We start from the raw sequence: 57,671 nt of genomic DNA on the forward strand, positions 1-57,671 counted from the left end.
CAGAAAATAAGGCTAAACTTAATCAAGTATTGGCGACTCAAGCAAGCTGCAAAGCTGAGCTTGAGGAGGTAGAAATGGAATGGATGGCAGGGCAAGAACAACTCGAACAGATGGAAGCGGCATTCACGGACGCGAGCCAGTAGAGACCACCGAAGCACAAGCATCGCAAGACAGCGCGCAAGCCGCGCGCCTGTCACACGACGAGCTGTGGGCATTCTGCTTGCAATACTACAGCGTGCGTGAAGTGAAAGACGCCTGTCTTAGTATGCAAAACCGCTATGGTGGCAATGTCAATTTACTGCTGCTGGTACGCTGGTTAGATGAGCAGAGGCTCACCTTTGATGAGCAGGGCTGGGCAACACTGCACGCTAGCCTGGCGCGATGTGAACCTCTGCTGCACAGCTATCGAGAGCTGCGCCGCAAGTTAAAACTTGGCGCGCCTGATACGCTCTACCGCGAAGCTCTGCAATTCGAGCTAGAGCTAGAAAAACAGCAGCAGGTCGACTTGCTCACTGGCGTCAACACGCTCACACTGCAAGAGAATCAAGGCGAACCACTCACCTTGCACTATTGTCGGCAGCAGGATGCTGAGCCCCTCTACGCCGCACTGCATACCGATTGGTATCCGACTGTCGGCAACCCGCCAAATACAGAAGCGAGCAAGGGATAGGCTTATGACACATTTTACCGCCGCGAAAGGACTCACCAATCCGCACCTGCAAACCTTGGCTCCGCGCCTGATTCGCAAAAAAGCCTTGTTTGAGCCTATCTGGCAAACGCTTGATACGCCCGATGGCGACTTTCTCGATCTCGCTTGGAGCGAAGATTGGCAACAAGAGAGCGCCGCGCGCAAACCCATTTTCGTGCTATTTCATGGCTTAGAAGGTTGTTTTTACAGCCCCTACGCCAACGGATTGATGCACGCGTTTTCTTCCCGGGGCTGGCTCGCCGTGATGATGCATTTTCGCGGTTGCAGCGGTAAACCCAACCACACCGCGCGGGCCTATCACTCAGGCGAAACCGAGGATGCTCGCCACTTTTTACGCCATCTCAACCACCTGTTTCCCGAGCAAGCTAAAGTCGCGGTCGGCATCTCTCTAGGCGGAAACATGTTGGCGAACTACTTAGCCGACTACCGCGATGAGCCACTGCTTGACGCGGCAACCATCGTCTCCGCGCCTTTGGATTTGTCGGCCTGCGCCGAGCGAATCGAGCAGGGCTTCTCCAAGGTCTACAAAACCTATCTGCTCTCCTCACTTAAGAAAAACGCGCTGCGTAAACATCATCTGTTAAAAGGCGAGCTCGATCTCTCTTATCAAAGCATCAAACGGGTCACTAAACTGATGGAGTTTGATGACCTCATCACTGCCCCTCTACACGGTTTTAAAGACGCGCAAGACTACTACCAGCGTTGCTCTGGGATCCGTCGCCTTAAAGAGATCCGCCTGCCGACACAAATCATCCACGCCAAAGACGACCCGTTTATGACGCCCGACGTCATCCCGAAATTTGTCCTGCCAGACAACATCGACTACCGCCTGTTCGATCAAGGCGGCCACGTTGGGTTTCTCACTGGCAGCGCCATCAAACCTCGCTTTTGGTTGGAAGAGGCGTTGCCGGCGTATTATCAATCACTCACAACGTGATTACCGCCGCTATTCATAACTGAGCATCATAGCCCGGCTCAGCGCAGCAGAGGCGCGTAGGGCACATCGTCAGAGAGGCGACAAGTCGTTACAAAATCGAGACAGAATCAGCCCTTTATGCCCCTATTATTATTCGGTATACTGCATATGGCTTTAACGACAGCAGGAGAGACATCCCGCGCTCGACTTGGCCATTAGACCTCAGTTTTCATGCCCCTTAAGTCACGCACTTAAGAGGCGTTTTTTTATGCATAATGGATAACCCTCTTCCTTTCGGCATCGACCGTGAGAAGAGTAGGGACACATTGCAAATAACTAGGAAAGTTCAGCGCCTATCGCGCTGCGGGTTAACGTTAGAACATGGCACTTTTTTTTCCTTCTTTTGACCACGCACGAGAGTCTCATCGTTTACAGGCTCATGCGCACCTGTTTTCCAATCAATGGATGAGGCATCAGATCCCAACTTGGCCACGCAAACGGGCGCTATCTCTGCGCGGCAGCGTGACATTGGCTCTGCTAGCGCTCTCGCCTAGCCTAACCTACGCTTCCCCTTGGGTGGAGTCACACGATCCCTTTTTGCGCGCCTCGTTGCACACCTTGTCAGACCGAGGCGTTTTGACCGCGCCGGTCAGTACTTATCCATTACGCTGGAGCAATGTCGGTGACGACGTCAAAGGTCGTCAGGTGGATGAAACCACGCAAAACGCTGCGCAACATGTTCGTCATGCGATGGCCAATGCCCAATATGGCCGAGGCAACGTGATGGCCAAAGCGCTCTACCAATCATCACCGACCGCGGAGCTAGGTTATGGCTCTGTCGGTAATGACCAATGGGGCATTTACTCAAGCTATGATCATCTTGATGATGATTTCTCGTTTAGGCTCAACATCAACTACGCTGATAGCCCAGCGCCCAACGCAACTCGCTCTGGCAGCGATGCAGCGTATGACACCGATGTCAATTTTATCGGCAGTCACCTGACCTTCAATGCAGGGTCAGCGCTCGTCAGCATCGGCTATCTTGAGCGATGGTGGGGACCGACTTGGCAACATAATGTGCAGATGGCGAGCTTTGGTGACACCACCCCGTCAGTGCAGCTTTCGTGGCTAGGTGAGCAATTGCCGTTTGGCGGCGCCTGGCATTTCGATACTGTCCTTGATGTCATTGACCAATCATCGGATTACCTCTGGTCAAACCGCCTCGCTCTACGCCCATGGCAGCCACTTGAACTGGGTGTGAATTATCAGCTCACCGATGAAGATAAACAAAAACAATCGATGAGCCAATACGGCGTCGACGCAAGGCTCTCTCTACCGCCATTCGGTGGTCTGTCTCACGCAGCGTTTGCCAACTGGCAGAACACAGAGTACGTGTATGATGTCACCGCCATCACATACGGCTGGGAAGGACACGTCGATTGGCTCAATACGCTGTGGTCGTTAGTGTTCGAAGGGCAGCAAGTCGATGCCCTCCCTACTACCGAGAGTTGGCGCGCCGAGCAGCAAGCACTGCTCAACAAAAGCACATCACTATTGTGGGGCGACAGTCACTCTATCGCGCTCTATGCCCAGTTTGCTAATGATCACCGCATGAGCTTGGTGTATCGAGACTCAGACGCCCAAGATAGACAAGAGACTGCCGCGCAACTCGACTATTACCTCCCTTTCCAACACGGGATGTTCAATATTGGCGTCGGTTACGTCGAGCTTACCTCACCAACTACACAGATAGACGAACCCAATGTGGTGTTTGGCTATGAATACCGTTATTAATCTTAACTGCATGCAAGGAATCAAGAACCCTTATGAAGTTGCTTAACCCCCTAGTGCTCACAAGCTTACTGTTTGTTAGCCAATTCGCGGCGGCCAATCAACCGACCGCGGCTCAAATTGAGCAGTTCAAAAAATTGCCCAAGGCGCAACAAGAGCAGCTTGCGCGTCAGTACGGGGTCGATCTTTCTTCATTGAACCGTTCTTCTACCGCTGAACCGGCGGTGACGGCCATTACCGAACCGCAAATGACCGTCACGCCCGCAGAGGCAGAGCCAGTAAAAGAGAGCGTCGATGTACAAGACAATCGCTTACCTGCATTCGGTTATGATGTGCTTAAAGGCAATCCATCTAGCTTTACGACGCTAGATAATGTTCCAGTACCGAATGACTACGTATTGGGGCCTGGCGATGAAGTTCGGATTCAAATCTTCGGCAAAGAAGATCAGCAATACAATGTGGTCGTGGATCGCAACGGTCAGTTGAACCTGCCTAAAATTGGCCCTATCAGCGTGACCGGCAAATCGTTCCAAGATCTCGATAGCGAACTCACCGCACTCATCAAAGAGCGCACCATAGGTGTTAATGTCACTGTCTCTATGGGCAGTATGCGTATGATGCAAATCTACGTCACCGGTGAAGCCACCATGCCCGGCGCGTACAATGTCAACGGTCTCACCACCATCACACAAGCATTGATTGCCGCGGGTGGGGTAAAAAACACGGGCTCATTGCGTGAAGTTCAGCTCAAGCGCAAAGGCCAAACCGTTGCCAAGCTCGATCTGTATCAACTACTGCTTAAAGGCGATACAAGCCAAGACGTGCGCTTACAAAAAGGCGATACCCTCTTTATTCCAAGCAAGAAGTCCAACATCACCATCAGTGGTGAAGTCACCCGCCCAGCGCACTTCGAGTTAACCACGGCCACGCCACTGTCCACCGTGGTCGAGTACGCAGGTGGTACGCTCAACACTGCCTACCTCAGCAGTGTCACTGTGCGCCGACAAACGCAGCAAGGGATTGTGGTCGATACGGTGGATCTTACCCAGCCAGCCGGTCAGCAATATCGCGTTAAAGATGGCGATGAAATTTTTATCTCCAAGGCCAGCAATAACATTGTTGATGCAGTCGCCGTGCGTGGCCAAGTCACCAAACAAGGCGTGCATGAGTATAAAAAAGGAATGCGTATCTCGGATGTCTTGTCATCACTTGACGATGACCTACTTCCTTCTGCTGATCTAAGCTATGCCTTGATTGTCAGAGAGCGTACACCTCACGGAAAAATCGATGTACTGCAGCTAAACCTAAGAGAAGCAGTGACAAAGCCAGGCTCGCAGGCTGACCTCATTCTCGCCAACCGCGATCAGATTTTTGTTTTATCGAACAATTACGACGCGGACTTCTGGCTAGGTAAGGGCGCCCAAAAGCGCAGCGCCCTCGATCAAAAACGTGATACGGATGAAAAAGTCGGCACAAGCGCCGGGCAAACCAACACATCCCGTGCTTCAACATTGGCCGATAATGAAACTTTGACCCTGAGAGAACGTGAGCTTAAACCTATTTTGCAGCGTCTAAAAGAGCAATCCTCGTGGAAGGAACCCGCTCAAATCGTGCAAATTGTAGGCGAAGTGAAATTTCCGGGCACCTACCCGATCACTGAGAATATGACCGTCGCCGATCTCGTTCAAGCTGCGGGAGGCTTTATGGAGTCTGCCTACTTGGATGGTGTGGAAATGACGCGTTTTGATCCTACAACGGAGGACGAGACTAAACTGCTCGACAAGTTGAAACTCAACCTCTCATCCCTATCAACCAACGATGCGCAACGCAAACTGGTGTCAAAAGACCGCATTGCTGTTCTGAAGAATACCGCATGGCGATCAGAAATGGTGGTTCAACTGAGCGGTGAAGTGATGTATCCAGGCACCTACGCGATCAACCGGGGTGATACTATTTTCGACGTCATTGAACGTGCAGGCGGCTTGACTGACTACGCTTACCCGAACGGAGCTATCTTCTCACGTGAGAGCCTAAAAGAGCGTGAGCGTCAACAGATGGCGCACCTACAAAGCACACTAGAAAGCCAAATTGCGGGATTAACCTTACGCAAGAATAGCTCTTCTGCCAGCTTCTCATCGAGCCCATCTGAAGCGATGGCACTGGTGCAAAACTTGGCGGACACGCCTGCGCTAGGGCGTATGGTCATCGACTTGCCGGCCATTTTGGAAGGCAATCAAGAGGCCAATATCATGCTGGCGAATAATGATAAGTTGTACATTCCTGAATTTGACAAGTCTGTCTCTATCATCGGTGAAGTGCAGTTTACCTCGACCCATACCTTCGATTACAGCAAGACGGTAGACGATTACATTCAACTGGCGGGCGGCACGAAAAAGCAAGCCGATACTGATCGCGTCTACGTTGTGCGCGCGGATGGCTCCGTCATGCTGCCGAATAACTCATTCTGGTTCAGTCGCAGCAGTGAGTCCTTACAGCCAGGTGATACCATCATAGTGCCGATTGACGTCGATTACCTCGATGGCCTGAGCACCGTCACCTCCGCCACTCAGATCTTGTATCAGTTGGGTGTCGCATGGAGCGCAATCAAAGACTAACGCTCTCCATTTTACTTGCATAGCGAAGCGCACTGGTGAAAAGCATAAGCCCCAGCGCGCTTCGTTTAACCTAAGCCGAAAGATATTATGTCGAAATCTCAACCAATTACACAACAAGACGGACACTACCCATTCCCGCCTTCTTATTACGCTACAGCGCCCGCCGATGACGAAATCGATCTGCGTGAGCTGTTTTATGCACTTTGGCGTGGCAAGTGGATCATCCTATTGACCACGGCTGTTTTTGCCGTGGGTGGCGTGCTATTTGCGCTTTCGCAACCTAACACGTACAAATCGGAGGCTCTACTGGCGGCTACGCAAAGCAGTGGCAGCGGTGGTTTATCAGGATCGCTAGGAAGTCTCGCTGCCTTTGCAGGCGTCAATATTGGCAAAGGCAACACCGCGGATCCCAAAATTGAGGCACTGGCGGTCCTTCAATCGCGCAAGTTCATCGAAACCTTCATCGAGAAACATCAGCTGTTGGTGCCGCTGATGGCTATCGAGTCATGGAATCCCGACACGGACACCGTGCGCTACAACGCCGATCTCTATGACACCCGCAGTGGCGAATGGCTACTCGATGACGAAGGTGAAAGCCTCGAGCCGACCCTGTGGGAAGCACACAAAGCATTTAAGCAAGTGCTGTCTGTCTCAGAAAACAAAGACAGCGGCATGGTGACGATTTCGGTTGTCAGCAAATCGCCCTTTATTGCTCAGCAATGGGTCACACTACTGATTGAAGATCTTAATCAATGGATGAAAACTCAAGCGTTGAGTGAAGCGGGGGACAAAATCGCCTACTTGCAAGAGCAAATCACTCGCACCTCCATCACTGAGCTACAGAACATGTTCTACTCACTGATTGAAGAGCAATACAAAACGCAAATGTTGGCGGAAGTGGAAAAAGAGTTCGTATTCAAAACCATCGATCCTGCCGTGGCGCCGGAAGAAAAAGATGGCCCGAAACGTGCGTTAATCTGTGTACTCGCCACTCTGTTGGGTGGCATGCTCGGCGTCGCCATCGTGCTCGTCCGCTTTGCGTTTCGTAAAGAAGAAGAGGCGCCTTCGGCATAACGCTAAACAGACATTCAGTGTTCCCGAGTATGCTAACAGTTTTACATTCTATAAATAGTCTCATAGAATGAAGGGGAAGGGGCTATGCCCTTTTACATCGATGTTTAGTAAGTAAATTTACTTCAAGGAATAAAGTAACATGAAAAAAATTGCACTAGCTATGCTAATCGCAATGGGCGTTTCTGGTACAGCTGCAGCAAATGAAGCTGCAGGCGCTTCAACTGCGGCTGGCGCTGGCGCTGGCGCTGCTGGCACTGTAGTAGTCACAACAGCAGTACTAACAGCTGCTCTAGTTGTAGGTACTAGCAGTGATGGTACTGACGGTTCGACCGACGGTTCGAACTAATATCGTTAGATGCTCATAATCAAACACCCTTAGCTAAGCTAAGGGTGTTTTTTTAGGTGACATTCTTTTATATTGCCTTATTTGCCCCGTTAGGATTACAGGATGTTAACGCTTAGGAACCCACTTCGTTTCATTTTTTCCGCCGCACTTCTTCTTCTCATATCAGGATGCACGCAGCGCTTCGAGGATATCAATGCGACCTTCAAAGAGGTCGTATGGGGTTCAGAAGATATTCACTTACCTAAAGCTCATGTCGATGAACTGCCTTACGCAAGTATCTACGCCCGAATTAATGACGGTGGACAAATTTTCATGGTGCTCGCGTTTGCAGATACCAACCCCGAAACAGGTCGAACTCAACTGCAATGGCTATCAACAGACCGCGCTATGATCGCCACTGAAAATGGTCGTATTGTAAAAACCCAAGGCCTCCCTTTTGCGAACCTTGCCGGCCTTAGCCAGGTCAATCAGCCGATGCCCGATGTCGGCACAAAAAGTGAGTGGCAAGCGGAGTACGACTGGCAGCCTGGGTATTACTACGGTCAACGTGCCAACGTCAGCTCAAAAGAGGCAGGCCAAGAAACCGTGACCTCACTATTGTGGGAAAAAAGCACCACGAAAATCACCGAGCAGGTGTCGTTTGCTGCGCGCCATAGCGACATGATCAATCATTTCTGGCTCGACGATACCAATCAAGTGGTAAAAACCAAGCAATGGCTGGTGCCCGATGAGCTCTTCATTGAGCTTGAAATTTTAAAACCTTACATCAAAAAACAATAACGGCACTGACACGCCTATTTCTGCACAGGGATAGATAGGACATTCATCATGTTAACACCCATATCTGCACGCCTTTTAAGTGTGCTCTCTATGCTGCTGCTCAGCCTGTCCACTTACGCTGAGACACTCATCGTTGACTTACCTAGCAGTGAGATTTCGCTGCAATACTCAAGCCCTGTTCGTCTTGAACAAGTGCTCTCTGATGCGCGTGAGAACACACCTCCAGGAACTTGGCACGCCTACCCACTGGGTCATCGCTTGTTTAATCAAAACAAACAACGTGAGGCACGCCAGCAGAAACAGCAGGTGATCAATCGCCTCAATGATGCCTTGCAGGAAGGCGCATGGTTTACCGACAACACTGAGCAGAAACGCTCGATAGGTATGCTGCTCGAGAACGTCAAACAGTGGAACATCGGCTATCGCGAGACGCTGTCGCTCGACTACGATGACATCCGTATCCACCCTCGTCGCAACCCTCAACTCAGTGGCCATTTCACCCTAATAGCGGGTGAGCGTACACCGAGCATCCAAATTGAAGGCCTGCTATTTAGCCCGCACCAAGTGGCGTTTGATGCCAATAAAAGCGTCAGTGATTACCTTGCCTCGATTCAAGCGCACCCGAGCGCGCACAAGAGCAAAGTCTGGGTGATTTACCCAGACGGGGAAATTGAGCGTGTCGGTTACGCTTACTGGAACGATCAACGCACGACGCTTGCACCCGGCAGCGTGCTTTTTCTTGGCTTTGATGTCGAATCTGGGCCACTTTATGATTTAGAACCACAGTTGGTTCGCCTGCTGAGCATGAGGAAGTAACCATGAGTCGCACTTTACCTACGTTTGTCTTCTCCTCATGTGCGCTACTGGTCAGCCAAGCACTACATGCCAACCAAGATTGGCAAAAAGCCGACTGGGCGGTATCCCAAAGTGACTTTGGTGGTGTTGGCCTGATGCAAGTCCCGACCGGGCGTATGGCCCCCGAAGGGGAGTTTAACCTAGGCATCAATTACAACGACGACTACTACCACTATACCGCGACCGTTCAGTTGATGTCGTGGTTTGAGACCACCATTCGCTATACACGCGTACCTGACGTGTTATACAACTCAAACCCTGCCTACAGTGGCGATAATCTCTACACCGATAAAGGCATCGACTTCAAGCTTCGCCTTCTAGATGAGAGCTATTGGCTGCCTGAAGTCTCCGCTGGCGTAAGAGACTTTGGTGGTACTGGCCTATTTGATGGTGAGTTCGTCGCCGCCACCAAACGCTTTGGAACACTGGATGTCACATTCGGTATGGGTTGGGGCTATTTAGGTGAGCGCGGAAACGTCACTAACCCTTTCTGCAAAGCGAGTGACAAATTTTGCGACCGTGACTCCAGCTTTAAAAATAATGGCGGCAGTGTCGATTTTGAACGTTGGTTTAAAGGCCCAGCCGCCCTTTTTGGTGGTTTAGAGTACCAAACCCCGTATGAGCCACTGCGTCTAAAAGTAGAATACGAAGGGAATGACTACAGCCGAGATTTCCCGGTAACCCGAGGCAATAAACCTATGCCTCAGCACACACCATGGAACGTTGGCCTTAACTACCGCGTCAGTGACTGGGCCGACGCCAAGGTCAGCTATCAGCGCGGTGACACCCTCACTTTGGGCTTGAACATTTACACCAACTTCAATGATATTGCCGCTAACTGGCGTGATGAGGAGAAGCCGCAAAGTGTGCTAAGGCCAAGCGCTCAAAACACCGACTGGCAAGCGATGGCACAGCAGCTAGAGAACAACGCCGGCTACAAGCAAAATCGCCTCTACAAGGAAGGAGACGTACTTGTCTTGACTGCAGAGCAAACCAAATATCGTGACCGAGACGAAGCGCTCGAGCGCAGTGCACTCATCATGAATAATCAAGCGGATACGTCCATCGAGACCTTTAAAGTCATCGAGACCAAAAATGGCGTGCCGTTAACCCAAACCACCATTGATCGTGCAGAGTTTGCACATGCGGCCAATGCGCTCTCTATCGATGCCAGTGTGCCCGATGCCTTTGAGCATGGTGAGCCTCAAAATAGCTCTCATGCTTCACCCCCCCTTGCGACGACAAAAGAACGCTGGACTTATGGCATCGAACCCAAACTGACCCAATCATTAGGTGGCCCAGAAGGCTTCTATCTATACAGTTTAGGACTCAATGCTGGTTCTAGTCTTTGGTTGACGGATAACATCGAATTTGGTGGTTCAATTTACTTTAACTTGATAGACAACTACGACAAGTTTAACTACGTCGAGAACTCACCACACATACGCAACCACGCCACTCCTCGTGTACGTACCATGTTCCGAGCGTATGTGCATGACAACCCAGTACGTCTCAACCACTTGCAGTTGACCTGGTTTGAGCAGCCCGCCCAAGACATCTACACCCAAATGTACGGTGGCTACCTGGAGATGATGTTTGCCGGCGTGGGCGGCGAAGTGCTCTATCGCCCAAGAAATACCAACTGGGCCGTGGGCGTGGATGCCAACGTCGTAAGCCAACGAGATCCTAACTCTTGGTTTGGCGTCTATGACGATGAGTATTTCTATTACAGCGGGTATGATGCCGATAACTGTGATGGAAGAAGCGATCCTTGGAGATGTAAAGCTTACGTTCTTGACCAAGGCTTTACCGGCCACGTCACTGGCTACTATATGCCGCAGTGGCAATTCTTTGACGGTACCCTGTTTAAAGTCAGCGCAGGACAATTCCTCGGCGGTGACATCGGTGCGCGCGTCGATTTCTCTAAACAGTTTAAATCCGGCGTGACCGTCGGTGCGTACGCCACCTTCACCGACCTAACCGCAGATGAATATGGCGAAGGCAGTTACAACAAAGGCTTCTACATCTCTGTGCCGTTTGATCTTGTAACGGTCAAACCAAGTACCGGCCGAGGTACCATAGGTTGGGAGCCCATCACTCGTGATGGTGGTCAAATGCTCAACAAGCAATATGATCTGTTTGATGTCACCGACCCTCGCTCACCTTGGTATCAACGCCCAGGCAACTGATGCTCGGTTAAGCCTTCACCCAATCTCGCCGCCTCCCAAGGGCGGCGCTTTTTTATCAGCACTTTCACCATTAATATAAATAAGCTCCGATACCGTACAACGGCATAACTTTTGCTTTCTTATACCCATGCACTTTTGACTCTGAGGCGAGATTTTGACGATGACTTTAACCAAAAAGGCGAGCGTATTAGCCCTACCTTTACTGCTCCTAGGCTGTGGCGGAGGGGAAAGTGGTGGAGGTTCATCACCACAACCAGTAGCGAAATATACACTGAACTTTTACGCACTTGTAAACGTCGCCCAGAGCGCGGTTTCCAACTGTGCTGTTTATGGACAAGATGACGAAGATAACCCAACAGAATACACGGTGGCAAGAAAAGCAACCGGACAGAACCTTAATGTGTATGTTCACAATGAGGATGGCTCATTAAAGCAAAGTTACAACAATACGAATTGGTCTAATGGTAGTTTTACTTTTAATCAGAGCGTTGTGCCATCAGACGGTTATTTAAGCATAGTAGCGACCAATACGGCCGCTGGGTTTACCGGATACGACATCCTAACAATGGAAAAGTCACTAATTCCCTCCAGTTTTAATATCAATGCGAAAGGCGAGACCTCACAAAGCGCATGCATCACCAGTACTAGCCAATCTTCACCACAAGATTTTACCGGCCACATATCTAACGACGGTGATTCTCAAGATGGGTGGTTTGCTTTCCACTCAGCGCAAGAAGAGGTGAGCGGTGCGCAAAATAGCCCGATTGAATTTAGTAGCATCTCTAAAAAAGATGTATTAGCCGCGAGATATTGTCGCGAGACTCCCACGCCGACAACCTGTAACGCAGGTGAATTACTTAAGTTCAAATTTGTCACCACCGCTAACCTTGGCACAGCGGCAAACCCAATCGAGCTCAATGATGTTGATGACAGCAGTTTAGTTTGGACACCTGATACCTCAGCAGAGACCACCATCGATCAGGCGAATCTGAACGTTTACCGTTCAGGCACTGGGGCGATTTTGTGGCAAGCTCTCAATACTGCATCAGCCAGTTCGTATAGCTACGCCAACAGCCTAGACGCACTCTATTACCTTAACGTATCTGGTGACCACTCATCATGGGACTTTGAGTACACGAAACAACCTCAAAATGTTTCAGTCGAAATAGACGAATCTTCAACACTGACAGATAGCAATATTCCCGCGGTTATCACAGTATCTCCACCCACTTTAGTTGGATGTTCTGGATATACCATGGACTGCGTTGAAGGCTACGATACCACACCACCTGCATCCCTCGACCTGCAAAGAACCTTGGTTCAATCTACGCTCGGTAACACCTCGACAAGACAAAGTATCTACGCGACGGCAAAGCAATATCAACCACTCATGTCGTTTGATAACGGTATCGACACTAGTTGGAACTCTTCCCTTGATAAAGTGGAAGTATCGCTCGTCGAAAGCGCAGCAAACAGCGATGTCGAGGACGCTCTATTGACCAGTAATTTTGATGCTTATGCTATCGCCAACAATACTTATTTAAGTAAGAACTACGCTGATAGCATCGGTGTACTAGAGAACTCAGCAACCATTGAAACTACGCTCAATAAACTCCTGTTCACTGAGTACAAGATTTTCAGATATAGTCATCAATAAGTTCGCAAACTTAATCAAGACTGGGCAAAAAATCGCCCATTATTTTACCAAGGGAGAGCCATCGCGCTCTCCCCTGTACGTTTACCGCGAGTGCATAAAGCCCCTAGAACCCCGCTAGGAACTAGGAACTAGGCACTAGCGACTAGGAACTCCCCCATCAACCAACGAGGCCCTATGATCATCCCTTGGCAACAGATCGCCCCTGACACCCTAGACAACCTGATCCGTGAATTTGTGCTGCGTGAAGGGACAGACTATGGCGAGCAGGAAATCTCTCTTGACGAGAAAATCGCCCAGATCCGTCAGAGCTTGGTGAGTGGTGAAGCGGTGGTGGTCTATTCAGAGCTGCATGAGAGCGTGGATATTCAACTCAAATCAAAGTTTTAATATTTCCAGTGCGTTAAAAAACGCCATACCGTGATCAATCAATAGAACATGCTATATTGGTCATCATTTGACAAGGAATAAGACAAGGTTTGTCATGTCAGCAAAACACCCCATTATTGCCGTAACGGGTTCTTCCGGTGCGGGCACAACCACGACCTCTGAAGCGTTTCGCAAAATGTTTAACATGATGCGCGTGAAACCGGCTTGGGTGGAAGGGGACAGTTTCCACCGCTTTACGCGCCCAGAAATGGATGTCGAGATCCGCAAAGCGCGCGAGCAAGGACGCCACATCAGCTACTTTGGTCCGCAGGCGAACGACTTCCCTGCGCTGTCTGAGTTTTTTAAGCAGTATGGCAATGAAGGCACAGGGCAAATTCGTCGCTACTTGCACACCTTCGATGAAGCCGTGCCCTACAATCAAATGCCGGGTACCTTCACGCCGTGGCAAGATTTGCCGGAAAATTCTGACGTGCTGTTCTACGAAGGACTGCATGGCGGCGTGGTGGATGGTGAGGTCAACGTCGCCCAACACGTCGACTTTTTGATTGGCATGGTGCCCATTGTGAACTTGGAGTGGATTCAAAAATTCGTCCGTGACACGCGCGATCGCGGTCACTCACGCGAAGCGGTAATGGACTCGATTGTCCGCTCGATGGATGACTACCTCAACTACATTACCCCGCAATTTTCGCGTACCCACATCAACTTCCAACGCGTGCCGACCGTCGATACGTCCAACCCACTTAACGCTAAAGGCATCCCAAGTTTAGATGAAAGCTTTGTGGTGATCCGCCTGCGCGGCATCAAACAGGTCGACTTCCCATATCTGCTCGCTATGATTGATGGCTCTTTCATGTCGCGCCACAACACCATTGTCGTGCCGGGGGGTAAGATGAGTTTTGCGATGGAACTCATCGTCAGACCTATCCTACAGCAACTTATCGAGACGGGTAAAATTGGCTAGCGATCAGTCCTAAGACCCGTTTACTTGTCATACCGTGATCATGTGCACATTTTTGCGTAAACAATCACCAACTTGACACGATTAAAATCAAGAAATCCCTTTTGAAAAAGGCTACTATTTGTAACCGAAACAAAGATGGCTTGCAGCATTGAATAAGTGCTCTTATCCTAAAAAGCCTTGTTCAGGGCTTCGCGTCTTTTACTGGCGCGACAAAAATGGAAAGCGGCAAGCGTACCCTGCAGAGGAAGTGAGATATTATGGTTCTAGGTAAACCTCAAACCGATCCAACATTAGAGTGGTTCCTGTCACATTGTCATATTCATAAGTACCCATCAAAAAGCACATTGATCCACGCCGGTGAGAAAGCAGAGACGCTTTACTACATCGTCAAAGGCTCTGTGGCGGTACTGATTAAAGACGAAGAAGGTAAGGAAATGATCCTTTCTTACCTAAACCAAGGTGACTTTATCGGTGAACTTGGTCTATTTGAAGAAGATCAAGAGCGTACCGCTTGGGTTCGTGCTAAATCACCTTGTGAAGTTGCAGAGATCTCATTCAAGAAATTCCGTCAGCTTATCCAAGTCAACCCTGACATCCTAATGCGTCTATCTGCGCAAATGGCAAGCCGCCTACAAGTGACGAGCCAAAAAGTCGGTGACCTCGCCTTCCTAGACGTGACAGGCCGCATCGCGCAAACGCTACTTAACCTAGCGAAACAGCCAGATGCTATGACGCACCCAGACGGCATGCAAATCAAGATCACTCGTCAAGAGATCGGTCAGATTGTCGGCTGTTCACGTGAGACCGTTGGCCGTATCTTGAAGATGCTTGAAGAGCAAAACCTGATCTCCGCCCACGGTAAAACCATCGTCGTCTACGGCACGCGATAGGGTATTAGAGGCGAGTTCCTAGTGGCTAGTTCCTAGAGAAAACCTTTAAAGATTAAGAAAGCCACCCTGTCTACCAGCGGTGGCTTTTTATTTACCAGGCCCTAGCCCAATCACCCACTACCCATCACCCATTTCACCAGCCCCCCTCTAGGAACTAGCAACTAGGCACTAGGAACTTCCCCCATCCGTACTCTCAAATATCTTATCCGCTGACGCCGCGACAAACCCCGGGTAGAGCTCACCATTACTCATCGGATAGCGTTTAGCGAATTCGTAGAAGCCGCCTGGGATCACTTGCGTACCGTCACTAAAGCTCACCTCGACTTTGTCTGCCATGGTGGACGATTGCTCAAGCAGTACCTCTGGTGAGCCTTTCACTTCGCCACCCGACTCATTGATGACAAAGCCCGCTTGGCGCAGGTGCTCATTCACCGCCGCGACCTCGTCAAATGCCTTGAGCTGATTAACGCTTACGGTGAAATGGTTGGCCCCATAGCCGTGCGCCGCAAGCCATGCTGCGTACTCACTCTCTTGGGCGAGGGTTTGAAAATCTTCATAGCTGAGATCCCACAAACGGCCCGCATACAAAAACTCATGGCTTTGCAGTGCGGATGCCTCCACTTGTGCCACCAGCTTGCTGACAATGCTTTGCAGCGGCGCTGAGCACTCTTCGACTTTCAGCTCACTGATGAACACTTTTGGCAACGTCGGATCGGCGTGCTCGTAGTGCTTGGCGACCAAGTGTTTGCTCTCAAACAGGTAGTCACCACACGCTTGGTAACCCAGCGCAATAAATGGCGCAGCCAATGTCTCGATACCGAGCGGCGCAATGTTAAAGGTACGCAGCGCAATATGGTCATTGATCAGCGGTTCATCTTCTTCTAAAAGCTGATGAACCTTGGCTGCTTGAGGACATAGACGGGAAATATAGTCTTGCCACAGTAAATCGAACAGTTGAGCAGGCGTCATAACGTCTCCATGTTAATCGTGAAGCTGAATCGTAAAGCTGGTTCTTTAAAAGAATGGCTTAATCACAAACCTAGCAATGAATCGAACACCTTGGGCTCCAAGCGAGCCCAAGGTACGTCTTACAGTTCTACACCCGGGCTTAACGTCTCAGGCAGCAAGGTGTGCTCTCCTTCCATCGACGCCATAGGGTAAGCGCAATAGTCCGCAGCGTAGTAAGCACTTGGGCGAAGGTTGCCCGAGGCGCCCGGTCCGCCAAATGGCGCATCGCCACTCGCCCCAGTTAATTGGCGGTTGCGATTGACGATGCCTGCGCGAATGTGATCAACAAAGTAGGCCCACTCATCATCATCGGTGGACACCAGTCCAGCAGAGAGGCCAAAGCGGGTGTCATTGGCCAGCTCAACGGCGCGCTCAAGACCTTGATAACGCACCACTTGCAGCAGCGGGCCAAAATACTCTTCATCTGGCAGCGCATCGATGGCCGTGACATCAATAATCCCCGGAGTGACAAACGCCGCCTCGCCCGCTTTCGCTTCCACCAAGCTCACACCACCAAGGCTCTGCAAGTTCGCCTGTGCGTTGAGGATAAAGTGTGCCGCGGCTTTCGAAATTTGTGGGCCCATAAAAGGCGCTGGCTCTGCAAACGGCTGATCGACGCGCAGCTTGCGTGTGGCCGCAACCAAGCGATTGACCAAGGCATCGCCTTTGTCGCCCACAGGCACATAGAGACGTCGCGCACAGGTGCAACGCTGCCCGGCACTGATAAAGGCCGATTGCAAAATGGTGTAGACCGTCGCGTCCAGCTCACCATAGTGCTCACTGATGACCATAGGGTTGTTGCCGCCCATCTCCAGTGCCAGCATCTTGTCTGGCTGACCGGCAAATTGGCGATGCAGCAGGTGACCTGTATTGGCGCTACCAGTAAACAGCAGGCCATCAATGCCTTTCGACTCTGCTAGCGCAATGCCCGTCTCTTTGCCCCCTTGGACTAAGTTGATCACGCCCGCAGGCAATCCCGCTTGTTGCCACAGCTTCATCGCTAGCTCACCGGTCAGCGGCGTTTGCTCTGACGGCTTGAACACCACGGTGTTGCCCGCCAGCAGCGCTGGGACAATGTGACCATTGGGCAAATGACACGGGAAGTTATACGGGCCAAACACCGCCATCACACCCAACGGGCGATGGCGCAGTACAATTTGGTTACCCGCCGCTTCGCGGGTACTTTCGCCTGTGCGATCATGATAAGCGCGAATAGAGATGGCAATCTTGCCCGCCATGGCCGCGGCTTCTGTGCGCGTTTCCCACAACGGCTTGCCGGTCTCTTTAGCAATCACTTCGGCTATCTGCTCGCTGCTCTCTTTCACTTTTTCAGCAAACGCCAGCACGATGGCTTCGCGCTGCGCAAAGCTGAGTTTTTTCCATGTCTGAAAGGCGTTTCTCGCCGCGCTGACCGCCGCTTCGACTTGCGCGCTAGACGCGCTGTCACCCTGCCAAATGACCTCGTCATTGTACGGGCTGGTTGAATTCATCGGCTCGCCTTGTCCGGCCAGCCACTCTCCTGCAATCCAATGAGTCATGTTGTTTTCCTTGTCCAATTCTACTGCCAGTACTGGGCTGACTATCGCTGGGCTGACTATTACTGAGCCAGCATGCGCACGTAGTCACCATCGCCGACTTGCAGCGCGTTCGCCACCTCTGGCGCTAGGATGACCGAACCCGACTCTTTGTCGTACGCCGCTTTGGCGGCGGTGGCTCTGAAGTTCTCAAATGAGGTGTTAGCAATCAGGTAATCCTGAGAACTGGCGTGTTCAGAGATGCTAACTTTGGCTCGAAACGATTCTCGCACCGACTCAATATTGCGCACCTCACACTCAACCGTTGGGCCGCCGTCAAAAATGTCTACGTAGTTACGACAGGTGAAACCCTCTTTCTCTAGAAGGCGCAGCGCCGGCTTGGTGTTCTCGTGCACTTGGCCGATCACCGCTTGCGCCTCTTTGCTGAGCAAGTTGATGTAAATCGGCAGCTTAGGCATCAAATCGGCAATGAAACCTTTTTTACCGATCCCGGTAAGATAATCCGCCATGGTGAAATCAATCGAGAAGAAGTGCTCTTGTAGCCATTGCCAAAATGGCGAGTTGCCGTTCTCATCAGAGACACCGCGCATCTCGGCAAACACCGTTGTCGAGAAGCGATGCGGATGCTCGGCCATCATCAAAAAACGACACTTCGACATCAAACGACCATTGAGCCCGCCACGGAAACTGGGTCTGAGGAATAGCGTACAAATCTCACTGCATCCGGTGTAGTTGTTGCCAAACGTGAGCAGTTTCACCACGTTATTCACGCCCAGTTTGGGGGATGAGTGAACAATGGTGCTAATGTGGTACGAGTAAAACGGGACATCCCAGCCAATCGAGGCTTCGATTCCGGTACACCCGGCCACTTCCCCCGTCTCGCTGTCAAACCCAACCATCAAATAGCCTTCGTCACCGGGATCGGTCACATTGGCTTTGCCGAAACTGTATTCGGAATGGGTAATGCGGTTCGTCAACAGCTCTTCGTTGACGGGTAGAGAAGTAAATCCGTGACCAGACTCCACCGCACATGTGTGCAACGCGTCATAGTCCGAAATAGAGATAGGGCGAACAACCAGCATCGATACTCCCTCCTGATGCTATTTAAGTGCCTAGTTCCTAGAGGCGAGTTCCTAGAGAAAGGAAATCCTCACTCTAGGCACTAGGAACTAGAAACTAGGCACTCACAAAACCTAAACCAAACTTGCGATGGCTTTATCTAAACGAGCGAGACCTTGTTCGATCTCTTCTTTGCTGATCACCAGTGATGGCGTGAAGCGCACGACATTGGCGCCGGCAACCAGTACCATCAGGCCTTCTTTACCTGCGGCGACCAGAACATCACGAGCGCGGCCTTGCCACTGCTCATTCAGTGCAGCGCCAAGCAGTAGGCCTTTACCGCGAATTTCGTCGAACAGGTGGTACTTGGCATTGATTTTGTTCAGACCATCACGGAACAGGGCTTCACGCTCTGCAACGCCCGCCAATGTGTCTGGTTGGCTAACGATATCAACCACGGCCTCAGCGACCGCACACGCTAACGGGTTACCGCCGTAAGTCGAACCGTGTGTGCCCACTTTCATGTGCTCCGCGAGCGCATTAGTGGTCAGCATTGCCCCAATCGGGAAACCGCCACCGAGTGATTTCGCTGTACTCAAAATATCAGGCGTCACACCCAAACCTTGGTAGGCGTAAAAGTTGCCAGTACGGCCGTTGCCGGTTTGCACTTCATCGAAAATCAGCAGCGCATTGTGCTTGTCACACAGCTCGCGCACCGTCGCAACAAACTCGTCCGTTGGCGAGATAATCCCGCCTTCGCCTTGCAGCGGCTCCATCATGATGGCGCAGGTGCGATCTGAGATATGCGCTTTCAGCGCTTCAACATCGTTGTAAGGCAAGTGCGTGACATCGCCCGGTTTCGGGCCAAAACCATCCGAGTAAGCCGCTTGACCACCGACCGTTACCGTAAAGAACGTTCGGCCGTGGAAGCCTTGTTTAAAGGCAATAATTTCCGATTTTTCAGGGCCAAACTTATCAGCTGCCACGCGGCGAGCCAGTTTGAGGGCCGCTTCATTGGCTTCTGCGCCTGAGTTAGCAAAGAAGACCTTCTCGGCAAAGCTCACTTGGGTCAGCTTTTTCGCTAAACGCAGCGCTGGCTCATTGGTCATCACGTTGCTCAGGTGCCACAGTTTTTGACCTTGCTCGGTCAACGCCTTCACCATCGCAGGGTGACAATGCCCCAAGCAGCTCACGGCAATCCCCCCTGCAAAGTCGATATACTCATTACCTTGCTGATCCCACACGCGAGCACCCTCGCCTTTCACTGGAATCATCTCCATTGGGTTGTAACAAGGCACCATCACCTCATCAAACAGACCGCGTTCTACGTTCACTTCAGTTGTCATCGTCTTTCCCTCTCGATACTGCTCACTGGATCGCTGTTGCTCGATATCTCTTCATTAAACGTCTCTTCGTCCATTGGTGTCGCTCACGACGTTCGCTTATCACGTTACCAATAGAGACAGAAAAAGAATGTTTTGCATATCAGCCATCACAGCATTGTATTTACAATTAATTAACCATTTCAATAGTGATTTATTCTTTTTAGAGACATCATAGGAGGCAAAACCCTATTGAGCTTGAGTATTTATGCACGATGCCACCCCTTTTATGAAGCAATTTATTCTTATAACAAAGATAAGCAGGGGTTTAACCCAGACGCAACAAGGCGCTAGCCCAGAGCACCACTTGGCTAGCGAATAGTTTTTCACTCGCTATGCAAACGGCAAGTTATGAAAGAAATGTTAAGAAAAGTGATCTGAGTGCGGTTTTCAGCACAGTAGGAAAGAGACGAGTGTTGCGCGCGGCTTGCTGATCGATTTGAAGACGGTTTTAAACTATACGCATTCAATCATGCGCGTTAAACCAGGCGCGTCAGGAAATTCGCCAGCAGTTGATGCCCTTGCTCGGTTTTGATCGATTCCGGGTGAAACTGCACCGCGTCAATCGGCAGAGTGCGGTGTTGATAGCCCATGATCTCATCCATGCTGCCATCGGCGAGTGTCGTCCAAGCCGTGAGCTCAAACTCACTCGGCAGGCTGTTTGCCTCGACCACCAACGAATGATAGCGCGTCACCGTCAGGGGGTTATTGAGCCCTTTAAAGACGCTCTTACCCGTGTGGGTGATGGGGGAGGTTTTGCCGTGCATCACTTGACGCGCACGCACGACGTTGGCGCCAAAGGCTTGGGCAATCGCTTGATGCCCCAAACAGACACCGAGAATCGGCAGCTTACCGGCAAAGTGGCGAATGGCCGCTAGGGAAATCCCCGCTTCATTGGGCGTACATGGCCCAGGCGAAATCACCAAATGGCTTGGCGACAGCGCCTCAATCTCTTCAAGCGTGATCTCATCATTACGGCGCACCAACACCTCGCAGCCCAACTCACAAAAGTATTGGTAGAGGTTGTAGGTAAACGAGTCGTAATTGTCGATGATCAGTAGCATGAGTGACGATGACACACAGGTTGGTTTTCACTGGGGCGGTATTGTGCAACACCATGCCAGAAAGGCAAGGGAAAAGCGCAAAAATAAGGCCAGCAAACGCTGGCCAGAGGTTCAACTCGCCTATGCGTGGTTACTTTAATTTTGGCTTGTCATTCTCATCGTCTTTGCGTTCGTACTCACCTTCAAACGTTTTCCCCTGTGTCGAGTTAGACTCAAACGGCGAGGCGCCGTCACGATGGAAAGGGTCTTGATGAGAAGGATCTTGATGATAGTGAGAGAATGGGTCATGACCAAAGCCACTCTGCCCACCTACTGAGCGAATCACCATTTTGCTCATCAGCGTTTTGGCGATCATGGCACGGGGCGCCGGCAGTAACACCAACATGCCTAATGCGTCGGTCAAAAAACCGGGAGTGAGCAGTAAGACACCCGCCACCGCCAGCATCACGCCTTCCATGATCTGCTGCGCGGGAAGCTCACCTTGTGCGAGGCGCTGCTGCACCGACAGTAACGTCGCAACGCCTTGGCTGCGCACTAAAGAGGCGCCGACAAACGCGGTGACCAGCACCAGACCGATGGTCGGCCATAAACCAAGAAACCCACCCACTTGGATAAACAGGCCGATTTCAATAATAGGTACGATGATAAATAGTAAGAGTAAGATAGGAAACACACGCCCTCCTTTGTTGCCCTCAGTGTACGCGCAAAGCCTGTACAGGCACAAATCTAAGCGGTAAAAAAGTGTTTACCTCTCACGATGAAACTTTCAGTAAATAAATATAAAAAAGGTGATCAAGTTACTATTTTTATGCGCTAGGTGCAGTATGATGTGCCACATAAGTCAGGACGGATTTATAGCCCAAAATTCTGATGAATGGATTCTTAGACTACAGAATGGCTAGCATTTAACTTTATTATCAGAATAATACTCTAAGGATCCTGTATGGCTACCCTAACCGATGCCACTAAGGCACTTTCCCCTGCAACACGTCTTGAAGAAGATTTATTGGGTGAGCGTCACGTCCCTGCCGACGCTTACTACGGCATCCACACCCTACGTGCGATTGAAAACTTCAACATCTCCAACATGACCATCTCCGACGTGCCGGATTTTGTCCGCGGTATGGTGATGACCAAAAAAGCCGCGGCGCTGGCCAATAAAGAGCTGGGTGTAATTCCAAAGGATGTGGCGAATTATATTATCCAAGCGTGTGATTTGATTCTAGAAACCGGCAAGTGCATGGACCAATTCCCATCAGACGTCTACCAAGGTGGCGCGGGCACGTCGGTCAACATGAACACCAACGAAGTGATCGCCAATATCGCCCTCGAATTAATGGGCAAGGAAAAAGGCGAGTATGACTTCATCAACCCAAATGACCACGTCAACAAGAGCCAGTCGACCAACTGTGCCTACCCAACCGGTTTTCGCATTGCGGTGTACAACAGCGTGCACAAACTGATTGAATCGATTGAATACCTCAAAGGTGCGTTCGAGCTTAAGAGCCAAGAGTTCAAAGATATCCTCAAGATGGGCCGCACTCAGCTGCAAGACGCGGTGCCAATGACGGTCGGTCAAGAGTTCCACGCTTGGGCGGTGACACTCAACGAAGAGATCCGCGCGCTTGAGTACACCTCAAAGCTTCTGCTCGAAGTGAACCTAGGCGCAACGGCCATCGGTACTGGTCTCAACGCGGCGCCGGGCTATCAAGCAGCGGCAGTCAAACACTTAGCACAAGTGACTGGTCTTGATGTGGTCCCTGCGGAAGATTTGATTGAAGCCACCTCAGACTGCGGCGCCTACGTGATGACGCACGGCGCGCTCAAACGCCTAGCGGTGAAGCTATCTAAAATCTGTAACGACTTGCGCTTGCTCTCTTCTGGTCCTCGCGCGGGTTTGAACGAGTTAAACCTGCCACAGCTGCAAGCGGGCTCTTCCATCATGCCTGCTAAGGTCAACCCTGTGGTGCCTGAAGTGGTTAACCAAGTCTGCTTCAAAGTATTGGGTAACGACAACACCATCTCTTTCGCGGCAGAAGGCGGTCAATTGCAGCTTAACGTGATGGAGCCAGTGATTGCCCAAAGCATGTTTGAGTCGATTTCGATTCTGTCTAACGCGTGCGTGAACTTGCGCGACAAATGCATCGACGGCATTACCGTCAATAAAGAAGTGTGCGAAAACTACGTCTACAACTCGATTGGTATCGTCACTTACCTCAACCCATACATCGGACACCACGAAGGCGACATCGTCGGTAAGATTTGTGCTGAAACCGGTAAGAGCGTACGTGAGGTGGTGCTAGAGCGTGGATTGCTGACGCCAGAAGAGCTCGATGACATTCTTTCGGTTGAAAACTTCATGCGTCCAACGTATAAAGCCAAGCGCTACGAGTAAGCGCAAAAATAGGGCCTGCGGGCCCTTTTTTAGGCACGCATCCGGTAACCACACTTTTCCTATGGATTACTCTCACACAAGGTAAACAACACGCAGTGATTATCTAAACCTTCATGCCGCTGGCCGACTCTCAGCAGCGCGAAGCATTAGATAATCAAAATCAAACGTTAAACATTATACGAGGATATAGCTATGGTCGCAGTGGAGCTCATTGTTGTTCTGCTCTTCATTTACTTGGGAGCAAGAATCGGCGGGATTGGCATCGGCCTTGCCGGTGGTGCGGGTGTGATTGCCCTGTCTTTGGTGTTGGGCGTGCCCACCAGTCAGGCGTTCATTCCTGTTGACGTTATCTTAATCATTATGTCAGTGATTACCGCGATTGCCGCCATGCAAGTGGCCGGTGGTATGGACTGGCTGGTTCAAGTAGCGGAAAACTTTTTGCGCAAACACCCTGAACGAATCACTTTTTACGCACCGATCGTCACCTTCTTAATGACCTTGATGGCGGGGACTGGCCATACGGCGTTCTCAACCTTGCCTGTGATTGCTGAAGTGGCAAAAGGCCAAGGCGTGCGTCCTTCTCGTCCGCTGTCGATTGCCGTCGTAGCCTCGCAAATTGCGATTACCGCATCGCCAATCTCAGCGGCGGTCGTGGCGTTTGCGGCGATGTTGGCGCCAATGGGCGTGGACTACCTCACGCTACTGGCGGTCTGCATTCCGACCACCTTTATTGCTTGTATGATTGGTGCGTTTGTCGCCAACTTCATGGGTAAAGAGCTTAAAGACGATCCTATCTACCAAGAGCGTTTGGAAAAAGGGTTGATCAAATTGAGCAGCGACACACAACGCGAGATCCTGCCAACAGCGAAAACCGCGACCTACATTTTCTTGGCGGCGATTGGTTTTGTGGTCTGCTACGCAGCGGCGATTTCAGGATCAGTCGGCCTAATTAAAGACCCTGCGCTTGGCCGTAACGAAGCCATCATGACCGTGATGCTCGCGGCAGCAGCAGCCATTGTGCTGGTGACCAAAATCGATGCAGCGAAAATCCCATCAGCCGCGACCTTCCGCTCAGGTATGACGGCGTGTGTCTGCGTGCTGGGTGTTGCATGGCTTGGTTCAACGTTCGTTAATGCGCACGTGGCAGAAATCAAAGAGCTGGCAGGCGATCTCTTGTCTGATCACCCTTGGATGTTGGCGATGGTGCTGTTTTTTGCCTCTATGCTCCTTTACTCACAAGGCGCGACCACAGTGGCGCTTATGCCTGCCGCGCTAGCGATTGGTGTCGCGCCGCTGACTGCCGTTGCGTCCTTTGCTGCCGTCAGTGCCCTGTTTGTACTACCGACCTACCCAACGCTGTTGGCCGCGGTTGAGATGGACGACACTGGCTCAACGCGCATCGGCCAATACGTGTTTAACCACCCGTTCTTTATTCCTGGTGTGGTGACCATTGCCTCGGCGGTGGCACTTGGCTTTACCTTTGGCGGTCTGCTGATCTAGTCTCAATAAGACGTCATAAAAATAATTCGATACAAAGGGAGCCGAGTGCTCCCTTTTATTTTGCACTGAATAAAAAATCACAGATCACAGACGGTTTTTGATTGACATCAAAATAGCGTTAATTAATAAAACCTTCTCGTTAACCAAATCGATTGAATAAAATTCCCAGCGTTTATTTACGCCGCTATTAAATCCATTCACTCTTTCTAAAAAAAAACAAAAACCAGCATAGAAATCCAACTATTTCACTTGAATACCCTAGCGATTTTTCCATGCAAATTTTGGCAAAGAATATAGGGCAGTAATTTGTGACCCGCTCCAAGGTTAATCTTTGAGACGAAATTTACACTAGTTCTAAATTCGATCATGCCTATCAATAATAACGCTATCTATTGTCACAGATTCACTTGTATTCACCCTTTGCAATACAAGTAAGGAGATCATCATGACCACTCAAACTGTCCCTAGAGAACATAAAAACAGCGAAGAGAAAAAACGCGGCTTTTTTGCCAACTTTAAATTCCCTTCCGCCTACACCATCTTATTTGTCTTAATTGCCCTTGTGGCCATTTTGACGTGGATTATCCCCGCTGGCCAATATGACCGCGCCATGAATGAAGACCTTGGCCGTGAAGTGCCTGTGACGGGCACCTATCAGCCTGTGGAAGGCAATCCACAAGGGGTGATTGATGTCTTGCTTGCGCCGATTGATGGCTTTTATGACCACAACAGCTACGAAGCGGCCGCGATTGATGTGTCGCTGTTTATCCTCGTCATCGGCGGTTTCTTGGGCCTAGTGACTAAAACCGGCGCGATTGATGCTGGGATAGAGCGCGTCACTCACCGCCTTGAAGGGCGCGAAGAGATGATGATCCCCATCTTGATGGCACTGTTTGCCGCAGGCGGCACCGTGTATGGGATGGCGGAAGAGTCCTTGCCTTTCTATACCTTACTTGTGCCTGTGATGATGGCCGCACGTTTTGACCCTGTGGTCGCCGCCGCGACCGTGTTGCTCGGCGCCGGGATTGGCTGTTTGGGTTCAACCATCAACCCGTTCGCCACTGTGATTGCCGCCAACGCCTCGGGCATTCCCTTCACCGATGGCATCATGCTACGCGCCATCATGTTGGTGATTGGCTGGGCAATCTGTGTCGCCTATGTGATGCGCTATGCACGCATGGTGCGCCAAGACCAATCCAAATCGATTGTGTTTGATAAGTATGAAGAGAACAAAGCGCACTTCTTGGGTAATCAATCCGAGCAAGGCCTTGAGTTCACCACCACACGCAAAGCGATTCTGACCATCTTTGGCCTCTCGTTCGCGGTCATGATTTACGGTGTCTCCATTGCCGGTTGGTGGATGGCAGAAATTTCAGCCATGTTCCTGGCCGCCACCATCATTGTGGGTATTGTGGCACGCATGAGTGAAGAGGAGTTCACCACCAGCTTTATTGATGGCGCCCGCGACCTACTTGGCGTTGCCCTCATCATCGGGATTGCGCGCGGTATTGTGGTGGTGATGGATCGCGGCATGATCACCGATACCATCTTGTACTCAGCGGAGCAGATGGTGACTGGGCTCTCCTCGGTCGTCTTTATTAACGTGATGTTCTTCCTAGAGATTTTGCTCTCGTTCTTGGTGCCGTCCACCTCTGGTCTTGCCGTACTCACCATGCCGATTATGGCGCCATTGGCCGACTTTGCCGGCGTCGGTCGTGATTTGGTTATCACCGCATACCAATCAGCATCAGGGCTGGTGAACCTCATCACGCCAACCTCAGCCGTGGTGATGGGTGGCCTTGCGATCGCCCGCGTGCCTTATGTGCGCTGGGTGAAATGGGTCGCGCCGCTGCTCGCTATCTTGACTCTGTTCTGTGTGTTGGCGTTAAGCCTAGGTGCGCTACTGTAACCGCTCACGCAAAGCCATTAAGCAGGATGACGAAACGCTTGTCCTGCTCTCTCCCTGCTTGCAAGACTCAATCAAGAAAAGCCACGTGTGTGGCTTTTTCTTTGTCTGCACTTTCTATATCTTCACTTTCTTTATCTACTCTTTCTTTATCCGTACGTTTCGATTTTTTATTCCATTGGGATAATCCTGTCTTATAGACTGGGTTACTTTTTCTTATCCAAAAATAAAACCCACGCTTTGGTGAATAAAAACAAAAACAAGCGTGATCGCCTAGACAAATTAACACATCCGTTTATTAACAAATGCCATAAAAAGCGAAACAAAGTCACTATGTAAATAAAAACAGCGCATAAAACCGCACGCTCATTCTATCCATTATAAATATCGACATGAATACAATTCCCTCTCTTTACCGTGATTGACTCTCACGGCACTATTTTTCTGTCATTCGGTGAATAAAAATCCTTACAGAGCGAAAAACAAACACCGTCACAGCTTGGTAACAACTGCATGGATATTGTTAAAACCCTTGTCTTATCAAGGGCTGCAAGAAAAAATGAAGTGTGACTGAGCGCAGAGAATCCTCCTCTCTAGGGCGTAATATGAATATCAGAACAACAAAGTGAATAATTAAATTCACTCTCAAATAATCCCTACACCCTTATTTAATTTGTCACAGATGCATTAAATAAATAATAAATAGAGAGATACGATTATGAGTAAGTTATACGTAGGTTCTGAAATCGGTCAATTACGTCGCGTGTTGGTTCACCGCCCGCGTCGTGCTCTCACCCACTTAACCCCCTCGAACTGCCACGAGCTACTGTTTGACGACGTCTTAGCGGTCGAACGTGCCGGTGATGAACACGATGTGTTTACCCAGACGCTGCGCGATCAAGGGGTGGAAGTGCTGCTATTGACCGACCTGCTGGCAGAGACGCTGGCAATACCAGAAGCCAAGGAGTGGCTACTCAATCGTCAGGTATCTGACTACCGCTTAGGCCGAACCTTTGCCAACGACGTGCGCTGCTATCTGGGCGACTTGCCCAATCTTGAATTGGCGAAAATTCTCACCGGCGGCCTCTCCTACACGGAAATGCCTATGCGCTCCTCCTCAATGATGCAAGCGCTGCATGCACCGACCGATTTTATTATCGAGCCGCTGCCCAATCACCTCTTTACCCGTGATACCTCCTGCTGGGTCTATGGTGGCGTCTCCATCAACCCGATGGCGAAACCGGCTCGCCAACGTGAAACCAACCACGTGCGCGCCATTTACCGCTGGCACCCAACCTTCGCTGGCCAAGACTTCATCAAATACTTTGGTGATGAAGAGGCGCTGTACGACAACTCAACCATTGAGGGCGGTGATGTATTGGTCATTGGCCGTGGCAGCGTCTTGATTGGTATGTCTGAACGCACCACACCGCAAGGGGTGGAGCACCTTGCTGCCGGCCTATTTAAACACGGCCAAGCCAAACAAGTGATTGCGATGGAGCTACCTAAACATCGCTCTTGCATGCATTTGGACACCGTGATGACCCACATGCGTGAAGACACCTTCTCCGTCTACCCAGAAGTGGTGCGCAAAGACGTCAAATGTTGGAGCTTGACGGGTGACGAGTCTGGCGCGGTGCGTGTCAAAGAGGAAGGCTACTTTGTCTCTGCGATTGAAAGAGCGCTCGGCGTTGGCCAACTCAACCTCATCACCACGGGCGGCGATAACTTCAACGCCGAGCGTGAGCAGTGGAACGACGCCAACAACGTGTTGACCGTCAAACCGGGCGTAGTGATTGGCTATGAGGGCAACACCTACACCAATGAAAAATACGACAAAGCCGGCATCACGGTGCTGCCCATCCCTGGGGATGAATTGGGACGAGGCCGCGGCGGCGCTCGCTGCATGAGCTGCCCGATTGAGCGCGATGGCATCTAAGCCCGCGGTCATCACAGCCTCCATCGCTATCAACCCATTCATCCTTATCATCGGATCAACAAGGAGCAAAAGCGGGCGCTTTTGCTCTATGGAGACAGAGCTATGAACAAACAAACCGTCGTTGTCGCCCTAGGGGGCAATGCGCTACTTCGCCGCGGTGAGCCGCTCGAAGCCGAGGTGCAGCGCCACAACATTGAAATCGCGGTCAACACCATCGCCAAAATCGCCGAGCATTACAACGTGGTGTTGGTGCATGGCAACGGCCCGCAAGTGGGGCTGCTTGCGCTGCAAGGCCTTGAGTACAAGAAAGTCGCGCCCTACCCACTCGATGTGCTGGGCAGTGAAACCCAAGGCATGATCGGCTACATGCTGATGCAAGAGTTTAAAAACCAGATGCCGAGCACCAACATCACTTGCATGTTGACGCAAATGACCGTCGACCCAAATGACCCGGCCTTCGCCAATCCAACCAAACCGATTGGACCGATTTACCAAGAAGCCGAAGCGCGCGAACTGGCCGAGCGCTATCACTGGACCGTCAAACCCGATGGCGCGCATTTTCGCCGCGTCGTACCGAGCCCTAAACCGACAGGCATCATTGAACACGAAGCCATTACCAAGTTGATCGCCGAAGGGCATTTGGTGATCTGTACCGGTGGCGGCGGCATTCCGGTCAAACGGGAAGGCGGCAAATTGATGGGCGTTGAAGCGGTGATCGACAAAGACATGTCCGCCGCCTATCTCGCCAAACAGCTCAATGCCGATGCGCTATTGATTTTGACTGACGCCGACGCCGTCTACCTCGATTGGGGCAAGCCCACTCAGCATCCTCTGCGTGCCACCACCCCTAGCGAGCTGGCGCACTATACGTTCGATGAAGGCTCGATGGGGCCAAAAATTGATGCCTCGTGCGAGTTCATTCGCCAAGGAGGCAAGGTGGTCGGCATCGGCGCCCTCGAAGATGGCCTAGCGATTTTGCAAGGCACCGCCGGCACTAATATCACCAAAGGCTAACAACAGACAACGAGGCTCGGCCCTTCTTCACGCCGAGCCTCAACAGACATTGCACGTCATAATCTCTTTTTAAGAAGGAAATTCACCATGGCTTTCAATTTACGTAACCGCAACTTCCTTAAACTGCTCGACTTTACCCCACGTGAGATTGACCATCTGCTCGCGCTCTCTGCTGAACTGAAAAAAGCCAAATACAACGGTTACGAGCAGCCGCGCCTCAAAGGCAAAAACATCGCGCTGATTTTCGAAAAAACCTCAACCCGCACTCGCTGCGCCTTTGAAGTGGCGGCGTTTGACCAAGGCGCGCAAGTCTCCTACTTGGGCCCCTCTGGCTCACAAATCGGTCATAAAGAGTCAATGAAAGACACCGCGCGCGTGCTGGGCCGCATGTATGACGGCATCGAATATCGCGGCTTTGGTCAAGAGATCGTCGAAGAGCTCGGCCGATACGCCGGTGTACCCGTCTGGAATGGCTTGACCGACGAGTTCCACCCCACCCAAATCCTCGCTGACTTCTTGACCATGATGGAACATGGCCGCGGCAAAGCGCTGCGCGACATCTCCTTTGCCTACCTTGGCGACGCACGCAACAACATGGGCAACTCCTTGATGGTGGGCGCGGCGAAAATGGGCATGGACATCCGCCTCGTTGCGCCAAAACAGTTCTGGCCAGAGGAGAGTTTGGTCGCCACCTGCCGAGACATCGCCCAGACCACAGGCGCTAAAATCACGCTCACCGACGATGTGCAAGAGGGCGTGCAAGGCTGTGACTTCCTCTACACTGACGTCTGGGTGTCCATGGGCGAAGCGAAAGAAGCGTGGGCTGAGCGCATCAATTTGATGCTACCGTATCAAGTCAACATGGCGATGATCAAAGCCACCGGTAACCCGCACGTGAAATTTATGCACTGCTTACCCGCCTTCCACGGCGAAGACACCACGGTCGGCAAACAGCTCGCGAGCGAATATCCCATGCTCAAAGACGGCTGTGAAGTGACGGATGAAGTGGTCGAGTCGGACTACTCGATTGTCTTCGACGAGGCGGAAAACCGCATGCACACCATCAAAGCGGTGATGGTGGCGACGCTCGGCGCGTAACCCTGCTTTGGATGAACTAAGAGACTCGCGGGGCTGACAACAGCCTCGCTTTATTAGAATAAATGACCAGAAAAACACTTTGTCATTAGTTTTTTATTTGGTGACAAGTGTCATATAGCCACACTTTTATTGGTGATAAACTCAGCGTGCGCGACGGCGCTTTTTCATTGAACAACCCACAAGGGTACATAGATGGAGCTGTGTACTCATTCCCATCAGGATGGCGATAATCATAATAAGGGGTCCTTATGAGTGACACTCTTCATCTCGCGGACGACCAATTTGCCGATGACAAAACCCTCACTTCAGCGTGCAAACGGCTACTGCAACAACAAAGCTTTTCCACTCAAAATGAGCTCAGAGAAGCCCTAGTGAACATTGGTTTCGAGGGCATCAGTCAATCGACCGTCTCTCGCTTGCTGTCACAACTTGGCGTCGTCAAAGTGCAAAACGCCTGCGGCAAAAAAGTCTACTGCATCACGGTCGAAACCGCGCCAGTGCGCGTCGAGTCCTCCATCTCTTCGCAAATCGAGTTCATTACCCACAACCAATCCATGGTGGTCGTCAAAACCCACCCCGGCAGCGCCCAACTGGTCGCCCGTCTCGTCGACATCGACCCACACACCGAAATCCTTGGCACCGTCGGCGGGAACGACACCGTACTCATCATCCCAAAAGACACACAAAAGATTGATGCGTGTGAGCGGATAGTGCGGATGAGATTAGGAGTGAGTTCATAGGGGATAGGTCCTAGAGGCTAGTGCCTAGTTCCTAGAGGGATGGAGGTACGTGATGGGTGACGGGTGATGGGTGATAGGTGATAGGTACGATCTTCTAGAAACTAGGAACTAGAAACTAGGCACTAAAAACTAGAAACTATTTGAAACTTATCCACCCGATCTCCTGTCTGATTGAGTTACACTGAATCCATCTTAGTTAACGTGACGGTCTTATGCGCTTCGCTTTCTCGCTTGTTGTACTGGTTCTCTCTCTGTTTTCGAGCTCGGTGTGGGCTCTGTTTGGCAATTCGCAATCTACGTTCAGTCCTGCCAATGAGGACAATCGCTTTGTCACTGTTGATGAGGCGTTTGCCTTCAATGCGGTGCAGCAAGGCGCGCGGGTCTATCTCGATTGGCAAATCAAGCCAGATTACTACCTCTATCAAGATAAGATTGCCATTAGCGGCGAGCACATCACGTTAGGCGACATCACACTGCGTCAAGGTGAGCCCTATCATGATGAGTTTTTCGGTGACGTGAACATCTACACCACGCCGCTGTTTGTCGAGGTGCCTTTGGCCGAGTATCAAGCCGGGGCTCGTTTGATGGTTCAATACCAAGGATGCGCGAAAGCCGGTTTCTGCTATCCGCCCGAAACTAAGGTCATTGACCTGACCTCGTTTGACTTTCAAGACGCCGATGTCGTCATCGCGCCCACCTCCACCAATTCAGAAAAGACGCCTATTACGACGGACACGGCGACAGACTCATCACGCTCACAACAGGCACAGCTTGCCGATCGCATCAGCGAGAGCGTTTGGACACCGCTGCTGTTTCTCGCACTGGGTATTGGCCTGGCCTTTACCCCATGTGTCTTGCCGATGTACCCGATTTTGACCAGCATTGTGCTCGGCGGCAGTCAGATCAATACGCGCCGCACATTGGGCCTTTCGTTTGTCTACGTGCAAGGCATGGCATTGACTTACACCTTGCTCGGTTTGGTGGTGGCGCAAGCCGGTTTGCAGTTCCAAGCAGCGATGCAGCACCCCGCGGTGTTGATAGGGCTGACTGTGTTATTCGTCGCGCTGGCCTTGTCGATGTTTGGGCTCTATACCCTGCAACTGCCAAGTCGCCTGCAAACTTGGCTCAATCAACTGAGCAATCAGCAGCAAGGTGGCAATCTGGTCGGTGTGTTTAGCATGGGGGCGATTTCTGGTTTAGTCTGCTCACCCTGCACCACGGCGCCGCTGTCGGGGGCGCTCTTGTATGTGGCGCAAAGCGGCGACTTGTTTACCGGAGGGATCACCCTCTACGCGTTGGCGCTCGGTATGGGCATTCCTCTGATTTTGGTCGCGGTATTTGGCAATCAGTTGTTGCCAAAAGCGGGAGAGTGGATGAATCGCGTCAAGACGCTATTTGGTTTTATCCTCCTCGCGGCGCCGATTTTCTTGCTTGAGCGTATCCTGCCCGATCTCTGGAGCAGTGCGCTGTGGTCGGGGCTCGGTATCGCGGCGTTTGGCTGGCTCTATCACAGTAAAAATGCACTGCCTTTTGGTGGCTGGAAGCAAAGTGTGGTGGGCATTGTTGCAGTGCTCGGTTTGTTCGCCAGCGCTCAGCCGCTGCTCAATCTTTGGTTTGATGGTCCAAGCGCCCACTCGCAAGCCGCGCCGAGCATTGAGTTTACCCGTATCAACAACGTCGCTGAGCTCAACTTGGCCCTCAGCCAAGCCCGAGAGCAAGGTAAACCTGTGATGCTCGATTTTTATGCCGACTGGTGCGTCGCGTGTAAGGAATTTGAGAAGTACACCTTCCACCAAGCCGATGTGGAAGCCAAGCTGAGTGAGTTTGTGTTGTTGCAAGCCGACGTCACCCGCAACCAAGTGCAAGACATCGAGCTACTCAAACAACTCGGCGTACTCGGTTTGCCGACCATTGATTTTTGGGATGCCAATGGTCAGCCGATGCCAAATGCTCGCATCACAGGATTTATGCCAGCCGAGACGTTTTTGGCGCATTTGAAGGCTCAGCCCTTTGACCAGTCTTCTAACTTACCATTAGGTGTTCATCGAGACAGGCTAAATTAGAAAGTAAAAAGGCTGACGTGATCGCCAGCCTTTTCAACGTAAATCTGCACTTCAATTATACAGTGAAAGAACACTGCTTAACTTTTAGTACTGGACGAGCCGTTGTCGCTGCTTGCGAGTATGCCTGAGCCATGACCGCTTTTGCTTCACTCGTACCCGAATCAACACCTACTGCTGAAAGCAAGCTTGCACCTGTGTCAACGTTATCCATCTGCTCACGGTACTCTGCAAACATTGCTTGAATATCATCGCAAGACATTGAATTAAAATCAGCATTTGCGATATCTGTATCTGAACCTCCAGTCATTTGACATCCAGACAAACCAACGACGGCCAACACTGCGAATAGACTTAATTTTTTCATTATCAGTTTCCTTTACTGCATCATTATTTGAAGTAGGTCAAAACCTAGAAGCGATTATGCAACAAACAGCTATTCACTTCTTAAATATGAGCAATATTTAAGATCAAATTGATGAATATGTGAACAAGGGCATACTGACAATCTAATTTATTGATATTAATGATATTTAACATCATATGCATCTAGTATAAATACTCAACAATAAGTGTTAAATGAAACAAAACCCGATACACTTCAGACTTTTAGCGGATAAAGATTGTCCACCGCGGCAAAGCTGACAATAATTCTATTAACTACATCATCATAAGTGTGCAACGTCATGGACTCGACCTACACCATCATCATCGCAGACGATCACCCGCTGTTTCGCAACGCGTTGTTCCAATCGGTACATATGGCGGTCAGTGGGGCTAATCTGCTCGAGGCCGACTCTCTCGATGCCTTGATGACGTTACTCGCCAAAGAAGATGAGCCCGACTTGCTGCTGCTCGATCTGAAAATGCCGGGCGCCAATGGCATGTCTGGCTTGATTCAACTGCGCGCCGAATACCCAGAGTTGCCGATTGTGGTGGTCTCAGCCAGTGAAGAGCCTTCGGTGGTCACGCAAGTGAAAAGCCACGGTGCGTTTGGTTTTATCCCTAAATCGAGTGACATGCGCGAGCTAGTGAAAGCCCTCAATCAAGTGTTGGCGGGCGATCCTTACTTCCCTGAAGGTTCGATTGTCGAGAATGCCGCTTGCAATGATCTAGCTGAGAAAATGGCGACCCTCACCCCGCAGCAGTACAAGGTACTGGGCATGCTCTCCGACGGCCTGCTCAACAAGCAGATCGCCTATGAGCTCAACGTCTCAGAAGCGACCATCAAAGCACACATGACCGCCATTTTCCGCAAGCTGGGCGTAAAAAATCGCACCCAAGCGGTGATACTGCTTAGCGAACTCAACGACTAGCACTACGGGTAGATAGGCCACCCCTACTCTGGCTCTTGCGAGTCCGGAAGGCACAGACCCAACTGCGTCACTTCGTAGTTCTCCACTTTGGAGATGACAAACCTCAGCCCCTGCCAATCAAAACTGTCGCCAAGCACCACTTGATGGGGCAGTTGCTCCGCCACCAACTGCTTTAGCGTGAACGTCGCGTACTCAACTGGCACATCAATGCCGTAGTGCTGACACACATCGCTAAGCGAAACCTCGGCGGCAAAAAAGAAGTCACCAAAGAAACGGGTTTGAGTTTCCGCCAAAGGCGCGGTGCTAAACAGTTGACTTAACGGCTCAAGGTTCTCTTCTCGGCCCAGCACGCATAAGGTATCACCCGCTTGCAGCACAGTACTGCCCGATGGGTGGAGCAAGGTTCGCTGACGAAACAGCGCCGCAATCCACGTTCCATCCGGCATCGCCAACTTACTCAATGGCTCACCAATACACCACTTCTCCGCTTCCAAGCGATAGACATAGAGCTCCCAATTGCTGGTTGGGAAAATCTCGATCCCTGCCCGCGCCACCGGCGCGGGCTGAGGTGGCAGTTCGACTTTGGCCAATTTTGCTGCCTTGGTTAAGCTCACGCCTTGCACGATCAGCGAGACCATAACGACGAAAAAGGCGATATTGAAATACATCTGCGCATTGGGCAGCCCTGCCATCAAAGGGAATACCGCCAAAATGATCGGCACAGCGCCACGCAATCCGACCCAACTTAGAAACCACTTCTCTCTGGGGCGAAACTTGCCAAACGGCAGCAAACTGAGCCACACCGCAATAGGACGAGCAAATACAATCATGCCGAACGCGAGCGCCAGTGCCGGCAGTGCGATGTCGAGCAAATCTTTCGGATTGACCAACAGACCAAGCACGACAAACATGATGATCTGGCTAAACCATGTCAGTCCATCCATGACATTCAAAATCGAGTGTTTTGAGCGCGTCGGCAAATTACCCAGCAGCAAACCAAACAGATAAATGGTGAGAATGCCGCTGCCGCCCAAGGTGTTCGACAATGCAAACAGCCCAACGCCAAGCCCTGAGACCAGAATCGGGTACATGCCTTCTGGTAATTGGATGCGATTGATGATTTGCAAAGACAACCAGCCGCCACCAAGCCCAAGGGCGATGCCGATACCAAACTGCATCACAAAACTCAGTGACACGAACCCAACGCTGAGCACCGCGGTTGGATCCGCCAGTACCGCAATCAAAGTAATGGTGAGAAACACCGCCATCGGATCGTTGGTGCCTGATTCAATCTCCAACGTCGCGCCCACCCGTTCATTGATGCTGCGCCCTTTAAGGAGTGAAAAGACCGCCGCGGCATCAGTGGAACCGACTATCGCGCCAAGCAGCAAGCCTTGTAGCAAAGTGAGATTGAAGAGCCAGGTGGCGAGCAAACCGGTGAGAAACGTGGTGCAAAATACGCCAAAGGTGGCCAAAGAAAATGCCGGCCAGAACGCCAAACGAAAGCTGCTGATACGAGTGCGTAGCCCACCATCGAGCAAAATGATCGCCAGCGCTAAGTTACTGACCAAATAGGTCGTGGAGTAGCTGTCAAACTTGATGCCTCCCGGGCCGTCTTGACCGGCCAGCATACCGACGCAGAGAAACAAAACGAGAATGGGTACACCGAGGCGCGAGGAGAGCTGGCTGAATAATACACTGATAACGAGAAGAAGCGTCCCAGTAAGAAACAGTCCATTGATCATATCTACCGTCAAGCTTTACCCCCTTAATTACAATTGGAGTCAATGAGTTATTCTACCCATAGTTTTCTCTTGGCAGTAGCGGGAAATGGTCAACCTATGCAAATTGTCGGTCAACATATCAACACTAATTGAGCGGTTCCCTTCTCAAGACATTAGACCTTTGGCTAACTTAACAAGTTATTAACATCACAAATTTATCAGTAAACCTCGCTAAGCGCCCATTTTAGGGCCCTTTTTATCCTTATCGCCCCGACTAAAGTTGAAAGGTTTTTCGCCCATTGCCTTGCTAATGTACATGGTGAAACATTTTTTTAACAAGCACTAACCTCACTAGCAGGTTAACCGAACACCCCATTTAACTAGCGAAATCGTAAGGAGGCGGCAATGGCATTCGAAAGTCAGGAAAGAGCCAAAGCCTACTGGGATAAAAACGTAAAACTGATGATCACCTTAATGGTCATCTGGTTTGTCGTATCTTTTGGCTGCGGCATATTATTTGTCGACGTACTGAATGAAATTCAAATCGGTGGATACAAACTCGGCTTCTGGTTTGCCCAGCAAGGCTCCATCTATACGTTTCTTGGCATTATTTTCTACTACGCGTGGAAGATGCGCCAACTGGACCGTGAATTCGGCGTGGATGAGTAAGGAGTCACTCAGATGGATTTGAAAACAATCACGTACCTTGTTGTGGGTGCCACTTTCATTCTCTATATCGGGATTGCGATTTGGGCACGCGCTGGGTCAACCAAAGAGTTTTATGTCGCAGGCGGCGGGGTTAACCCGATTGCCAATGGTATGGCGACGGCAGCGGACTGGATGTCAGCAGCGTCGTTTATCTCAATGGCGGGTCTGATTGCCTTTATGGGCTACGGCGGCTCCGTCTTCCTAATGGGTTGGACTGGCGGCTACGTGCTCCTCGCGCTGCTGCTCGCCCCTTATCTACGTAAATTCGGTAAGTTCACAGTACCTGAGTTTGTCGGTGAGCGTTTCTACTCCAACACCGCGCGCGTGGTGGCGGTTGTCTGTCTTATTATCGCATCGGTGACCTATGTTATCGGTCAGATGAAAGGCGTGGGCGTGGCGTTTGGTCGCTTCTTGGAAGTGGACTACTCGACTGGCCTGTTGATCGGTATGTGTATCGTGTTTGTCTACGCGGTTATGGGCGGCATGAAAGGCATCACCTACACGCAGATTGCTCAGTATTGCGTCCTCATTCTTGCTTACACTATCCCTGCAATCTTTATCTCTCTGCAACTGACCGGGCACCCTCTGCCACAAATTGGCCTAGGTAGTACCCTTTCCGGGACGGATGTCTATCTGCTCGACCGGCTAGACCAAGTGGTGACCGAACTCGGCTTTACCGAGTACACCACCCAAGTGCGGGGCGATACGCTCAACATGTTCGTCTACACCATGTCACTGATGATTGGTACGGCAGGTCTTCCGCACGTTATCATCCGTTTCTTCACGGTGCCAAAAGTGCGTGATGCGCGTACCTCTGCCGGTTGGGCATTGGTGTTCATCGCGATTCTTTACACCACAGCGCCAGCCGTATCGGCGATGGCTCGCTTGAACCTGATGGACACGGTGAACCCAGCGCCAGGCCAACATCTGGCTTATGATGAGCGTCCTGACTGGTTTAAGAACTGGGAAAAAACCGGCCTACTTGGCTTTGATGACAAAAATAACGATGGTTTGATTCAATACACATCGAGCGCTGCCACTAACGAACTGAAGGTGGACAACGACATCATGGTATTGGCTAACCCTGAGATTGCGAAACTGCCTAACTGGGTGATTGCATTAGTCGCCGCCGGTGGCCTAGCGGCAGCACTGTCGACCGCCGCGGGCTTGCTATTGGCGATCTCCTCCGCCATCTCCCATGACTTGATCAAAGGGGTCATCAACCCGAACATCTCCGAGAAGAAAGAGCTGATGGCGAGCCGGATATCCATGGCCGTCGCCATTGCAGTGGCGGGCTATCTTGGTCTCAATCCTCCCGGCTTTGCCGCAGGTACGGTAGCCTTGGCCTTTGGTCTTGCCGCCTCGTCGATCTTCCCAGCATTGATGATGGGTATCTTCAGCAAAAACATCAACAAAGAGGGCGCGATTGCAGGCATGATCGCCGGTATCACCATCACGCTGTTCTACGTATTCCAGCACAAGGGTATCTTGTTTATCTCTGACTGGACTTACCTAGAGAGCTGGGGCAGCAACTGGTTCCTAGGCATTGAGCCTAACGCCTTTGGTGCCATCGGTGCTGTCGTCAACTTCATCGTCGCGTTCGCGGTATCAAAAGTGACCGCAGAAACGCCACAAGAAGTGAAAGATTTGGTCGAGCACGTGCGTGTTCCAGCCGGTGCTGGCGAAGCGGTTGACCATTAATCCTTAACCTCTACCACAAAAGCCCCGTTTGGGGCTTTTTTATTCTTCAAATTGGGTTAACTTACTGTTGTAAAGAAAAACTTGGAGCTGTTGCAAGGAAGCCAAGATGTTCAAAAATAAACACTTTATCATTGCTCTATTGATTGCCCCGATTCTCTCCATCATCGCCTATTTCGGTACCGATTTGGCCGTGAGTGAAAAGCCACACGCCGCCAAAGAGGGCCAAGCGTATAAGTTGGTCAGCAAATCCAACTGCCGCTATACCAGTGGTCTGTGTGACATGGAAAATGGCGAGTTCAAAATTAAGTTTCGCTCTGAAAAGTTGACCGAAGAGACGTTAGAACTCTCAATGAGTTCGCTGCACCCATTGCAAGGGGTCAAACTGTCGCTAGTGAATGACATCGACACCACCACAACCCCCGTCGACATGCAACGCGCCGACAGTGAGGGCAAACAGTGGTTCATCACCCTACCCAGCCCCGCCTCCCAAGAGAGCTGGCTTCGCGTCGCGGCGCAATCCGATGGCACCCTCTACTACGGTGATACCCAAACGGCGTTTGTGACCTATGAGACCTTGTTTACTGGCAATGAATGATGGGCCGCAAAGGAACCATGAACGAAAAGGGAAAGCGATGTTCGCTTTCCCTTTTCGTTTACACCGATGAATTTTCCGTCAGGCTAAAGCCCATACAGCATAGCTCTCAATTTCAACGGTTTGACCGGCTTGGCGATAAACGCAAATCCGCTCGACTCGATGCCTTGCATCATCTCTTGGGTGCGATCGGCGCTGATGATCACCCCTTTAAATCGCGCGCCCAGTCGCAAGCGACATTGCTGCAACACTTCTAAACCCGTTCGGCCGTGATCGAGGCGGTAATCAGACAAAATCACATCCGGCTGCCACTGCTCGTCCATCGCCGCCAACGCGCTGACCAGATCGGTGGCGCTGCGCACCTCACATCCCCAGCGGCCAAGCAGCGTCTCCATCCCGACCAAAATATCCGTTTCGTTATCGACACACAGAACGCGCAAGTGGCTGAGATCGCCGACACTCGGCGCCGCGGCAGGCGCAGGAGCTGGGCTGGCATGCACCGCGCGCGGCAGACGAATCGAAAACACGCTGCCACGCCCAGGCCATGAGCGCATCCCTATTTCATGATTGAGTACATGCGCGATGCCCTTGGAAATGGCGAGCCCCAGACCCAACCCTTGATCGCGTAGCCCTTGGCCATCTTGGGCATGACTACCGCGATTAAACTCTTCAAAGATCTCTTGCTGCTTGTCTTCATCAATCCCCACGCCGTTATCCCATACCTCAATGCGTGCCTCACCTTGGATGCGGCGCACGCCGAGCACTACCTTGCCTTGTGGGTTGTAACGAAACGCATTGGTGAGGAAGTTTTGCACCACGCGGCGCAGCAATTTAGGGTCCGACTCGACCACCAAGTCACTCGGCATCATGCGAAAGTCGATGCCTTGCTTTTTCGCCAGAGCGCTAAACTCGGCGTTGAGGTTGGAGAGCACATCATTGAGCGCAAAGGGGTGAATGTGAACCTCCAGCTTGCCAGACTCCAAACGCGAAATATCGAGCAGATCGCCAATCAAATCTTCTGCCGCGCCAAGGGCACTTTCGATATGGTGAGCAAGACGCTGCGCCTCTGACTCTTTCCCCTCCTCCATAGCAGTCGAAGAAGAAATAGAGACCGAGTCAGCTTTCGTCACTTCAGATAAAGAGGAGGCAAACAAGCGCGCGGCATTGAGCGGCTGCATCAAATCGTGGCTCACCGCGGCCAGAAAGCGTGATTTGGACTGCGATTCGCGCTCGGAACGCTGGGTCGCACTGACCAACTTTTTGTTGAGTTTTTCCAGCTCAAAGGTGCGCTCTCGAACGCGCTCTTCTAGGGTTTCATTGGCGTCGATCAGCGCCTGCTCGGCGTCGCGGAACACGGTAATGTCGGTAAAACTCATCACAAAGCCGCCGCCGGGCATCGGGTTGCCTTGCACCTCAATCACGCGCCCATCGGGCCTGACACGTGAAGAGGTATGACGCGTGCCTTGTTCTAAGTGATACACCCGCCTGCGAACGTGATCTTCTGGGTCACCGGGGCCACACAGCCCCTGCTCGGCGTTGTGGCGAATCACATCGGCGATCGGCCTGCCCACTTGAATCAAGCCGGGCGGAAACTCAAATAACTCAAGATACCGCTGATTCCACGCCACCAAACGCAATTGCTTGTCCACCACGGCAATGCCTTGACCAATATGTTCAATCGCCCCTTGCAGCAAGCCGCGACTAAAGTCATACAGCTCGGAGGCCTCATCGACAATGGTCGCCACCTCTTCAAGCTGCATGTTGCGCCCTTGCAGCGCAGAGGTGAGCACCAGCTTCGCCGACGAGGCACCAAACACGCCGGCCAACACGCGCTCAGTATGGCGAATCAAGGTCGAGGGCGCTTGCTGATTAGGCATCAGTGTCTCGCGTTGCTGCTGCCAATATTGACGAAACGCGCTGCGCACCCGCTGCCTGCCGACAAAGCGTGAGGCGAGCATTTCCAACTCACCGACCGTCACTCGGCTCTGGTAAAGGCTCATGTTCTCGCTCTCTGGCAGCGGCGTACCGATAAACGAGGCCGACTGTAACCGCTCGCTAAGGCTCGAGCGCGTGACACTCGACACCAGCAAATAGAAGAACAGGTTAGCGCTGATGCTCAGCAGCATCCCCCAATCAGAGCGCGCAATGCCCAGTGATGCCAATCCTTCTGGCGGCGTGATGATCCACAACAGGAAGTTGCTTTGTGCATCCCCCGCTAAGATGCCGGTTTGGCTCATCAAGGTGATCAGCCATAAGGTAAAACCAAAACCTAGCCCGACATACACACCTTTGCGATTGCCTTGACGCCAGTACATGCCGCCAATCAGCGCCGGGGCAAACTGGGTGATCGCCGCAAACGAGAGAAAACCGATCGCAGAGAGCGAATGAATGCTGCCCAGCGCCTGATAAAAGCCCCAAGCGCCAAGCAGTAGCAGCAAAATCAAGCCGCGACGAATGATCAACAGCAAGCCAGAGAAGTGACGATGGTTACGATGCGAGAGGCGCATACGGCGCAGCAGTAATGGCATCACCATATCATTCGACACCATGATCGCCAGCGCGATGGTCGAGACAATCACCATGCCACTGGCCGCCGAGGTGCCGCCTAAAAACGCCAGCAGAGCGAAATCTTGCGCGCCCACCGCCATCGGCAAGCTGATCACATACGTATCTGGGCTTTCGCCGCTTAAGATGCCTTGGCCGACCCACGCAATCGGCAGCACAAACAGCCCCATCAACACCAGATAGAGCGGGAAGAGCCAGCGCGCGGTATGCAAATCTTGCGCGCGTTCGTTCTCCACCACCATGGTATGAAACTGACGCGGCAAACAGACGATCGCCATCATGGTCAGGGCGGTGTGGATCAGCAACGTCGGGATATTGTGGGATTGATAAGTCTCGGCGGCAATCGCCATCAGCTGAATGTCACTGCGGCTAAAGGCGAGATAGAGAATAAAACAGCCGACCACCAAAAACGCCACCAGCTTGACCAGCGACTCAAACGCAATCGCCATCATCATGCCGCGGTGGTGCTCGGTATTATCAATATGACGCGTACCAAACAGCATGGTAAACACCGCCAGCGCCCCGACCACAAACCATGACACATCAAAACCAAAGCGGGCGAAATCCTCACTCACGCTCGGCGCGATGATCTCTAGCCCCATGGTAATGCCACGCAGTTGCAGCGCGATGTAGGGCAAAATACCAATCACAGCAATAAAGGTGATCGCCACTGCCAGCCCTTGAGATTTGCCATAACGAGCCGCGATAAAGTCGGCGATGGAAGTAATATGCTCACGCTTTGCGGTGATCACCAAGCGAGCGAGGACGCGCCAACCGAGGGTAAAGACCAGAATCGGCGCCACATAGATAGGCAGAAAGGACCAAGGATTGCTGCTCGCCTGACCGACGGTGCCATAAAACGTCCATGAGGTGCAGTAGACCGCAATCGAAAGGCTGTAGACCCAAGGCCGCCAGCGCGACAACCACTTGACGCGATTATCGCCATACCATGCGATCAAAAAAAGCAGCCCAAGATAGAGAAGCGAAACCGCGATCACCAACCAACCTTGCATTCGATATCCTTATCGTCGTTTATCGGTACTCCCCATCGCCGCGCCAGTGAGGTGAGCGATAAGGGTTAACTTATTAAACGAATTTGCTGGCGGCAACTCAATCGACTTGAGTAAATTCTGTGCTTTACGCGCCGCTTTCCGTGGCTTTTTCTCCCTCTTGCGGCTCGGCTTCTTTGGCGGCTTGCGCTTCATTGACAAATTGCTCAGAGGTCACGGGATTCTCTTGTGGCGCCACTTTGATAAACAGAGACACAGCGCCCATAAAGGCCATCGCCCAGAAGACGTTCGCGCCCCAGTGCTCAAAGCCCCAGCCGCTTAAGGTCGTCATCAAGGCAATCACAGCGCCAAGCGGAATGGCATTGTACAAGGCTTGCAGCGCCACCATTTTTCGTTGCTCGGAGTGTTGGATGTACTGAATCGCGGCAATGTGCGCCACCGCAAAGGTCACGCCGTGCAGCAGTTGAATCAGCACCAAAGCGAGCAGTAGCGTCGTCGATGCCGTCATGCCCCAACGCACCATCACCCCAATTGAAGCAAGCGCAAACATAGCGCGCAGTGACCAACCAGAAAACAGTCGCTTGCTCAGGGCAAACACCGCCACTTCCGCCACCACCCCTAAGCTCCACAAATAGCCGATGATGTCTTCGGAATACCCCGCCGCTTTCCAATGAATCGCACTAAAACTGTAATACGCCGCATGACTGCCCTGAATCAGCGCCACCAGCAGCAGAAACTTCACCACTGGCCCTTCACGCAGCAGCTCCATCAATTTCGGTCTCACGCCTGCGCTGACATCACTGGTCACCGGCATAGGCTGGATGCGCCTTACACTCATTAGCCAAGCCGCCAACATGCCCGCCATCGCCGTCAACACAATCATGTCGCTGCCAAAATGAGCAACCATAAACCCGACCACAGTCGAGCCAGCAATAAAGGCAATCGAGCCCCACAAGCGCGTGCGACCATAATCGAGCTTATTAAGCCGCGCGTAGTAGTTGGCCATCGCATCAGAGAGCGGCACAATCGGCCCGCAGCACAGGTTAAACAGCACCGTCGCCAGCGCCATTAACCAAAAACTTCCGCCGGTAAAAAAGTGGAAACCCACAAACAGCAGCCCCGCCAAACTGAGCCAACGCAGCGCCGGCATCAAGTGCTCCACCTTATGAATGCGCGGCGTTAACACCAAGTTCGCCACGCAGCGCGTCGCAAAGCCAATCCCGACCAAGACACCAATGTCGGTCGGCGTTACTCCTTGGTTTTCAAACCACAGCGCCCAAAACGGCAAATAGACGCCATAAGCAAAAAAGAACCCCGCAAAATATTGTGAGATCCAACCATAAGGAGAAGGAGTGAGCATGCAAACCTCAGTCAGGATAAGGGAGTAGACAACGGCGGCATTATGACCGCGTTTGCATGGAATAAAAAGGGAAGAAGTGCCTAGAGGTTAGTTCCTAGTTCCTAGAAGACAGTGCCTAGAGGCGAGTGCCTAGTTCCTAGAAGTGGGTTGCTAGAAGCACGAGCCGAGTTCTTAGAATCAGACCTCTAGGAACTAGGCACTAGAAACTAGGCACTCTTCTTACACCCATTATGAAAATGCTGGAGTTCGGCGCTGCCTTGTAGCAAAAAGCCGTGATAGCGGGCTTTGACTAACTGGTAGTCAAGTGAAGGGGCATACCAGAAAGTGATGCGCTCTTCCCCGGTTTGTTCAACGGGAATAACCGCTATCTCGCCCCACACTCCAACAGAGATGCTCGTTGGCGAAAGGACTTGATACTGATAGGGCTCGGGGCCATCGGAGGCTTGGCGCGTCAGTGAAAAACGTTGCTCGCCATTTTTGATGTGCTGACGAATTTGTATCGATAAGGTATCTACGTCGCGCAGTGGGGCCTCCCCATTGTCATAGTGGTGAATCTGCCCATCCAGGTTAACGCGAGTCTGCGTGCCATCGCTGGAAAAATCGACGCTCATATCTCGGCTGCGAAAGCCCGATACCTTCTGATGAAACGAGGTGGTCAGCCAGATTTGGCTTGTCTCTGACCACACCAATGTCGCGGTTTGATCATAGCGAGTGCCTATGCCCAAAATGCTGGCATGGCTTTGTGAAGAGACCGTCGCGCTTTGCCCTTGCCAGCGCTCCACCCGATGCATCTCTCCGGTGCGAATGCCACTGAGATAAATCGCGTAGTCGGCACTTTTTTCACAAAATGGCGCAGACTCAAGCGGCATGGATACCGACACAGTGCCAAACCACACACTGAACAACCACATCGATGTCCGAGTAAAACAGGGCATGAAAAATCCGAATCATAAGAAATCAATGGTAAGCGTGCATTATACGTAACCAACCGTATTAGTAACGAGTTTTTGGGTAGGGGTTATGGGTGGAGGGTGGAAGTGGCCCCTCTAGGAACTAGGCACTAGGCACTCCCCCTATAAGACCAAAGTCGTCTGGCATTTATACGCTGATCGCGCACACTTTATTTATTCACCTACCCCAAACTGTAGAGCGAGAGTGTAGAGCCGCTATGCCTGATAAATTCAATATGCAGTCACCACCGTTTGATAGGCTGAGTGAAGCGCAGCAAACCGAGCTGCGCTCGGCGCTGGATGTCGCCTATTTCCGCACTAAGGAGAGCTTGATTAAGCCCGGCGCGCGTGTGGATCATCTGCATATTTTGATCAAAGGCGCGGTGGAAGAGCGCTCTCAGGATGGCAACGAAATTTTTGCTCACTACGCCAATGATGACTTGTTTGATGTGCGCGGCCTGTTTGATGGCCAATCTAAGCACCATTACGTGGCGCTAGAAGATACCCTCGCTTACCTACTGCCCAAAGCGACCTTTATGTCGCTCTACAACGAGAATGGCCAGTTTGCCGCCTATTTTGATACTAACCTCGCGCGCCGTCAGGCGTTAATTGAAGCCGCGCAGCAGCAGCAAAACTTGGCCGAGTTCATTCTGACCAAAGTCGATAAAGCCATCTATCATCCGCCGATGGTGATCGCCCCCAACATGCCGCTCAATGAGGTGACTCGCACACTCAAAGAGAACGCCATTGATGCCGCGCTGGTGCGATTAGAAGAGGATGATCCAAGGCTTGCCGACCATCCTCATGAGCTGCCCTTTGGCATTGTCACGCGCACCAATATGCTCCATGCGGTCATGTTGGATGACCACCCGCTCAACACCCCAGTGGGCGAGATCGCAACCTTTCCTGTCATCCATGTCGACGATGGCGAGTTTCTGTTTAATGCGATGATAAAGATGACGCGTCAACGCATGAAGCGCGTGATGGTCGCCGATGGTAAAGAAGCGGTCGGCATGCTGGATATGACGCAAATCCTCAGCGCCTTTTCCACTCACTCACATGTGTTGAGTTTGAGCATTGCCAGAGCGAGCAGTGTCGAAGAGCTCGCGCTCGCATCGAACCGCCAGCGCCACTTGGTCGAGAGCCTGCTTGGCAATGGTATTCGCACCCGCTTTATCATGGAGCTGATTTCTGCCGTTAATGAACAAATTATTGAGAAAGCCTTTGAACTGATTGTTCCTCCCGCCCTTCACGATCACTGCTGTTTGATCGTTTTAGGCTCAGAAGGGCGTGGGGAGCAGATCTTAAAAACCGACCAAGACAACGCGCTGATTCTCGCCCCCGATCTGGAATGGCCGCAGTGTGATGCCGTCATGCAGCAGCTGACCCATACCTTGCAGCAGCTGGGTTATCCGCTCTGCCCGGGTAATGTGATGGTCAACAATCCGCAGTGGGTCAAAAGCCAGACGCAATGGAGCGCCACCTTGAGCCGCTGGGCCAAAGCGAGCAGCGCCGATCAGATTATGAACTTGGCAATTTTCAGTGACGCACATGCAGTGGCGGGCAATCTCGCGCTCCTCGACCCCATCATGGAACACCTTCATCGATTGATGCTCAACAACATGTTGGCGCTGCAGGACTTTTGTCGTCCGGCGCTGCAATTCTCTCTGCCACTGACGCTGTTTGGCAACGTCAAAACCGACAAAAAGGGAGTCGATCTGAAAAGTGGCGGCATCTTCCCCATCGTGCATGGTATTCGTACCTTGGCGCTGGAATACGGCATTGAAGCGCACAACACCTTTGAACGCATCGAAAGCCTCGCGCGCAAAAAAATCCTCGAGCCCGATACCGCCGATAACCTCAGTGAAGCGCTGAAACTGTTTTTTAAACTGCGCCTTCATCAGCAGCTTGGCAACCAGCACACCCACAACCGAATTGACCTCAAACAGCTCGATCGCACCGAGCGCGATCTGCTGCGCCACAGTTTGCACGTGGTAAAGAAATTTAAGCAGTTTCTCAGCTATCACTACCAGATCCGAGATTGAGGTCATCCATGAACCTATTGATGCGTCGTTACTGGTACTACAAACTCAAAGGCAGCCCTTACCAATCGTTATTTGGCGCGTTGCAAAAAGGGGAGTACGTGTCACTCGATTGTGAGACCACCAGCCTCGACCCTAACCGCGCCGAGCTGGTCACCATTGCGGCGACCAAAATCATCGACAATCGCATCCTCACCAGTGCGCCCTTTGAAGTGCGCCTGCGCGCGCCGCAATCGCTCGACTCGGGCTCAGTGAAAATTCACCACATTCGCCACCAAGACTTGCTCGATGGCATCGATGAAAAACGCGCTCTGATCAAACTGCTCGATTTTATCGGCAATCGGCCTTTGGTCGGCTATCACATCCGCTACGATAAGAAAATCCTCGACTTAGCGTGTCGCAAGCAGTTGGGCTTTCCTCTGCCCAACCCACTCATCGAAGTGAGCCAGATCTACCACGACAAGCTGGAAAAGCATCTGCCCAACGCCTATTTCGATTTGAGCCTCGATGCCATCTGCAAACATCTCGACCTGCCGCTGCAAAGCCGCCATGACGCGCTGCAAGACGCCATCGCCGCAGCGATGGTGTTTGTGCGTTTAACCCACGGCGACCTACCGAGCCTTAACTTGCCCTACGTCTCACGCTGAACGTAAGCAAGAAGAAAGTACACAAGGAGAGTGCGCGAGATCGCAAAGTTCGCCATTACGCCGACCACGGCCACCGATATCTGGCCCATTCATCCTAAAGTCTAATTGTCGAATCGAGGGCGGTGGCCGAAAGTGAACAGTAATTCAAACGCTCACCGTTTAAAACGACAACAAACAGGACACCTTTGCTTGGCAAGCCCAAGCAGAGCATAAGGAGATTAGCCATGAGTGAAGCCCACGTGTATCCAGTCAAAGAGAACATCAAAGCCACGACCCACGCGGACAATGACACCTACCTTGCCATGTACCAGCAATCGGTCACCGACCCAACCGCGTTTTGGAGCGAGCACGGCAAAGTGGTGGATTGGATCAAACCCTTCACTAAAGTCAAAAGCACCTCGTTCGATACCGGCCACGTCGATATTCGCTGGTTTGAAGATGGCACACTGAACGTCTCCGCCAACTGTATTGACCGCCACCTCGCTGAGCGCGGCGATGACGTCGCCATCATCTGGGAAGGGGACGACCCGGCAGACGACAAAACGCTCACGTTTAACGAGTTGCACAAAGAGGTGTGCCGTTTCTCTAACGCGCTGAAAGAGCAAGGCGTACACAAAGGCGATGTGGTCTGTCTGTACATGCCGATGGTACCGGAAGCGGCGATCGCCATGCTCGCCTGTACCCGCATTGGCGCGGTGCACACCGTCGTGTTTGGCGGCTTTTCACCGGAAGCGCTCTCTGGCCGTATTATTGACTCCGACGCCAAAGTGGTGATCACCGCCGATGAAGGTGTGCGCGGCGGTCGTGCGGTGCCTTTGAAGAAAAACGTCGATGAAGCGCTCACCAACCCAGAAGTGAAAACGATTGAAAAAGTCGTGGTGCTCAAACGCACAGGCGGCGACATTGATTGGCACGATCACCGCGATGTGTGGTGGCACAAAGCCACCGCTGAGGTCTCTGATCACTGCCCACCGGAAGAGATGAAAGCCGAAGATCCGCTGTTTATTCTCTACACCTCAGGCTCAACGGGCAAACCCAAAGGCGTGCTGCACACCACCGGCGGCTACCTGGTCTACGCCACCATGACGTTCAAATATGTGTTCGACTATCAACCGGGCGAAACCTTCTGGTGTACCGCCGATGTGGGTTGGATTACCGGTCACACCTATCTGATTTATGGCCCACTCGCCAATGGCGCCAAAACCATTTTGTTTGAGGGTGTGCCGAACTATCCCAACACCAGTCGCATGAGCGAAGTGGTCGACAAGCATCAAGTCAACATTCTCTACACCGCGCCCACCGCGATTCGCGCTTTGATGGCGAAAGGCAATGAAGCCATCGAAGGCACCTCACGCGACAGCTTACGCATCATGGGCTCGGTCGGGGAACCCATCAACCCAGAAGCGTGGGAGTGGTACTACAAAACCATAGGTAATGAGCAATCTCCGATTGTCGATACCTGGTGGCAAACCGAAACCGGCGGCATTTTGATTACGCCACTACCGGGCGCAACGGATCTCAAACCGGGCTCGGCGACCCGTCCTTTCTTTGGCGTTCAACCTGCGCTGGTCGATAACATGGGCAACGTGATTGAAGAGCAAGCCGCTGAAGGTAACTTGGTGATCCTCGACTCATGGCCGGGGCAGATGCGCACCGTATATGGCGATCACGAGCGTTTTGAGCAAACCTATTTCTCCACCTTCAAAGGCATGTACTTTACTGGCGACGGCGCCCGTCGTGATGAAGATGGCTACTACTGGATCACCGGCCGTGTCGATGACGTGCTCAATGTCTCCGGTCACCGTATGGGTACCGCTGAGATTGAATCGGCGCTCGTTGCGCACGAGAAAATTGCCGAAGCGGCGATTGTTGGCATTCCGCACGACATTAAAGGCCAAGCCATCTACGCCTACGTGACGCTCATCGACGGCGAGTTCCCTTCTGCCGAGCTGCACAAAGAGGTCAAAGATTGGGTAAGAAAAGAGATAGGCCCGATTGCCACCCCAGATGTGCTGCACTGGACCGATTCGCTACCGAAAACCCGCTCGGGCAAAATCATGCGCCGCATCCTGCGCAAGATCGCCACCGGAGACACCAGCAACCTCGGCGATACCTCCACTTTGGCCGACCCAAGCGTGGTCGACAAACTCATCAAAGAGAAAGCAGAGTTGGTTTAAGTGCCTAGAAGCGAGTTCCTAGAGGGGGACCACTCCAACACTCTCGCCACTCTAGGAACTAGGAACTAAAATACCCCGCCGCGCTTATAATAAGTGCGGCGTTTTTACCTCCCCACTTCCACTCTTATTCCACTCTTATTCCACTCTTATTCGTGCACGAGAAGGCATCAAGCCTAGATCCTCGTCCCACTTCCTGGCTTCCCTACAGGTGATTAGACCAGTAAATTGCTGCTAAATGCGCTGAATTAGCTATAATCTTGGTCAATTTCAAAGATTCGGCTCCGTTTGCATTAAAAATGACATGCCCTATCCTTGATAATATGGGAATATTTGAGTTCATCTCAATAACTAGGAAGATAGCGACACAATGACAGCAAAATCACGCATTCTTGTCCTAAATGGTCCAAATCTCAACCTGCTTGGGCTAAGAGAGCCTGCCCACTACGGCTCTCACACCTTAGCGGACATTGTCGATAGCTTGATGGAACAAGCCCAGCAAGCGGATGTCGAACTGGAGCATTTGCAGTCAAACCGAGAGTATGAACTGATTGAAAAAATCCACGCCTCGCTCAACGAGGTGGACTTTATCATCATCAATCCCGCGGCCTTTACTCATACGAGTGTCGCGCTGCGCGATGCGCTGCTCGGCGTCGCGATTCCCTTTATTGAAGTGCACTTATCCAATGTGCACGCACGTGAACCCTTCCGTCATCACTCTTACCTGTCTGATAAAGCAGTAGGTGTGATTTGTGGTTTAGGTGCACAAGGTTACCAATTTGCGTTGATGGCAGCGATAGACAAGCTCAAGTCAGCGTAACAAGACAACACGCGGCGGACAGATGGACGCCGATACTCACTACTCTGCAGCGCCTTTGGGCGCTGTCTTATTCACAAGATAAAAGAGAAAGACACAATGGATATCCGTAAAATTAAGAAGCTTATCGAATTAGTTGAAGAGTCTGGCATTGCTGAGCTAGAGATCTCTGAAGGTGAAGAGTCGGTACGCATCAGTCGTCACGGCGTTGCAGCGCCTGCGCAGCCTGCTCCTATCCAATACGCAGCCGCGCCAGCACCGGTTGCGGCGCCTGCGCCAGCCGCTGCCCCTGCTCCTGCAGCTCAAGAGTCTGCACCAGCAGCAGTGTCTGGTCACCAGGTTCTTTCTCCAATGGTCGGTACTTTCTACCGTTCGCCAAGCCCAGATGCGAAAGCGTTTGTTGAAGTTGGTCAGAAAGTGAATGCCGGCGATACGCTCTGTATCGTTGAAGCGATGAAAATGATGAACCAAATCGAAGCCGATAAATCTGGCGTCGTGACTGCCATCCTTGCTGAAGACGGCCAACCAGTAGAATTCGATCAACCGCTTGTTGTTATCGAATAATAGAGGCCCTCTGTTATGTTAGATAAAGTAGTCATCGCGAACCGAGGTGAAATCGCACTTCGTATCCTTCGCGCTTGTAAAGAGCTCGGTATCAAGACGGTAGCCGTCCACTCAACGGCTGACCGCGATCTTAAACACGTCCTGCTGGCAGACGAGACCGTCTGTATCGGCCCTGCACGTGGTATCGACAGTTACCTCAATATTCCTCGTATTATTTCTGCGGCAGAGGTGACCGGTGCGGTCGCTATCCACCCAGGTTACGGCTTCTTGTCGGAAAACGCAGACTTCGCTGAGCAAGTTGAGCGCAGCGGCTTCATCTTTGTCGGTCCAAAAGCCGAGACCATTCGCATGATGGGCGACAAAGTGTCAGCCATCACCGCAATGAAAAAAGCGGGCGTACCTTGTGTACCTGGCTCAGATGGCCCGCTCGACAACGACGAAGACAAAAACAAAGCCCACGCGAAACGCATCGGCTACCCAGTGATCATCAAAGCCTCTGGCGGCGGCGGCGGTCGTGGTATGCGTGTGGTCCGTGCTGAAAAAGACTTGGTGCAAGCCATTGCCATGACGCGCGCAGAAGCGAAAGCGGCCTTCAACAATGACATGGTCTACATGGAGAAATTCCTTGAAAACCCTCGTCACGTTGAAGTCCAGGTCATCGCAGACGGTCAAGGCGGCGCTATCCACCTTGGTGAACGTGACTGTTCTATGCAGCGTCGTCACCAAAAAGTGGTCGAAGAAGCACCGGCACCGGGCATCACGGCTGAAATGCGTAAGTACATCGGTGAGCGTTGTACCCGTGCGTGTATCGAAATCGGTTACCGCGGCGCAGGCACGTTCGAGTTCTTGTACGAAAACGGCGAGTTCTACTTCATCGAGATGAACACCCGTATTCAGGTTGAGCACCCAGTCACTGAAATGGTCACTGGCATCGACCTCATCAAAGAGCAGCTACGCGTTGCCGCAGGTCAACCTCTGTCGTTCACGCAAGATGACATCAAAATCCGCGGCCACGCGATTGAGTGTCGTATCAACGCCGAAGACCCAGAGCGCTTCCTACCTTCACCAGGTAAAATTGAGCGTTTCCACGCCCCTGGCGGCATGGGCGTACGTTGGGAATCGCACATCTACTCTGGTTACACAGTGCCACCGCACTATGACTCGATGGTCGGCAAACTGATCACTTACGGTGAGAACCGTGATGTCGCGATCGCACGCATGAAGAATGCGCTCGGCGAACTGATCGTCGAAGGCATCAAAACCAACGTGCCACTGCAAGAGATGATCATGAATGATGAGAACTTCCAACACGGCGGTGCCAACATTCATTACCTAGAGAAGAAGCTTGGTCTAAACCACTAATTCTCTGAGTTATAACGCTCTCTCCTAACGCCCAGCCCACCGCTGGGCGTTTTGATTCTCCCCCTCTAGGAACTAGCAACTAGGAACTAGCAACTCCCCCCTCTCGCTCAATTCTGCTACACTCTGCGCCAATTTCCTTTTTATCGAGCAGAGCCAGACCATGCCTTGGATTCAAATCAAACTCAACGCGACCAACGAAAACGCTGAACCGATCGGCGACATGTTAATGGAAGAGACCGGCGCCCTATCGGTCACCTTTTTAGACGCGCACGATACGCCGGTCTTCGAGCCGCTGCCGGGTGAAACGCGTTTGTGGGGCGACACCGACATCCTTGCACTTTACGATGCCGAAGCGGACACCGATTTTGTGCTGGCGCAAATGACGCAAAGCGGCCTGCTTCCTCAAGAGTTCGCGTACAAAGTGGAACAGCTTGAAGACAAGGATTGGGAGCGCGAGTGGATGGACAACTTCCACCCAATGAAGTTTGGTGAGCGTTTGTGGATTTGCCCAAGCTGGCGTGATGTCCCAGAGCCAGACGCGATCAATGTGATGCTTGACCCTGGCCTCGCATTCGGTACCGGTACTCACCCCACCACGGCGCTCTGCCTCGAGTGGCTAGAGAGTCTCGATCTATCGGGCAAAACCGTGATCGACTTTGGTTGTGGCTCAGGCATTCTGGCGATTGCAGCAATCAAACTGGGCGCAGAGCGCGTCATCGGCATCGATATCGATCCGCAAGCCCTGCTCGCCTCAAAAGACAACGCAGAGCGTAACGGTGTGGCCGACAAACTCGATGTCTTCCTTCCTCAAGATCAACCAGAAGGTCTGGTTGCTGATGTCGTGGTGGCGAACATTTTGGCCGGTCCGCTGCGTGAGCTTTCTGCCATCATCAAGTCTTTAGTTAAGCCAAGCGGCGAGCTCGCGATGTCTGGTGTCCTCGACACCCAAGCGGAAGATGTGGCCGACTATTACCGTGATGAGTTTCACATTGATCCTATCAAAGAGCAGAGTGAGTGGTGCCGCATAGCGGGTCGCAAGCAAGGCTAGATAAGACTTTCAAGGCTAATTGACTGAATTTTATACAATTTAACAAAACAAATTGTCAATGCTCAAATATTAGTCTTTTCACGGCGTAAAAAAATGCGTAAAATGCGCGCCCTTGCTGGGGACTATTCATCGAACAGAAGCTGTGAAGACGTTTTGAAAATCGGACACTACCAACTTAAGAACAATCTCATCGTCGCGCCTATGGCGGGTGTCACGGATAGACCGTTCCGTGAGTTGTGTCTTCGATATGGGGCAGGCATGGCCGTCAGTGAAATGATGTCGTCCAATCCGAAACTCTGGAAAACGTCCAAATCTAAGCAACGCATGGTGCATGAAGGCGAATCGGGCATTCGCTCTGTGCAGATTGCGGGTGCCGATCCACAGTTGATGGCCGACGCGGCGCAATTTAGCGTTGAGAACGGTGCGCAAATCATCGACATCAACATGGGTTGCCCAGCAAAAAAAGTGAACAAAAAGCTCGCGGGTTCTGCGCTGCTCAAGTTTCCAGACATCATCGAAGAGATTCTGAAAGCGGTGGTCAACGCAGTGGATGTCCCTGTGACACTCAAAACTCGCACAGGCTGGGATACAGACAACAAAAACTGTGTCCAGATCGCTCAATTAGCCGAAGACTGCGGCATTCAGGCCTTGGCGCTGCATGGCAGAACCAAAGCGTGTATGTACAAAGGTGAGGCCGAATACGACAGCATTAAAGCGGTAAAAGAGGCCATCTCAATACCGGTTATCGCGAACGGTGATATCGATAGCCCAGAGAAAGCCAAACACGTACTGGAGTACACCGGTGCGGACGCCTTAATGATTGGACGCCCTGCCCAAGGTCGTCCGTGGATTTTCCAGGAAATCCAACACTATTTGGAAAACGGTACCACGATGCCTGAGCTTCCGGTTTCGGAAGTGAAAGACATCCTGCTCGGTCATGTAAACGCTCTCCATGAGTTTTATGGTGAGTATTTAGGTCCACGCATCGCGCGTAAGCACGTGGGTTGGTACCTAAAAGAGCATGAACAAGCAAGTGAGTTTCGCCGGACCTTCAACGCCATTGATGTAGCCGAGCTGCAACTTGAAGCGTTAGAAGGGTACTTTGATTTAGCCTAATTGGCGGTCGCTACGACGCAGCCATGCGGGTTTAACGTTGCATCATAATTAAGAGAAGAGCTAGACCGAATATGTTCGAACAAAATCTGACTTCAGAAGCATTAACAGTAACTACAGTAACCTCGCAAGACCAGATTACTCAAAAGCCTTTACGTGACTCTGTTAAAGCATCTCTTAAAAACTACTTGGCACAACTGAACGGCCAAGAAGTCACAGAACTCTACGAATTAGTTCTAGCTGAAGTAGAACAGCCACTACTAGACACCATCATGCAGTACACTCGCGGTAACCAAACGCGCGCAGCAACCATGATGGGTATCAACCGCGGTACTCTTCGCAAGAAACTGAAAAAGTACGGCATGAACTAATCTACAAGCCTTAACTTATTGATATAAAAGCAGCTACCCCTCAGGGATAGCTGCTTTTTTGCATTTATGCGCCCTCATATGCCCCCCAAATCTCGCCCTGAATCTCATGCCGTGATATGTTCGATTTTCACATTGCTTGCTGAAGTTTGTAAAAATGCTAATAAAAACCTTTCAAGATCGCCTGGCTCTACAGTACTACTTGATTGCCGCCATTATTTTTGGTTTTTATGGCGGCTTAATCTGCCCTATGCTCGACACCTTGCCGCTAAGCGTGATAATGCTGCACTCAGTAAGTGTTTTTCTGCTTACTTTCACGATTCGACAAACGTTGATCTTCCAGCGACGGGGCAGTGTTAATCTAACCAAGCTCGACTCGGGCTTGCTATTCGCTGTCAGCCTTCCTTTTGCTCTATTTTATAACCTTCTCTATGACTTCACTCTTGATAGCAACCTCAAGGTCATCTTTGGCTTAACGTTATTTGGCTTTTTTAGTGGCGCGCTCCTTGAATTATCTAAACAGCTTACTGCGCTGAGTAATGAAGAAAACACCTCTCGTTTATCCGCTAATAATGTGACGAAAAGCGCCAGTTTTAAGCACCAAATCTTGTTTGTTATGTTGCTGCTGACAGTACTCACGGTATCGCTTTCTAGCGTGGCGATAAAAGACATCTTTTGGCTCGAACATAACCCAGAGTTTGTGCAAGATGGATCGGGAAAGATAAGCGTAATCAAAGAATTGATTTTTGTTTCCGTGATTCTGGGGGGATATGCGCTGGCTATTGTTCACTCTTCAGGGAAGCTCACTTCACGTAAACTTGAGATTCAACAGCAAGCTCTTGAAGGAGTAGCGGGTGGTCAAATTCATTCCCGAGTCCCAGTTATTGGCAATGATGAACTGAGCGTAATTGCTACGTATGCCAATAGCATGCTAGACAAACTGGAAGAGGGTCAAAACGAGTTAAAGCTGACGCGAGATGTTGCTATCACCAGTTTATCCTCCCTTGCTGAGTCTCGGGATAATGAAACTGGCGCACATATTATTCGTACACAAAACTACGTTAAAGCATTGGCTGAGTATCTGAGCCACTCTCCTTCTTGGGCAAGCACTTTGACTCCTGACTATATTGATCTCCTTCATAAATCAGCACCGCTGCATGATGTCGGTAAAGTCGGTATTCCCGACAGCATCTTACTGAAGCCGGGTAAACTGACAGATGAAGAGTTTGATATAATGAAAAACCATCCACAAATTGGCGCGGATGCTCTCTCAGCTGCAGAACAGCAACTGGGCTCTAACTCGTTTTTGGTTGTTGCGAAAGAAATTGCTTTGACCCATCACGAGAAGTGGGATGGGAGTGGATATCCGAATCGACTAGTGGGTGAGGAAATTCCACTTTCTGGCCGATTGATGGCGGTTGCTGATGTCTATGATGCACTGATCTCTAAGCGTGTTTATAAACCTGCTTTCTCTCACCAAAAAGCAAGGGAGATTATTGTTGAAGGAGCAGGAACGCACTTTGACCCACTAGTGGTTGATGCATTTATTGCCATTGAAACGCAGTTTGAACACATCGCAGCTACCCATACAGACTCACAGGGATTAAAAGCGATCTGAGTGTGAGTCATTTCTGTGTGGATGGCATTAAATTCACCCCCTTGCTCTCGAAGAAAGAAACCTGCGTCTGTGTCTCAACGCCCTCAGCAATCAAATCGCATCGAAATGGGCGATAACAT

47 protein-coding genes (1 of these 47 cut by a window edge) are annotated in these 57,671 nt (G+C 51.5%); 36 read left to right on the plus strand and 11 right to left on the minus strand.

Annotated elements, in window-relative coordinates; all coding sequences use genetic code 11:
* The 14 genes from AC6R03_RS16205 to crp all read left to right on the plus strand — a co-directional run.
* On the plus strand, nt 1-143 hold the final stretch of the coding sequence (locus AC6R03_RS16205) for an ABC transporter ATP-binding protein (protein WP_500630340.1). 1,786 nt of this gene lie to the left of the window's left edge; the window shows 143 of its 1,929 coding nt (coding positions 1,787-1,929); its start codon lies off the left edge, out of view; it ends in the stop codon at nt 141-143.
* The gene (locus AC6R03_RS16210) at nt 80-670 is read left to right on the plus strand and encodes a TIGR02444 family protein (protein ID WP_500630341.1); all 591 of its coding nucleotides are present in this window, start codon (nt 80-82) and stop codon (nt 668-670) included. The genes AC6R03_RS16205 and AC6R03_RS16210 overlap by 64 nt, the downstream gene beginning before the upstream one ends.
* A gap of 4 nt (nt 671-674) precedes the next feature.
* Complete coding sequence (locus AC6R03_RS16215) at nt 675-1,646, plus strand: hydrolase (protein WP_500630342.1); 972 nt, start codon at nt 675-677, stop codon at nt 1,644-1,646.
* A 360-nt stretch (nt 1,647-2,006) separates the two neighbouring features.
* On the plus strand, nt 2,007-3,419 hold the full coding sequence (locus tag AC6R03_RS16220; protein ID WP_500630343.1) for a capsule assembly Wzi family protein: 1,413 nt from the start codon (nt 2,007-2,009) through the stop codon (nt 3,417-3,419).
* Nucleotides 3,420-3,451: 32 nt separating this feature from the next.
* On the plus strand, nt 3,452-6,031 hold the full coding sequence (locus AC6R03_RS16225) for an SLBB domain-containing protein (RefSeq protein WP_500630344.1): 2,580 nt from the start codon (nt 3,452-3,454) through the stop codon (nt 6,029-6,031).
* Nucleotides 6,032-6,118: 87 nt separating this feature from the next.
* On the plus strand, nt 6,119-7,105 hold the full coding sequence (locus AC6R03_RS16230) for a Wzz/FepE/Etk N-terminal domain-containing protein (protein WP_500630345.1): 987 nt from the start codon (nt 6,119-6,121) through the stop codon (nt 7,103-7,105).
* Between the two features lie 139 nt (nt 7,106-7,244).
* Nucleotides 7,245-7,451 (plus strand): hypothetical protein, encoded by a 207-nt coding sequence (locus AC6R03_RS16235; RefSeq protein WP_500630346.1) that lies wholly within the window; start codon nt 7,245-7,247, stop codon nt 7,449-7,451.
* Between the two features lie 102 nt (nt 7,452-7,553).
* A complete protein-coding gene (locus AC6R03_RS16240; RefSeq protein WP_500630347.1) occupies nt 7,554-8,231 on the plus strand; it encodes a YjbF family lipoprotein in 678 nt (225 codons plus the stop codon).
* Between the two features lie 48 nt (nt 8,232-8,279).
* A complete protein-coding gene (locus AC6R03_RS16245) occupies nt 8,280-9,047 on the plus strand; it encodes a capsule biosynthesis GfcC family protein (protein ID WP_500630348.1) in 768 nt (255 codons plus the stop codon).
* Between the two features lie 2 nt (nt 9,048-9,049).
* Nucleotides 9,050-11,275, plus strand: a complete 2,226-nt coding sequence (locus AC6R03_RS16250; protein ID WP_500630349.1) for a YjbH domain-containing protein — start codon at nt 9,050-9,052, stop codon at nt 11,273-11,275.
* Nucleotides 11,276-11,429: 154 nt separating this feature from the next.
* Nucleotides 11,430-12,932, plus strand: a complete 1,503-nt coding sequence (locus tag AC6R03_RS16255) for an SH2 domain-containing protein (RefSeq protein ID WP_500653675.1) — start codon at nt 11,430-11,432, stop codon at nt 12,930-12,932.
* 174 nt (nt 12,933-13,106) lie between these two features.
* Nucleotides 13,107-13,319: a YheU family protein gene (locus AC6R03_RS16260; protein ID WP_500629854.1), complete on the plus strand. Its 213-nt coding sequence runs from the start codon at nt 13,107-13,109 to the stop codon at nt 13,317-13,319.
* A gap of 94 nt (nt 13,320-13,413) precedes the next feature.
* Nucleotides 13,414-14,283 carry a phosphoribulokinase gene (locus AC6R03_RS16265; RefSeq protein ID WP_334554657.1) on the plus strand — a complete coding sequence of 290 codons (870 nt, stop codon included), beginning with the start codon at nt 13,414-13,416 and terminating at the stop codon, nt 14,281-14,283.
* Between the two features lie 257 nt (nt 14,284-14,540).
* Nucleotides 14,541-15,173 (plus strand): cAMP-activated global transcriptional regulator CRP, encoded by a 633-nt coding sequence (crp, locus tag AC6R03_RS16270; RefSeq protein ID WP_004410522.1) that lies wholly within the window; start codon nt 14,541-14,543, stop codon nt 15,171-15,173.
* Between the two features lie 168 nt (nt 15,174-15,341).
* Here crp and AC6R03_RS16275 read toward each other — a convergent pair whose 3' ends face one another.
* From AC6R03_RS16275 to AC6R03_RS16300, 6 genes are all read right to left on the minus strand, one after another.
* Entirely contained in the window at nt 15,342-16,142 is an 801-nt protein-coding gene (locus AC6R03_RS16275) for a DUF1338 domain-containing protein (RefSeq protein WP_500630351.1), read from the minus strand.
* Nucleotides 16,143-16,261: 119 nt separating this feature from the next.
* Nucleotides 16,262-17,719, minus strand: a complete 1,458-nt coding sequence (gene astD / locus AC6R03_RS16280; protein WP_500630352.1) for a succinylglutamate-semialdehyde dehydrogenase — start codon at nt 17,717-17,719, stop codon at nt 16,262-16,264.
* A 59-nt stretch (nt 17,720-17,778) separates the two neighbouring features.
* Nucleotides 17,779-18,798, minus strand: coding sequence for an arginine N-succinyltransferase (gene astA, locus AC6R03_RS16285; protein WP_500630353.1), 1,020 nt, complete (start codon nt 18,796-18,798; stop codon nt 17,779-17,781).
* A gap of 111 nt (nt 18,799-18,909) precedes the next feature.
* Nucleotides 18,910-20,121 (minus strand): aspartate aminotransferase family protein, encoded by a 1,212-nt coding sequence (locus AC6R03_RS16290; protein WP_500627499.1) that lies wholly within the window; start codon nt 20,119-20,121, stop codon nt 18,910-18,912.
* 515 nt (nt 20,122-20,636) lie between these two features.
* Complete coding sequence (locus AC6R03_RS16295; protein ID WP_500630367.1) at nt 20,637-21,221, minus strand: aminodeoxychorismate/anthranilate synthase component II; 585 nt, start codon at nt 21,219-21,221, stop codon at nt 20,637-20,639.
* A 130-nt stretch (nt 21,222-21,351) separates the two neighbouring features.
* Entirely contained in the window at nt 21,352-21,894 is a 543-nt protein-coding gene (locus tag AC6R03_RS16300) for an FxsA family protein (RefSeq protein ID WP_500630354.1), read from the minus strand.
* 270 nt (nt 21,895-22,164) lie between these two features.
* Here AC6R03_RS16300 and aspA point away from each other — a divergent pair, with 270 nt between their 5' ends.
* From aspA to AC6R03_RS16340, 8 genes are all read left to right on the plus strand, one after another.
* Entirely contained in the window at nt 22,165-23,616 is a 1,452-nt protein-coding gene (gene aspA, locus AC6R03_RS16305; protein WP_500629848.1) for an aspartate ammonia-lyase, read from the plus strand.
* Nucleotides 23,617-23,808: 192 nt separating this feature from the next.
* Nucleotides 23,809-25,116, plus strand: a complete 1,308-nt coding sequence (locus AC6R03_RS16310) for an anaerobic C4-dicarboxylate transporter (protein ID WP_500629847.1) — start codon at nt 23,809-23,811, stop codon at nt 25,114-25,116.
* 445 nt (nt 25,117-25,561) lie between these two features.
* The gene (locus AC6R03_RS16315; protein ID WP_500630355.1) at nt 25,562-27,025 is read left to right on the plus strand and encodes a YfcC family protein; all 1,464 of its coding nucleotides are present in this window, start codon (nt 25,562-25,564) and stop codon (nt 27,023-27,025) included.
* Between the two features lie 715 nt (nt 27,026-27,740).
* On the plus strand, nt 27,741-28,961 hold the full coding sequence (arcA, locus tag AC6R03_RS16320; RefSeq protein WP_500630356.1) for an arginine deiminase: 1,221 nt from the start codon (nt 27,741-27,743) through the stop codon (nt 28,959-28,961).
* Nucleotides 28,962-29,063: 102 nt separating this feature from the next.
* The gene (gene arcC, locus AC6R03_RS16325) at nt 29,064-29,975 is read left to right on the plus strand and encodes a carbamate kinase (protein ID WP_500627493.1); all 912 of its coding nucleotides are present in this window, start codon (nt 29,064-29,066) and stop codon (nt 29,973-29,975) included.
* Between the two features lie 87 nt (nt 29,976-30,062).
* The gene (locus AC6R03_RS16330) at nt 30,063-31,073 is read left to right on the plus strand and encodes an ornithine carbamoyltransferase (protein ID WP_334554681.1); all 1,011 of its coding nucleotides are present in this window, start codon (nt 30,063-30,065) and stop codon (nt 31,071-31,073) included.
* A 248-nt stretch (nt 31,074-31,321) separates the two neighbouring features.
* Nucleotides 31,322-31,813, plus strand: a complete 492-nt coding sequence (locus tag AC6R03_RS16335) for an arginine repressor (RefSeq protein ID WP_334554683.1) — start codon at nt 31,322-31,324, stop codon at nt 31,811-31,813.
* 212 nt (nt 31,814-32,025) lie between these two features.
* Nucleotides 32,026-33,876 carry a protein-disulfide reductase DsbD gene (locus AC6R03_RS16340; RefSeq protein ID WP_500630357.1) on the plus strand — a complete coding sequence of 617 codons (1,851 nt, stop codon included), beginning with the start codon at nt 32,026-32,028 and terminating at the stop codon, nt 33,874-33,876.
* Nucleotides 33,877-33,931: 55 nt separating this feature from the next.
* Here AC6R03_RS16340 and AC6R03_RS16345 read toward each other — a convergent pair whose 3' ends face one another.
* Nucleotides 33,932-34,240, minus strand: a complete 309-nt coding sequence (locus AC6R03_RS16345) for a hypothetical protein (protein ID WP_500627487.1) — start codon at nt 34,238-34,240, stop codon at nt 33,932-33,934.
* Between the two features lie 319 nt (nt 34,241-34,559).
* Here AC6R03_RS16345 and AC6R03_RS16350 point away from each other — a divergent pair, with 319 nt between their 5' ends.
* Entirely contained in the window at nt 34,560-35,189 is a 630-nt protein-coding gene (locus AC6R03_RS16350; RefSeq protein ID WP_334554691.1) for a response regulator transcription factor, read from the plus strand.
* Nucleotides 35,190-35,212: 23 nt separating this feature from the next.
* Here the strand turns inward: AC6R03_RS16350 and AC6R03_RS16355 are convergent, their stop codons facing one another.
* Nucleotides 35,213-36,934 carry a potassium/proton antiporter gene (locus AC6R03_RS16355; protein ID WP_500630368.1) on the minus strand — a complete coding sequence of 574 codons (1,722 nt, stop codon included), beginning with the start codon at nt 36,932-36,934 and terminating at the stop codon, nt 35,213-35,215.
* 384 nt (nt 36,935-37,318) lie between these two features.
* On the opposite strand from AC6R03_RS16355, the gene AC6R03_RS16360 reads away from it, so the two are divergent.
* The 3 genes from AC6R03_RS16360 (at nt 37,319) to AC6R03_RS16370 (ending at nt 39,917) form a co-directional block, all read left to right on the plus strand.
* Entirely contained in the window at nt 37,319-37,582 is a 264-nt protein-coding gene (locus tag AC6R03_RS16360; protein ID WP_500627486.1) for a DUF4212 domain-containing protein, read from the plus strand.
* Nucleotides 37,583-37,594: 12 nt separating this feature from the next.
* Nucleotides 37,595-39,322, plus strand: a complete 1,728-nt coding sequence (locus AC6R03_RS16365) for a sodium:solute symporter family protein (RefSeq protein ID WP_487902777.1) — start codon at nt 37,595-37,597, stop codon at nt 39,320-39,322.
* Nucleotides 39,323-39,428: 106 nt separating this feature from the next.
* Nucleotides 39,429-39,917 carry a hypothetical protein gene (locus AC6R03_RS16370; RefSeq protein WP_500629840.1) on the plus strand — a complete coding sequence of 163 codons (489 nt, stop codon included), beginning with the start codon at nt 39,429-39,431 and terminating at the stop codon, nt 39,915-39,917.
* 83 nt (nt 39,918-40,000) lie between these two features.
* On the opposite strand, the gene AC6R03_RS16375 is transcribed toward AC6R03_RS16370, so the two are convergent.
* From AC6R03_RS16375 to AC6R03_RS16385, 3 genes are all read right to left on the minus strand, one after another.
* On the minus strand, nt 40,001-43,492 hold the full coding sequence (locus AC6R03_RS16375; protein ID WP_500630358.1) for a hybrid sensor histidine kinase/response regulator: 3,492 nt from the start codon (nt 43,490-43,492) through the stop codon (nt 40,001-40,003).
* A gap of 124 nt (nt 43,493-43,616) precedes the next feature.
* Nucleotides 43,617-44,849 carry a 3-phenylpropionate MFS transporter gene (locus AC6R03_RS16380; protein WP_500630359.1) on the minus strand — a complete coding sequence of 411 codons (1,233 nt, stop codon included), beginning with the start codon at nt 44,847-44,849 and terminating at the stop codon, nt 43,617-43,619.
* Between the two features lie 206 nt (nt 44,850-45,055).
* Nucleotides 45,056-45,760 carry a hypothetical protein gene (locus AC6R03_RS16385; RefSeq protein ID WP_500630360.1) on the minus strand — a complete coding sequence of 235 codons (705 nt, stop codon included), beginning with the start codon at nt 45,758-45,760 and terminating at the stop codon, nt 45,056-45,058.
* A gap of 257 nt (nt 45,761-46,017) precedes the next feature.
* On the opposite strand from AC6R03_RS16385, the gene AC6R03_RS16390 reads away from it, so the two are divergent.
* The 10 genes from AC6R03_RS16390 to AC6R03_RS16435 all read left to right on the plus strand — a co-directional run bounded on the left by AC6R03_RS16390 (nt 46,018) and on the right by AC6R03_RS16435 (nt 57,552).
* Nucleotides 46,018-47,844 (plus strand): DUF294 nucleotidyltransferase-like domain-containing protein, encoded by a 1,827-nt coding sequence (locus AC6R03_RS16390; protein WP_500653676.1) that lies wholly within the window; start codon nt 46,018-46,020, stop codon nt 47,842-47,844.
* Nucleotides 47,845-47,852: 8 nt separating this feature from the next.
* The gene (locus tag AC6R03_RS16395; RefSeq protein ID WP_334554707.1) at nt 47,853-48,488 is read left to right on the plus strand and encodes a 3'-5' exonuclease; all 636 of its coding nucleotides are present in this window, start codon (nt 47,853-47,855) and stop codon (nt 48,486-48,488) included.
* Nucleotides 48,489-48,712: 224 nt separating this feature from the next.
* A complete protein-coding gene (acs, locus tag AC6R03_RS16400) occupies nt 48,713-50,665 on the plus strand; it encodes an acetate--CoA ligase (protein ID WP_500630567.1) in 1,953 nt (650 codons plus the stop codon).
* Nucleotides 50,666-51,032: 367 nt separating this feature from the next.
* The gene (aroQ, locus tag AC6R03_RS16405) at nt 51,033-51,482 is read left to right on the plus strand and encodes a type II 3-dehydroquinate dehydratase (protein WP_334554711.1); all 450 of its coding nucleotides are present in this window, start codon (nt 51,033-51,035) and stop codon (nt 51,480-51,482) included.
* Between the two features lie 96 nt (nt 51,483-51,578).
* Nucleotides 51,579-52,043: an acetyl-CoA carboxylase biotin carboxyl carrier protein gene (gene accB / locus AC6R03_RS16410; protein WP_487902788.1), complete on the plus strand. Its 465-nt coding sequence runs from the start codon at nt 51,579-51,581 to the stop codon at nt 52,041-52,043.
* Nucleotides 52,044-52,058: 15 nt separating this feature from the next.
* Nucleotides 52,059-53,405 (plus strand): acetyl-CoA carboxylase biotin carboxylase subunit, encoded by a 1,347-nt coding sequence (gene accC / locus AC6R03_RS16415; RefSeq protein ID WP_500630568.1) that lies wholly within the window; start codon nt 52,059-52,061, stop codon nt 53,403-53,405.
* Between the two features lie 160 nt (nt 53,406-53,565).
* Nucleotides 53,566-54,453, plus strand: a complete 888-nt coding sequence (prmA, locus tag AC6R03_RS16420) for a 50S ribosomal protein L11 methyltransferase (RefSeq protein WP_500630569.1) — start codon at nt 53,566-53,568, stop codon at nt 54,451-54,453.
* A 153-nt stretch (nt 54,454-54,606) separates the two neighbouring features.
* A complete protein-coding gene (dusB, locus tag AC6R03_RS16425) occupies nt 54,607-55,569 on the plus strand; it encodes a tRNA dihydrouridine synthase DusB (protein WP_487902817.1) in 963 nt (320 codons plus the stop codon).
* Nucleotides 55,570-55,640: 71 nt separating this feature from the next.
* Nucleotides 55,641-55,937 carry a DNA-binding transcriptional regulator Fis gene (gene fis, locus AC6R03_RS16430; RefSeq protein ID WP_000462885.1) on the plus strand — a complete coding sequence of 99 codons (297 nt, stop codon included), beginning with the start codon at nt 55,641-55,643 and terminating at the stop codon, nt 55,935-55,937.
* 154 nt (nt 55,938-56,091) lie between these two features.
* On the plus strand, nt 56,092-57,552 hold the full coding sequence (locus AC6R03_RS16435) for an HD domain-containing phosphohydrolase (RefSeq protein WP_500630570.1): 1,461 nt from the start codon (nt 56,092-56,094) through the stop codon (nt 57,550-57,552).
* Nucleotides 57,553-57,671: the final 119 nt, after the last annotated feature.

The organism is Vibrio sp. R10-SG-ISO4, assembly GCF_059834135.1.

What these genes read in the sequence shown, in the direction of transcription:
- AC6R03_RS16370 (WP_500629840.1), top strand. Translation starts at nt 39,429, where the DNA reads ATGTTCAAAAATAAACACTTTATCATTGCTCTATTGATTGCCCCGATT.
- AC6R03_RS16265 (WP_334554657.1), top strand. Translation starts at nt 13,414, where the DNA reads ATGTCAGCAAAACACCCCATTATTGCCGTAACGGGTTCTTCCGGTGCG.
- AC6R03_RS16250 (WP_500630349.1), top strand. Translation starts at nt 9,050, where the DNA reads ATGAGTCGCACTTTACCTACGTTTGTCTTCTCCTCATGTGCGCTACTG.
- AC6R03_RS16355 (WP_500630368.1), bottom strand. Translation starts at nt 36,934, where the DNA reads ATGATCAATGGACTGTTTCTTACTGGGACGCTTCTTCTCGTTATCAGT.
- AC6R03_RS16435 (WP_500630570.1), top strand. Translation starts at nt 56,092, where the DNA reads ATGCTAATAAAAACCTTTCAAGATCGCCTGGCTCTACAGTACTACTTG.
- AC6R03_RS16335 (WP_334554683.1), top strand. Translation starts at nt 31,322, where the DNA reads ATGAGTGACACTCTTCATCTCGCGGACGACCAATTTGCCGATGACAAA.
- AC6R03_RS16345 (WP_500627487.1), bottom strand. Translation starts at nt 34,240, where the DNA reads ATGAAAAAATTAAGTCTATTCGCAGTGTTGGCCGTCGTTGGTTTGTCT.
- AC6R03_RS16365 (WP_487902777.1), top strand. Translation starts at nt 37,595, where the DNA reads ATGGATTTGAAAACAATCACGTACCTTGTTGTGGGTGCCACTTTCATT.
- AC6R03_RS16215 (WP_500630342.1), top strand. Translation starts at nt 675, where the DNA reads ATGACACATTTTACCGCCGCGAAAGGACTCACCAATCCGCACCTGCAA.
- arcA (WP_500630356.1), top strand. Translation starts at nt 27,741, where the DNA reads ATGAGTAAGTTATACGTAGGTTCTGAAATCGGTCAATTACGTCGCGTG.
- AC6R03_RS16390 (WP_500653676.1), top strand. Translation starts at nt 46,018, where the DNA reads ATGCCTGATAAATTCAATATGCAGTCACCACCGTTTGATAGGCTGAGT.
- aroQ (WP_334554711.1), top strand. Translation starts at nt 51,033, where the DNA reads ATGACAGCAAAATCACGCATTCTTGTCCTAAATGGTCCAAATCTCAAC.
- fis (WP_000462885.1), top strand. Translation starts at nt 55,641, where the DNA reads ATGTTCGAACAAAATCTGACTTCAGAAGCATTAACAGTAACTACAGTA.
- AC6R03_RS16395 (WP_334554707.1), top strand. Translation starts at nt 47,853, where the DNA reads ATGAACCTATTGATGCGTCGTTACTGGTACTACAAACTCAAAGGCAGC.
- AC6R03_RS16290 (WP_500627499.1), bottom strand. Translation starts at nt 20,121, where the DNA reads ATGACAACTGAAGTGAACGTAGAACGCGGTCTGTTTGATGAGGTGATG.
- AC6R03_RS16350 (WP_334554691.1), top strand. Translation starts at nt 34,560, where the DNA reads ATGGACTCGACCTACACCATCATCATCGCAGACGATCACCCGCTGTTT.
- accC (WP_500630568.1), top strand. Translation starts at nt 52,059, where the DNA reads ATGTTAGATAAAGTAGTCATCGCGAACCGAGGTGAAATCGCACTTCGT.
- accB (WP_487902788.1), top strand. Translation starts at nt 51,579, where the DNA reads ATGGATATCCGTAAAATTAAGAAGCTTATCGAATTAGTTGAAGAGTCT.
- arcC (WP_500627493.1), top strand. Translation starts at nt 29,064, where the DNA reads ATGAACAAACAAACCGTCGTTGTCGCCCTAGGGGGCAATGCGCTACTT.
- prmA (WP_500630569.1), top strand. Translation starts at nt 53,566, where the DNA reads ATGCCTTGGATTCAAATCAAACTCAACGCGACCAACGAAAACGCTGAA.
- astD (WP_500630352.1), bottom strand. Translation starts at nt 17,719, where the DNA reads ATGACTCATTGGATTGCAGGAGAGTGGCTGGCCGGACAAGGCGAGCCG.
- AC6R03_RS16230 (WP_500630345.1), top strand. Translation starts at nt 6,119, where the DNA reads ATGTCGAAATCTCAACCAATTACACAACAAGACGGACACTACCCATTC.
- AC6R03_RS16235 (WP_500630346.1), top strand. Translation starts at nt 7,245, where the DNA reads ATGAAAAAAATTGCACTAGCTATGCTAATCGCAATGGGCGTTTCTGGT.
- AC6R03_RS16220 (WP_500630343.1), top strand. Translation starts at nt 2,007, where the DNA reads ATGGCACTTTTTTTTCCTTCTTTTGACCACGCACGAGAGTCTCATCGT.
- AC6R03_RS16210 (WP_500630341.1), top strand. Translation starts at nt 80, where the DNA reads ATGGATGGCAGGGCAAGAACAACTCGAACAGATGGAAGCGGCATTCAC.
- AC6R03_RS16315 (WP_500630355.1), top strand. Translation starts at nt 25,562, where the DNA reads ATGACCACTCAAACTGTCCCTAGAGAACATAAAAACAGCGAAGAGAAA.
- AC6R03_RS16245 (WP_500630348.1), top strand. Translation starts at nt 8,280, where the DNA reads ATGTTAACACCCATATCTGCACGCCTTTTAAGTGTGCTCTCTATGCTG.
- AC6R03_RS16275 (WP_500630351.1), bottom strand. Translation starts at nt 16,142, where the DNA reads ATGACGCCTGCTCAACTGTTCGATTTACTGTGGCAAGACTATATTTCC.
- crp (WP_004410522.1), top strand. Translation starts at nt 14,541, where the DNA reads ATGGTTCTAGGTAAACCTCAAACCGATCCAACATTAGAGTGGTTCCTG.
- AC6R03_RS16385 (WP_500630360.1), bottom strand. Translation starts at nt 45,760, where the DNA reads ATGTGGTTGTTCAGTGTGTGGTTTGGCACTGTGTCGGTATCCATGCCG.
- AC6R03_RS16330 (WP_334554681.1), top strand. Translation starts at nt 30,063, where the DNA reads ATGGCTTTCAATTTACGTAACCGCAACTTCCTTAAACTGCTCGACTTT.
- AC6R03_RS16295 (WP_500630367.1), bottom strand. Translation starts at nt 21,221, where the DNA reads ATGCTACTGATCATCGACAATTACGACTCGTTTACCTACAACCTCTAC.
- AC6R03_RS16380 (WP_500630359.1), bottom strand. Translation starts at nt 44,849, where the DNA reads ATGCTCACTCCTTCTCCTTATGGTTGGATCTCACAATATTTTGCGGGG.
- AC6R03_RS16225 (WP_500630344.1), top strand. Translation starts at nt 3,452, where the DNA reads ATGAAGTTGCTTAACCCCCTAGTGCTCACAAGCTTACTGTTTGTTAGC.
- astA (WP_500630353.1), bottom strand. Translation starts at nt 18,798, where the DNA reads ATGCTGGTTGTTCGCCCTATCTCTATTTCGGACTATGACGCGTTGCAC.
- AC6R03_RS16310 (WP_500629847.1), top strand. Translation starts at nt 23,809, where the DNA reads ATGGTCGCAGTGGAGCTCATTGTTGTTCTGCTCTTCATTTACTTGGGA.
- aspA (WP_500629848.1), top strand. Translation starts at nt 22,165, where the DNA reads ATGGCTACCCTAACCGATGCCACTAAGGCACTTTCCCCTGCAACACGT.
- AC6R03_RS16340 (WP_500630357.1), top strand. Translation starts at nt 32,026, where the DNA reads ATGCGCTTCGCTTTCTCGCTTGTTGTACTGGTTCTCTCTCTGTTTTCG.
- AC6R03_RS16260 (WP_500629854.1), top strand. Translation starts at nt 13,107, where the DNA reads ATGATCATCCCTTGGCAACAGATCGCCCCTGACACCCTAGACAACCTG.
- AC6R03_RS16240 (WP_500630347.1), top strand. Translation starts at nt 7,554, where the DNA reads ATGTTAACGCTTAGGAACCCACTTCGTTTCATTTTTTCCGCCGCACTT.
- AC6R03_RS16375 (WP_500630358.1), bottom strand. Translation starts at nt 43,492, where the DNA reads ATGCAAGGTTGGTTGGTGATCGCGGTTTCGCTTCTCTATCTTGGGCTG.
- acs (WP_500630567.1), top strand. Translation starts at nt 48,713, where the DNA reads ATGAGTGAAGCCCACGTGTATCCAGTCAAAGAGAACATCAAAGCCACG.
- AC6R03_RS16360 (WP_500627486.1), top strand. Translation starts at nt 37,319, where the DNA reads ATGGCATTCGAAAGTCAGGAAAGAGCCAAAGCCTACTGGGATAAAAAC.